Annotated in this window: 46 protein-coding genes (1 of these 46 running past the window's edge); 26 read left to right on the top strand and 20 right to left on the bottom strand. The window is 60.4% G+C overall.

Annotated elements, in window-relative coordinates; genetic code table 11:
* From ASC74_RS27935 to ASC74_RS27905, 7 genes are all read left to right on the top strand, one after another.
* Positions 1–8: the end of a vWA domain-containing protein gene (locus tag ASC74_RS27935; protein ID WP_056745868.1), read on the top strand. It extends 985 nt beyond the left edge of the window; the window shows 8 of its 993 coding nt (coding positions 986–993); its start codon lies beyond the left edge, outside the window; its stop codon occupies positions 6–8.
* Between the two features lies 1 nt (position 9).
* Positions 10–1,590 (top strand): VWA domain-containing protein, encoded by a 1,581-nt coding sequence (locus ASC74_RS27930; protein ID WP_056745866.1) that lies wholly within the window; start codon positions 10–12, stop codon positions 1,588–1,590.
* Entirely contained in the window at positions 1,587–3,014 is a 1,428-nt protein-coding gene (locus ASC74_RS27925) for a BatD family protein (protein WP_056745864.1), read from the top strand. Before ASC74_RS27930 ends, ASC74_RS27925 begins: the two co-directional genes overlap by 4 nt.
* The gene (locus ASC74_RS27920; RefSeq protein ID WP_056745862.1) at positions 3,011–4,039 is read left to right on the top strand and encodes an HAD family hydrolase; all 1,029 of its coding nucleotides are present in this window, start codon (positions 3,011–3,013) and stop codon (positions 4,037–4,039) included. The genes ASC74_RS27925 and ASC74_RS27920 overlap by 4 nt, the downstream gene beginning before the upstream one ends.
* A gap of 73 nt (positions 4,040–4,112) precedes the next feature.
* Positions 4,113–5,699 carry an arylsulfatase gene (locus ASC74_RS27915; protein WP_056745860.1) on the top strand — a complete coding sequence of 529 codons (1,587 nt, stop codon included), beginning with the start codon at positions 4,113–4,115 and terminating at the stop codon, positions 5,697–5,699.
* A gap of 188 nt (positions 5,700–5,887) precedes the next feature.
* Complete coding sequence (locus ASC74_RS27910; RefSeq protein ID WP_056745859.1) at positions 5,888–8,401, top strand: fused MFS/spermidine synthase; 2,514 nt, start codon at positions 5,888–5,890, stop codon at positions 8,399–8,401.
* A 108-nt stretch (positions 8,402–8,509) separates the two neighbouring features.
* Positions 8,510–10,861 carry a tetratricopeptide repeat protein gene (locus ASC74_RS27905; RefSeq protein ID WP_056745857.1) on the top strand — a complete coding sequence of 784 codons (2,352 nt, stop codon included), beginning with the start codon at positions 8,510–8,512 and terminating at the stop codon, positions 10,859–10,861.
* A 175-nt stretch (positions 10,862–11,036) separates the two neighbouring features.
* Here the strand turns inward: ASC74_RS27905 and ASC74_RS27900 are convergent, their stop codons facing one another.
* The 3 genes from ASC74_RS27900 to ASC74_RS27890 all read right to left on the bottom strand — a co-directional run bounded on the left by ASC74_RS27900 (position 11,037) and on the right by ASC74_RS27890 (position 14,232).
* Positions 11,037–12,005: a hypothetical protein gene (locus tag ASC74_RS27900; protein WP_056745855.1), complete on the bottom strand. Its 969-nt coding sequence runs from the start codon at positions 12,003–12,005 to the stop codon at positions 11,037–11,039.
* Between the two features lie 77 nt (positions 12,006–12,082).
* On the bottom strand, positions 12,083–12,562 hold the full coding sequence (locus ASC74_RS27895; RefSeq protein WP_056745854.1) for a DUF934 domain-containing protein: 480 nt from the start codon (positions 12,560–12,562) through the stop codon (positions 12,083–12,085).
* Complete coding sequence (locus ASC74_RS27890; protein ID WP_056745853.1) at positions 12,559–14,232, bottom strand: nitrite/sulfite reductase; 1,674 nt, start codon at positions 14,230–14,232, stop codon at positions 12,559–12,561. The genes ASC74_RS27895 and ASC74_RS27890 overlap by 4 nt, the downstream gene beginning before the upstream one ends.
* A gap of 264 nt (positions 14,233–14,496) precedes the next feature.
* On the opposite strand from ASC74_RS27890, the gene ccoN reads away from it, so the two are divergent.
* Positions 14,497–15,924, top strand: a complete 1,428-nt coding sequence (gene ccoN, locus ASC74_RS27885) for a cytochrome-c oxidase, cbb3-type subunit I (RefSeq protein ID WP_056746106.1) — start codon at positions 14,497–14,499, stop codon at positions 15,922–15,924.
* 15 nt (positions 15,925–15,939) lie between these two features.
* Positions 15,940–16,161, top strand: coding sequence for a hypothetical protein (locus ASC74_RS27880; protein ID WP_056745851.1), 222 nt, complete (start codon positions 15,940–15,942; stop codon positions 16,159–16,161).
* Positions 16,162–16,290: 129 nt separating this feature from the next.
* On the opposite strand, the gene ASC74_RS27875 is transcribed toward ASC74_RS27880, so the two are convergent.
* Both ASC74_RS27875 and ASC74_RS27870 read right to left on the bottom strand, forming a co-directional pair.
* Positions 16,291–16,785, bottom strand: a complete 495-nt coding sequence (locus tag ASC74_RS27875; protein WP_046046933.1) for a hypothetical protein — start codon at positions 16,783–16,785, stop codon at positions 16,291–16,293.
* A 69-nt stretch (positions 16,786–16,854) separates the two neighbouring features.
* A complete protein-coding gene (locus ASC74_RS27870) occupies positions 16,855–17,631 on the bottom strand; it encodes an AraC family transcriptional regulator (protein WP_056745850.1) in 777 nt (258 codons plus the stop codon).
* A 78-nt stretch (positions 17,632–17,709) separates the two neighbouring features.
* On the opposite strand from ASC74_RS27870, the gene ASC74_RS27865 reads away from it, so the two are divergent.
* On the top strand, positions 17,710–18,402 hold the full coding sequence (locus ASC74_RS27865; protein ID WP_056745848.1) for an aspartate/glutamate racemase family protein: 693 nt from the start codon (positions 17,710–17,712) through the stop codon (positions 18,400–18,402).
* Between the two features lies 1 nt (position 18,403).
* On the opposite strand, the gene ASC74_RS27860 is transcribed toward ASC74_RS27865, so the two are convergent.
* From ASC74_RS27860 to ASC74_RS27850, 3 genes are all read right to left on the bottom strand, one after another.
* Positions 18,404–18,925 carry a GNAT family N-acetyltransferase gene (locus ASC74_RS27860; RefSeq protein ID WP_056745846.1) on the bottom strand — a complete coding sequence of 174 codons (522 nt, stop codon included), beginning with the start codon at positions 18,923–18,925 and terminating at the stop codon, positions 18,404–18,406.
* Between the two features lie 37 nt (positions 18,926–18,962).
* Positions 18,963–19,955, bottom strand: coding sequence for a LysR family transcriptional regulator (locus ASC74_RS27855; RefSeq protein WP_056745844.1), 993 nt, complete (start codon positions 19,953–19,955; stop codon positions 18,963–18,965).
* 87 nt (positions 19,956–20,042) lie between these two features.
* Positions 20,043–20,483, bottom strand: coding sequence for a carboxymuconolactone decarboxylase family protein (locus tag ASC74_RS27850; protein ID WP_056745842.1), 441 nt, complete (start codon positions 20,481–20,483; stop codon positions 20,043–20,045).
* A gap of 207 nt (positions 20,484–20,690) precedes the next feature.
* Here ASC74_RS27850 and pdxR point away from each other — a divergent pair, with 207 nt between their 5' ends.
* The 4 genes from pdxR to ASC74_RS27830 all read left to right on the top strand — a co-directional run bounded on the left by pdxR (position 20,691) and on the right by ASC74_RS27830 (position 24,081).
* Positions 20,691–22,124, top strand: a complete 1,434-nt coding sequence (gene pdxR, locus ASC74_RS27845; protein ID WP_056745840.1) for a MocR-like pyridoxine biosynthesis transcription factor PdxR — start codon at positions 20,691–20,693, stop codon at positions 22,122–22,124.
* A 123-nt stretch (positions 22,125–22,247) separates the two neighbouring features.
* Positions 22,248–22,541 carry a putative quinol monooxygenase gene (locus ASC74_RS27840; protein ID WP_008150809.1) on the top strand — a complete coding sequence of 98 codons (294 nt, stop codon included), beginning with the start codon at positions 22,248–22,250 and terminating at the stop codon, positions 22,539–22,541.
* A 190-nt stretch (positions 22,542–22,731) separates the two neighbouring features.
* On the top strand, positions 22,732–23,142 hold the full coding sequence (locus tag ASC74_RS27835; protein ID WP_056745838.1) for a cupin domain-containing protein: 411 nt from the start codon (positions 22,732–22,734) through the stop codon (positions 23,140–23,142).
* Between the two features lie 228 nt (positions 23,143–23,370).
* Positions 23,371–24,081, top strand: a complete 711-nt coding sequence (locus ASC74_RS27830; RefSeq protein ID WP_056745836.1) for a hypothetical protein — start codon at positions 23,371–23,373, stop codon at positions 24,079–24,081.
* Between the two features lie 171 nt (positions 24,082–24,252).
* Here ASC74_RS27830 and ASC74_RS27825 read toward each other — a convergent pair whose 3' ends face one another.
* Positions 24,253–29,160: an NAD-glutamate dehydrogenase gene (locus tag ASC74_RS27825; RefSeq protein ID WP_056745834.1), complete on the bottom strand. Its 4,908-nt coding sequence runs from the start codon at positions 29,158–29,160 to the stop codon at positions 24,253–24,255.
* 502 nt (positions 29,161–29,662) lie between these two features.
* Between ASC74_RS27825 and ASC74_RS27820 the strand changes: the two genes are divergently transcribed.
* The 10 genes from ASC74_RS27820 to ASC74_RS27775 all read left to right on the top strand — a co-directional run bounded on the left by ASC74_RS27820 (position 29,663) and on the right by ASC74_RS27775 (position 42,875).
* Complete coding sequence (locus tag ASC74_RS27820) at positions 29,663–30,016, top strand: hypothetical protein (RefSeq protein ID WP_033054675.1); 354 nt, start codon at positions 29,663–29,665, stop codon at positions 30,014–30,016.
* A 287-nt stretch (positions 30,017–30,303) separates the two neighbouring features.
* Positions 30,304–31,263, top strand: a complete 960-nt coding sequence (locus ASC74_RS27815; RefSeq protein ID WP_008150800.1) for an AAA family ATPase — start codon at positions 30,304–30,306, stop codon at positions 31,261–31,263.
* A 5-nt stretch (positions 31,264–31,268) separates the two neighbouring features.
* Positions 31,269–32,213 carry a DUF58 domain-containing protein gene (locus ASC74_RS27810; protein WP_046046923.1) on the top strand — a complete coding sequence of 315 codons (945 nt, stop codon included), beginning with the start codon at positions 31,269–31,271 and terminating at the stop codon, positions 32,211–32,213.
* The gene (locus tag ASC74_RS27805; protein WP_046046922.1) at positions 32,210–32,704 is read left to right on the top strand and encodes a DUF4381 domain-containing protein; all 495 of its coding nucleotides are present in this window, start codon (positions 32,210–32,212) and stop codon (positions 32,702–32,704) included. The genes ASC74_RS27810 and ASC74_RS27805 overlap by 4 nt, the downstream gene beginning before the upstream one ends.
* Entirely contained in the window at positions 32,697–33,773 is a 1,077-nt protein-coding gene (locus ASC74_RS27800; protein ID WP_056745832.1) for a vWA domain-containing protein, read from the top strand. The genes ASC74_RS27805 and ASC74_RS27800 overlap by 8 nt, the downstream gene beginning before the upstream one ends.
* Positions 33,770–35,509: a tetratricopeptide repeat protein gene (locus ASC74_RS27795; RefSeq protein WP_056745830.1), complete on the top strand. Its 1,740-nt coding sequence runs from the start codon at positions 33,770–33,772 to the stop codon at positions 35,507–35,509. The genes ASC74_RS27800 and ASC74_RS27795 overlap by 4 nt, the downstream gene beginning before the upstream one ends.
* A complete protein-coding gene (locus ASC74_RS27790) occupies positions 35,506–37,146 on the top strand; it encodes a BatD family protein (RefSeq protein ID WP_056745829.1) in 1,641 nt (546 codons plus the stop codon). Before ASC74_RS27795 ends, ASC74_RS27790 begins: the two co-directional genes overlap by 4 nt.
* Before the next feature lie 253 nt (positions 37,147–37,399).
* A complete protein-coding gene (locus ASC74_RS27785; protein ID WP_056745827.1) occupies positions 37,400–38,644 on the top strand; it encodes an exonuclease SbcCD subunit D C-terminal domain-containing protein in 1,245 nt (414 codons plus the stop codon).
* Positions 38,641–42,282, top strand: coding sequence for an AAA family ATPase (locus tag ASC74_RS27780; RefSeq protein ID WP_056745825.1), 3,642 nt, complete (start codon positions 38,641–38,643; stop codon positions 42,280–42,282). The genes ASC74_RS27785 and ASC74_RS27780 overlap by 4 nt, the downstream gene beginning before the upstream one ends.
* A complete protein-coding gene (locus ASC74_RS27775; protein WP_056745823.1) occupies positions 42,279–42,875 on the top strand; it encodes a glutathione S-transferase in 597 nt (198 codons plus the stop codon). Before ASC74_RS27780 ends, ASC74_RS27775 begins: the two co-directional genes overlap by 4 nt.
* Before the next feature lie 165 nt (positions 42,876–43,040).
* On the opposite strand, the gene ASC74_RS27770 is transcribed toward ASC74_RS27775, so the two are convergent.
* The 9 genes from ASC74_RS27770 to ASC74_RS27735 form a co-directional block, all read right to left on the bottom strand.
* Entirely contained in the window at positions 43,041–43,298 is a 258-nt protein-coding gene (locus ASC74_RS27770) for a hypothetical protein (protein WP_056745821.1), read from the bottom strand.
* Positions 43,295–43,507: a hypothetical protein gene (locus ASC74_RS27765; RefSeq protein ID WP_056745819.1), complete on the bottom strand. Its 213-nt coding sequence runs from the start codon at positions 43,505–43,507 to the stop codon at positions 43,295–43,297. The genes ASC74_RS27770 and ASC74_RS27765 overlap by 4 nt, the downstream gene beginning before the upstream one ends.
* Before the next feature lie 115 nt (positions 43,508–43,622).
* Entirely contained in the window at positions 43,623–43,748 is a 126-nt protein-coding gene (locus tag ASC74_RS32430; protein ID WP_255141673.1) for a hypothetical protein, read from the bottom strand.
* A 208-nt stretch (positions 43,749–43,956) separates the two neighbouring features.
* Positions 43,957–44,136 carry a hypothetical protein gene (locus tag ASC74_RS27760; RefSeq protein ID WP_008157047.1) on the bottom strand — a complete coding sequence of 60 codons (180 nt, stop codon included), beginning with the start codon at positions 44,134–44,136 and terminating at the stop codon, positions 43,957–43,959.
* A 155-nt stretch (positions 44,137–44,291) separates the two neighbouring features.
* A complete protein-coding gene (locus ASC74_RS27755; RefSeq protein ID WP_056745818.1) occupies positions 44,292–45,461 on the bottom strand; it encodes a lactonase family protein in 1,170 nt (389 codons plus the stop codon).
* Complete coding sequence (locus tag ASC74_RS27750; protein ID WP_056745816.1) at positions 45,454–45,750, bottom strand: DUF5629 family protein; 297 nt, start codon at positions 45,748–45,750, stop codon at positions 45,454–45,456. The genes ASC74_RS27755 and ASC74_RS27750 overlap by 8 nt, the downstream gene beginning before the upstream one ends.
* A 215-nt stretch (positions 45,751–45,965) precedes the next feature.
* On the bottom strand, positions 45,966–47,546 hold the full coding sequence (locus ASC74_RS27745) for an aldehyde dehydrogenase (NADP(+)) (protein ID WP_056745813.1): 1,581 nt from the start codon (positions 47,544–47,546) through the stop codon (positions 45,966–45,968).
* 10 nt (positions 47,547–47,556) lie between these two features.
* Complete coding sequence (araD1, locus tag ASC74_RS27740; protein ID WP_056745812.1) at positions 47,557–48,549, bottom strand: AraD1 family protein; 993 nt, start codon at positions 48,547–48,549, stop codon at positions 47,557–47,559.
* Between the two features lie 151 nt (positions 48,550–48,700).
* Positions 48,701–50,023, bottom strand: coding sequence for an MFS transporter (locus ASC74_RS27735; RefSeq protein ID WP_056745810.1), 1,323 nt, complete (start codon positions 50,021–50,023; stop codon positions 48,701–48,703).
* Between the two features lie 193 nt (positions 50,024–50,216).
* Between ASC74_RS27735 and ASC74_RS27730 the strand changes: the two genes are divergently transcribed.
* Positions 50,217–51,953 (top strand): IlvD/Edd family dehydratase, encoded by a 1,737-nt coding sequence (locus ASC74_RS27730; RefSeq protein WP_056745808.1) that lies wholly within the window; start codon positions 50,217–50,219, stop codon positions 51,951–51,953.
* A gap of 185 nt (positions 51,954–52,138) precedes the next feature.
* A complete protein-coding gene (locus ASC74_RS27725; protein WP_046049561.1) occupies positions 52,139–52,858 on the top strand; it encodes a FadR/GntR family transcriptional regulator in 720 nt (239 codons plus the stop codon).
* 172 nt (positions 52,859–53,030) lie between these two features.
* Here the strand turns inward: ASC74_RS27725 and ASC74_RS27720 are convergent, their stop codons facing one another.
* Positions 53,031–55,415: an efflux RND transporter permease subunit gene (locus ASC74_RS27720; RefSeq protein WP_046049562.1), complete on the bottom strand. Its 2,385-nt coding sequence runs from the start codon at positions 55,413–55,415 to the stop codon at positions 53,031–53,033.
* 28 nt (positions 55,416–55,443) lie between these two features.
* Positions 55,444–56,511: a WD40/YVTN/BNR-like repeat-containing protein gene (locus tag ASC74_RS27715; protein WP_056745805.1), complete on the bottom strand. Its 1,068-nt coding sequence runs from the start codon at positions 56,509–56,511 to the stop codon at positions 55,444–55,446.
* Between the last annotated feature and the right edge of the window lie 1,160 nt (positions 56,512–57,671).

Genomic DNA, 57,671 nt, shown 5'->3' with positions numbered 1-57,671 from the left:
AGGCTTGAGATGGAGATTAATCTCAGTGACTTCCATTTTCTGCGTCCACTGTGGCTGTTGCTGGTGCCGTTCGGCGCCCTGTTGCCCTGGCTCTGGCGCCGCAGCCGCGACGTGCAACGGCGCTTGCGCAGCAACATTGCCGAACACTTGTTGCCGCATTTGCTGATTACGCCGCAGGATCAACAGCGCTTTCGGCCCGTGCATCTGGCGTGCGCGTTGTTGATGCTCGGCGCGGTCGCCGCTGCCGGGCCCACCTGGGAACAGGACCGTCCGGACTTTCTGGAAAACCGCGCGCCACTGATCATCGCCATCGACCTGTCGCCGTCCATGGACGCCACCGACATACAGCCAAGTCGTCTGGAGGCGGCCAAACACAAGCTGCACGACCTGATCCAGCGTCGCGCCGGTGCTCGCAGCGGGTTGATCGCCTACGCCGGCAGCGCTCACCTGGTTTTGCCGCCGACCGACGATCCGGCCCTGCTCGACACCTTCATTCAAGCCCTGAGTACCGACCTGATCAGCAAGCCGGGGAAAAATGTCGGCGCGGTGATCGAGCAAGCCAAACGCCTGCTGATCGCCGAGAAAACGCCGGGAACCCTGCTGCTGATCACCGACGGCGCCGACACCTCTCAACTCAGCGGTCTGGACAAGCAACTGGGCGACAGCGCGCTGCAAGTGCTGATTCTGGCCGTCGGCAGCGAGGACGGCGGGATCATCCACGACGCCAACGGCCAGCCCCGTACCGACAGCAATGGTCGTCCGGCACTCGGCAGTTTTGATCAGGCAGCGCTCAAACAGTTTGGATCAACGTTGGATGCGCCGTTGGGCAGCCTGACGCTCAATGACGACGACCTGGACTGGATCGAGCTGCACGCTCAGCAGCATTTCCAGGCTGCCAGCGATGAACAGCGCGAACTGCACTGGAAAGACGCCGGTTACTGGCTGTGCTGGCCGTTGCTGCTGATCGCCTTCGTCAGCGTGCGCAAGGGCTGGAGCCTGAACTGGATGGCCGGGTGGTTGCTGGCACTGGGCATTGGCTTGCAACCGGCACCGGCCGAAGCCAACGCATTGACCGATGCCTTTTTTACACCTGACCAGCAAGGCCGCTGGGCCTTCGAGCACGGGCACTTCCCGCAAGCCGCCGCACACTTCGTCGATCCTTACTGGAAAGGCATCGCCGCCTACAACGCCGCCGATTACGACCTGGCACTGGCCAGTTTCGCGCGACTGGACACACCGCAAGCGTATTTCTTTCTGGGCAATATTTACGTGCGCCGCTTCAAGTTTGATCAGGCCATCGCCGCGTATACCCAGGCGTTGAAGGTGCAGCCGCAATTCCCTGAAGCCACCGCCAACCTGGCCTTGGCCATCGCCTTGCAGAAACACACCGACAGCGCCGAACAGAACGCACCCGAGGTTAAACCCGACGAGATCAAAATGGACAAGGCGCCGGGCAAGGGCCAGAGCAAACCGGTTGAGACCGAGCAGGCGGCGTCGGATGCGCTGTGGTTGCAAAACCTCAGTACGTCGCCGGCGAAATTCCTGAAGCAGAAATTCAGTTTGCAGGATCAGGCGGAGGGCAAGCCATGATCCGTCTGAAAGACCGAGTCGCACCCATCGCGAGCAAGCCCGCTCCCACATTTGATCCGGGTGCACCGCAAATCCCCTGTGGGAGCGGGCTTGCTCGCGAAGGCGTCCGATCATTCAACATTGGAATCGGCGCATTGCTCATTTATCTGATCAGCACCAACGCTCTGGCCGCCGAACCCGAGCTGCGAATCCAGACCCGCCTGCAACCCGCCGCCTCGGTCATGGTCGGCGGCATTCTGGAGCTGCAACTCGATGTCCTCACCGACAGCTGGTTCACCGACGCCCCCACCCTGCCCGATCTGAAACTGCCCGGCGCACTGGTGATGCCGCCCGACGGCCACGCCGAACACCTGAACCAGATTCTCGACGGCAAGTCGTTCAACGGCATGCGCTACAGCTACCGGATCACCCCGAATCTGGCGCAGGGTTTCGACATCCCGGCATTGACGGTGCACGCCACGCCCGGTCAGGCCAGCACCCCGTTGACCGCCCAAAGCCAGCCACTGCACTTCATTGCCACACAACCGCCGGGGTTCCAACCCGGCGAACCGGTGCTGGTGGCCCAAGGGCTGCGCTTCACGCAAACAGTAATCAACTCGGCAACACCCCTGAAGGTCGGTGACAGCATCACCCGGCAACTGACGTTGCAGGCCGACGACGCCCTGGCCATGTCGCTGTCAGCGCCATCACTGGAGGATGTCGCCGGCCTCAGCCGTTATCCGAAAGCCGCGCAAATCAGCAACCTCGACGACGGTCGCGGCCATTTCAACGGTGGCCAGCGCATCGACACCGTGACCTATCGGATCGACACCGAAGGCCGCCATAACCTGCCGGCGATCGAGCTGAAATGGTGGGACGCCAGCACTGGACAGACCCGCACGGCCCAAGTCCCGGCCGTAACCTTCGATGCCGTGGCCAACAGCGCTTATCGGCCGGTGTTTTCGATCACCGAAGACCTGAAAAAACTGGGTCAGCAAGGTCGCGTGCATCTCTCCGGGCATTGGCTGGTGCTTTTAGCGTTGCTGTTGGCCGTGGCGCTGCTCGGTTGGTTTGCCCGTCCCCTCGCCCATCGTGCGTACCTTCGATGGCAGGCACGGCGCCGCGCCCGACACGCCGCGTGGCTGGAATCCGCCGACTACGCCTGGCGGCAAATACCGGCGCAAATCGACGCCAGACCCGCACAGTTGAGCTCCCTGTACTTGTGGGCCAGACGCAGCCGCATGGGCCTGAAACTGACGAACCTTGGCCCACGGCTACAAGACCTGTTGCGCGCCTGTTACAGCCGTCAGCCCGCCGAAGATCAGGCGCTGCGCCACCTCAAGCAATCCTTGGCTACGCTGCATAGTCAGGCCAAACGCGACACAGCATCAGCGGCACCTGCACTGCGTCCACTCAATCCCGTTCACGAGAAGGATTTCCCATGACGAACCCGATATCGCTGCGCCACCGCTACGGGCTGACGCTGCTGTTAACCCTTGCACTGAGCCTGCCGGCGCTGGCCCAAACCAGCGAGCCCCTGCCCTCGTGGAACGACGGCCCGGCGAAAAAGAACATCATCGAGTTCGTCCAGGCCGTGACCGATCAAAGCAGCAAGGACTTCGTCAAACCCGCCGATCGAATCGCCGTGTTCGACAACGACGGCACGCTGTGGAGCGAGCAGCCGATGTACTTCGAATTGCTGTTTGCCCTGGAAGAGGTCAAGCGCACCGCACCGCAGCACCCGGAATGGAAAACCACCCAGCCCTTCAAGGCCGTGCTGGAAAATGATCACAAGGCCCTGGGCGAGTCGGGCATGGACGGCATCCTGAAAATCTTCGGCGCCACCCACACCGGCATGACCACCGAAGCCTTCGATGACTACGCCAAAACCTGGCTGACCCAGGCGCGCCATCCGAAAACCGGCAAGCCGTACACCGAGATGATCTTCCAGCCGATGCTGGAAATGCTCGACTACCTGCGCAGCCAGAGTTTCAAAACCTACATTGTCTCCGGCGGTGACACCGCGTTCATGCGCGCCTTCGCCGAGCAGGTCTATGGCATCCCACCGGAACAAGTGATCGGCACCACGTTTGTCACCGCCTACCAGCTCAAGGACGGCCAGCCGTCGATCCTGCGCACCGCCAAACTGGCCCACAACGATGATGGACCGGGCAAACCGGAAAGCATCGACGCGGTCATCGGCCGGCGTCCGATCCTCGCGTTCGGCAACTCCGACGGTGACCTGCAAATGTTGCAGTGGACCGCCGCCGGGCCGGGCAAACGCTTCATGGGGCTGGTGCATCACACCGACGCCAAACGCGAATGGGCCTACGACCGTCAATCGCAGATCGGTCGTCTGGACAAGGCCCTGGACGAAGCAAAAACCCGTGGCTGGACTATCGTGGATATGGCCGCCGAATGGCGTCGGATCTATCCCTTCGAGGCCGCCGCACCCGAGCACGTGCAATAAAAAAGCGTAACGCAGGACTGCAAAAAACGTTTGTCGCGCTTGAGCGACGCAAGTGAGAAAAGGAGCAAGTCAGATGACTCGTATACACAAGTGGCTACCGAAATTAGCCCTGGTGGCAGCCTCGGTGATGGCGATTTCGGCAACAGCCGGAGCCGCTGAAAAACCCAACATTCTGGTGATTTTCGGCGATGACATCGGCCAGACCAACATCAGCGCCTACTCCATGGGCGTGGTCGGGTACAAGACGCCAAACATCGACCGGATTGCCAAAGAAGGCATGATGTTCACCGACTATTACGCGGAGAACAGCTGCACGGCTGGACGCTCATCCTTCATCACCGGACAGACACCGCTGCGTACTGGCCTGTCGAAAGTGGGCGCGCCCGGTGCCTCGGTAGGCCTGCAAAAACGTGACATCACCATCGCCCAGGCACTCAAATCCCAAGGCTACGCTACCGGCCAGTTCGGCAAGAACCACTTGGGCGACAAGGATGAATACCTGCCGACCAACCACGGTTTCGACGAGTTCTTCGGCAACCTGTACCACCTCAACGCCGAGGAAGAACCCGAGCGTCCGTACTGGCCCAAAGACGACCCTGAGTTCGTCAAGGCCAACTCCCCGCGTGGCGTGATTCACAGCTTCGCTGACGGCAAAATCGAAGACACCGGCGCGCTGACCACCAAGCGCATGGAAACCATCGACGACGAAACCACCGCCGCCGCGCAGGCGTTTATCGAGAAACAGGCCAAGGCGGACAAACCGTTCTTCGTCTGGATGAACACCACGCGCATGCACCTGTTCACCCACGTGCGCGAGTCGATGAAGGGCCAGAGCGGCATGCCCGGCAACGAGTATGCGGACGGCATGCTTGAGCATGACGGCGACGTCGGCAAGCTGCTGAAAACCCTCGACGACCTGAAAATCACCGACAACACCATTGTCGTCTACACCACCGACAACGGGCCGAACCAGTTCTCCTGGCCGGACGCGGCGACCACGCCGTTCCGCAACGAGAAGAACTCCAACTGGGAAGGCGCCTATCGCGTACCGGCGATGATTCGCTGGCCGGGCAAGGTCAAACCGGGTGAAGTCTCCAACGAGATGTTCTCCGGTCTTGACTGGTTCCCGACGCTGCTGGCGGCTGCCGGCGACACCGGTGTGAAGGACAAACTCCTTAAAGGCTGGGCACCGACCTCGGGCGGCACCAACTTCAAAGTGCACCTGGACGGTTACAACCAACTGCCATACCTGACCGGCCAACAACCGAAAGGCGAGCGCAAGGAGTTCTATTACTTCAACGATGACGGTGTGCTGGTGTCGATGCGTTTCGACAACTGGAAAGCCGTGTTCTGCGAGCAACGCGCACCTGGCGGCTTCAAGGTGTGGAGCGAACCCTTCGTATGTCTGCGGGTGCCGAAAATCCTCAACCTGCGGATGGACCCGTTTGAACGCGCTGATATCGTTTCCGATCAGTATTACGACTGGACCACCAAAAACGTCTATCTGGTTGCGCAAGCGGTGACCAAGTCTGCGCAGTTCCTGCAGACATTCATCGAGTATCCGCCGAGCCAGAAACCGGCCAGTTTCAGCGTTGACCAAATCCGTGCTGCTGTAGATGCAAAAATCGCGGAAAAAATGAAGAACCAGCCTGCACAGTAAAACCGCTTGACCGCCGCTCGCCTTCACCGGCGAGCGGCCCTATTTCCAGGGTGTGAACACATTCACCGTAGGAGCTGCCGAAGGCTGCGATCTTTTGATCTTCAGCCTTCAAGATCAAAAGATCGCAGCCTTCGGCAGCTCCTACACCGGTTCGTGTTCGATTCGAATTTTGCACAAGGCAATCCACAATGTCCTCACGAGTCGCCAGCAAGTCGTCGGCCATCCCTGCCACTCAGAGCAAAGCCCCGGCGTTGCTGATTCCCGCCCTGTTGCTGTTCGTCTCCGGTGCCGCGGCACTGGTGTATCAGGTGCTATGGATCAAGCAGTTGTCGTTGGTAGTCGGCGTCGAGGTGTACGCCATCACCACCGGGATCAGCGCCTTTTTTGCCGGATTGGCGTTAGGCGGTTTGTGGTTCGGCCGGTGGGCCGATCGCTTGAAAAAGCCGGTTCTGCTCTATGCCGGGTTGGAAGTGCTGGTGGCCGTGCTCGGTGTCGGCGCGACCTTCGCCATGAGCCTCGCGGCCAGCCCGTTTGCCTGGCTGGAACAGCAAGTCGGCCTGCTGGCCTGGGTGTTGCCGTTTGCGTTGGTGGGCATTCCGGCGTTGCTGATGGGCGGTACCCTGCCGGTGCTGGTTCGTTCGTTGGCAGCCAACCCGCAACAACTGGGCAAGGCCGGCGGGCAACTCTATGCGGCGAACACCGCCGGGGCCATCGCCGGCACCTTGCTCGCCGCGTTTGTGTTGATTGCGACCCTCGGTGTACGCGGCAGTGCCTTGGCTGCAGCGATGCTGAACCTGCTGGCCGCCGTCGGTGCCTTGTGGTTCCAACGCCACCGCTCGCTGCCGAATGAGGCGCCGGTCAAGCACCACGCCGACAAAGCACCCGATCGCGTTGCCTTGTGGCTTTACTCAATTGCCGGTGGCGTGGCCCTCGGTTACGAAGTGGTCTGGTCGCAGTCCATCGTGCAGTTCATGAGCACCCGTACTTACGCGTTTGCGGTGGTGCTGGCGACGTACCTCACCGGGCTGTTTCTCGGCAGCATCCTGCTGGCCCGTCGGGTTGAGCGCATTCGCGATCCCTGGGGTGTGTTCGGTTTGCTGATCGCCGGTGCCGGGCTCGTCGCGCTGCTGGAAATCGCCCTGCTCGGACGCTGGCTGGTGGTCGCCCAAAGCCTGGCCGAAACCTGGGTGTTGTCGTTGGGTGCGAGTGACCTGTTGGGCATGATCGCGCGGTTTGCAGTGGCGGCAGTGAGCATCGTGTTTGTACCGACCCTGCTGCTCGGCGCCGCATTTCCGCTGGCCCTGCGTTTGAGCGTCGGCCGCGAGCGGGTCGGTCAGGCTGTCGGCGCGGTGGTGGCGTTCAATACGCTAGGCGGGATTGTCGGGGTGATGCTCTGCGGGTTTGTACTGATCCCGTTGCTGGGGCTGATCCGAACCCTGGGCCTGCTGGCGATTGTCGCTGCCGGGATTGGGTACTTCGCGGTGCGCAAGGGTCATAGGGTCAAGAAAGGCCGGCGGCAGGCGGTGGTCGCTATTGGCCTGTTGTCGATTGCGGTGGCGGTTTTTACGCCCGTAAACAAACTCGCCAGCCTGCTTCCCGGTGCACGCAACGGCACTCTGGCTTTTTACGAAGAAGGACGCGGTGGAACCGTCGCCGTGGTCACTCAGGGCAAAGGACAAAAAGCGTTCCAGCGCTTGTACATCCAGGGCGTGTCCAACACCGGCGACGCCATGCCATCGCTACGCTACATGCGTATCCAGGCGCTGTTGCCGCTGCTGATCCACAATGGCGAACCGCGCTCGGCGCTGGTGATCGGTTTTGGCACCGGCATCACCGCGGGCGCCCTGACGCGCTATCCGGGGCTGGAGCATCGTGTCGTGGCAGAGCTGCTGCCATCGGTGGTCAAAGCCGCGCCGTTGTTCAAAGGCAACTTCAATGCAGCCACTGACCCCGGCGTTGACGTACGCCTGCACGATGGCCGGCAGGAATTGCTGCGCAACCCACAGCGCTACGACTTGATCACCCTCGAACCACCACCGCCCTCCGCGGCGGGCGTGGTGAATCTGTATTCCCGGGACTTCTATCAATTGGCCGCCAGCCGCCTGGAGAAACAAGGCCTGGTCGCTCAATGGTTGCCACTGCCCACCCAGAACATCGACGATTCGCGCTCACTGGTGCGCAGCTTTCTCGACGTCTTCCCCTACGCCACCCTGTGGACCAGTGAGTTCCACGAAATGCTGCTGGTGGGCTCGATGGAACCGATTGAACTGGACGCGGAGAAAATCAGCCAACGCTTCCAACAGGACACCGTGCGCAGCACCTTACAGGACGTGGGCATTGGCTCCGCTGCAGCGTTGCTCTCGACCTGGGTCACCGATCGTGCCGGCCTGGAGCGTTTCGCTGCCGACGCCCAACCGGTGACCGACGACCAGCCGCGTATCGAATATGCGCCGTGGGTGCGGGCCAAGGAGATCAGTCGTGTGCTGCCCGCCCTGCTGGACCTGCGTATAGCGCCACCGCTGGTGAATGCCGATGCGGGCTTCAACGAACGGATGAACGCACACCAGCAACGCCTGATGCAGTTTTATCGGGCGAGTCTGCACGCTTATGACGGTGACCGGGACGCGTGGGCCAGGGATATTCGCGAGGTGATGCGCGGAGATGGGGGGAATCCGTATTTCCGGTGGTTTGTCGGGGAGTGATGCAGCGCCTCCACAACCGTCATTTGACAGACGCCGGCCATCCGGCAAAGCTGCGTCGAGCTTGAACGCGCGCCTGACGGCAAACGCACCCGGACTATGGAAGTCGCAATGCCGAAACATAAAAATAAAGCGGTACAGCCAACCCCTGATTCGCCACCGACCTTGATTAACCGTTACCTGTTCCCCGTCACCCTCGGCGTCTTGCTGTTGGCCATAGCGGGCATCGGCTGGTTTCTGTTCAGCAGCAAACCGGCCCCCGTGACCTATGCGCCTGTCAGTACGCCGGTCGCTCAGCCGGCCAAACCGCAACCGGTCGCCGTGGCGCCGGCAACGATGGTCGATGAGCAACAATGCCAAGGCTGCCACAGCGAGCAGGTCAAGGACTGGCAAGGTTCCCATCACCAATTGGCAATGCAGGAAGCCAATGCCGAAACGATGCTGGGCGACTTCAATAACGTCACCTTCAAAGCGGAAAACGAAACCACCCGTTTCTCGCGCAAGGGCGACGGGTTCTGGGTCAACACCCCCGGGATTGACGGCAAAAATGCCGACTTCAAGGTCGCCTACACCTTCGGAATCGCGCCGTTGCAGCAATACCTGATCGAGGTCGGCGAAGGTCGGTTGCAAGCCCTCGGCGTGGCCTGGGATACCGAGAAGCACCGCTGGTTTCACCTCTATCCGGGCCAGGGCGTGAACTTCAAGGACCCGTTGCACTGGAGCAAGCCGAGCCAGAACGCCAATTTCATGTGCGTCGAGTGCCACACCACCGGTTACAAGCGCAATTTCGATGCCGCGAAAAACACCTTCGACAGTCACTGGAACAGCCTCGGTGTCGGCTGTCAGGCCTGCCACGGCCCGGCCTCCAATCACTTGGAATGGACAGCAAAAAAGAGTGGCCTGATCCATGCCGGTTTTGCCGTCAACCTGAAGGATAAGAACGCCACCGTCGAAATCGAAACCTGTGCCCGCTGCCACTCGCGCCGCGCCCCTTTGGGCGACGGTTTCACCGCCGGCAAGCGCCTGATGGATGACTACCTGCCGAGCACCCTGACCCGCGAGTTGTACGCGCTGGACGGCAAGATCAAGGACGAAGTGTTCGAACACGGCTCCTTCGCCCAGAGCAAAATGTTCGACAAGGGCGTGCGCTGCAGCAACTGCCACAACCCGCACAGCACCGAGCTCAAGGCGCCGGGCAACGGTGTCTGCCTGCAATGCCACAACACCGCCGGCAAGACCTCGGTGGACGGCGTCGACGGCAAAGCGCTGCAAGCGAAGAATTACGATTCCATCGAGCACACCCGCCACACCATGGGCCAGCCGGGTTCGCAGTGCGTGGATTGCCACATGCCCGGCAAGTTCTACATGGGCAATGACTTCAGGCATGACCACAGTTTCAGCATCCCCAACCCAGAGCGGGCGAAAAAACTCGGCACGCCCGACGCTTGCCTGACCTGTCACCAGGGCAAGGCTGGCGACAAGGTCACCGAGCAATTCAAGCTCTGGAACACCACCATCGCGCAGGCACCACGTTACGACGAAAGCCTGTGGCTGATTCGCAACGGTCAGCCCGGCGCGGCACACGCCTTGTACGAGCAGCTTCTGCGCAGCAATTTGCCAGCGATTCAGCGCGCGACCCTACTCGCCGAGTTGCCGCTTTACCCCAGCGAACAGGCGTTGAAACTGGCCACCCAGGACTTGAACCACCCGGCCCCGCAAGTGCGTGAAAGCGCCGTTCGGGCGATCAGCGCGTTCCTGCCGCCACCGGAGCGCGCGTCGCTGCTGACGCCGTTGCTGGGTGACCCGGTGAAGGCTGTGCGGATCGTCGCGGCCCGGGAACTACTGAGCGTGGCCCGTAATGGATTGGGCAGCGCCCAGGCCCCCTGGAATGCGGCCATCGCCGAATACGAGGACGTCCAGAAGAACCTGGCCGAACGCGCAGAAGCCAACCTCAACCTCGCCATGCTCTATCAGGCCAGCGGTCGTAGCGGCGAAGTCGAAACATTGCTGCGCACAGCCCTCAAGCGCGATCCAGGTTTCTATCCGGCGCTGGTGACGCTGGTGCAATGGCTGGAGGCGAACGGACGCAGTCAGGACGCTCAGACGCTGCTGGAGCAAAGCCTGAAAGAACATCCGGATGCCGCCCTGCTGCAACACACTCAAGGCCTGTCGCTGGTGCGCGCGGGCAAATCCGCCCAGGCCATGCCGGCCCTGCGCAAAGCCGCGCAACTGGAGCCTCAGAACGCCCAGTACGGTTACGTGTTGGCGGTGGCGTTGCACGACAGCGGCAAGGTCGATGAGGCCTGCCAAGAGCTGGAGCGATTGTTGAAAGTGCAGCCGGCCAATCGCAATGCGCGGTTGTCGTTGATCCAGTACTACCTGGATAACGGACAGGAACCGAAGGCGCAGGTGCTGTTGCAGGGCTGGAAGAAAATGAACATGGGGGATCCGGCGTTGAAGTGACCCTCGCGCCAGGTCTGTAGCAGCTGCCGAGCAGCGCGAGGCTGCGTTCGGCGACGAAGTCGTCGTCAACCCTGCAAACGCGGTTTTCCTGTAAACCGTATCGCCTGATTTCACGACGACTTCGTCGCCGAACGCAGCCTCGCGCTGCTCGGCAGCTGCTACATAGACGGTGGAATCACCAGGACGAACCACTCTTCAACGCCAACTCCCGCCGACTGTTCGCCCGCATCGCCTTGATCAACGACACCGTCCCCACCAGCAAAATCGCCGCGCCGAACAGGAAGTCAATGTTGTACAGCTGAAAGTCCTGCAACGGCCCCACCAGAAACACCCGGATCGCCCCGATACTGACCAGCGTGGCGAGAAAATCGATGCCCGGCTCGTCGCGATAAAACACGTGCATCAGTGGCAGGCAAATCACCAGCAGCAACAGCAAGACGATCACCTTGAACGAGCCTTTGCGCTCGACGCTGAACGCGCATTCATGGGTGGCGTAGGGTTTGTAGTCTTCCTCGCGCACCAACGAGTTTTTCTCATTGATGTACTCGGCCCGGTTGTACTTCTGAATGGGCGTAAAGGTGTTCGACATCTCCATCACCGTGGTGATGTGGCGGAATCGCAGGTCGACGCGCTCATTGCCCTTGAGGTAATACAGCACCGGTTTGTAGCCGTAGCGGTAGGTGTCGAAGGGAAACTCGCTGGCGCGACCCTGCACGCCGATCGGTCGCGGCTCGAGTTCCGCGTAGGCACTTTTGTTGTCAGAAGCGAGGTTACGGCTCAGGGGTTTGATCCTGACCTGTTCGAGGAAAATCGGCGTGGCGCCGTAGGACCATTGCAGCGGTTCCAGGCGCAGGCGCAGCTCGTTTCGGCCCAGGTCGTAGCGGTTGAAGGTGCGCTCGGAAACAATCACCGCGCCGCTGAGCATGAACTCGCCACGCAGGTTGTTGATGATGCGCAGGGTCAGCTGATCCTTGCCCAGCGACAGCGCATCGGCGGCCGGTGGCGTGCCGCACCAGGCGTAACTGTCGAACGCACCACCCAACTGCCCGCCGCGGTTTTCCTGGAACACATAAAAGTAACCGCCCCACAGGGTCAACATCAGCAGAAACGCGGTTAACCCTAAAATCTTCTTGCCCACACTCAAACCAGACTCCTTTCGGTACGACTTCCTTATGAGATGCGGACTCTACCAAAGTGCCATCATCGACCCAAGCGAAACCCTCAACGTCGTCTGAACAACGGCCGCGGCTCAATCACCGAGCGCCCATACAGCACACTCATTCCGGCCAGCCCCTTGAGCGCATCTTCAGCCGATTTATCTTCACGCACCGCGAAGCTGTCGAACCCGCATTGACGCATGTGGCTGAGTTGATCGCGCAGTACATCGCCGACGGCGCGCAACTCGCCCGTCCAGCCCAATCGAGTGCGCAACAAGTACGCCTGGCTGTAACCGCGACCATCACGGAAACTCGGAAAGTCGAGGGCAATCAGCGGCAGGTGTGAAAACCACGGCTTGAGACTTTCCACCTCATCGTCCGGCCCCAACCACACGCCCTTTTGCGGTGGACCTTCAAGCCAACGGGCCAACGGCAGAATCACTGCACCCGCCGGCCATTCATCGTTGACATCCCTGACCAGGGTCCATGGATCATCAGCGACAATCCGCGCCACACTCTCGTCCAGTCGCAGCACATTGTTCATGCCGACACCTCCAGCAGCTTCGGATAGACCTGCTCTTTGAACGGTTCCAGACCGATGCGCTGCAAGGTGTCAACGAACACTTCCTCGCTCTCGCGGTAATTGACGAACGTGGCGATGATCTGCTCGATCACCTCGGACACTTCGGCGGCGCTGAAGGACGGGCCGATGACTTTGCCCAATGCGCTGTTCTTGCCCTGAGCACCGCCGAGGGTGATCTGGTACCACTCACTGCCGTTCTTATCGACCCCCAGAATGCCGATGTTGCCGATGTGGTGGTGGCCGCAGGCGTTCATGCAGCCGGAAATGTTCAGGCTGATGTCGCCCAGATCATGCAGATAGTCGAGGTCTTCGAAGCGTGCCTGAATGGCTTGCGCGATGGGGATCGACTTGGCATTGGCCAGCGCGCAGAAGTCGCCGCCGGGACAGGCGATGATGTCGGTCAGCAAACCGATATTGGCGCAGCCCAGGCCCTGTTCGCAGGCGCGGCTCCAAAGCATGTAGAGATCAGCCTTGGGCACGTCGGGCAAGACAATGTTTTGTTCATGGGCGATGCGAATTTCGCCAAAACCGAACTGCTCGGACCAGTCGGCCACCGCCTCCATTTGCTCAGCCGTGACATCACCCGGCGGTGAGGCAATGCCCGGTTTGGTCGACAGCACCACGCTGGCGTAGCCCGGCACTTTGTGCGGCTGAACGTTGCGCGACACCCAACGGGCGAAGGCCGGGTTTTCGGACAAGCGTGTGCCGAAATCGAGGTCGGTGTCCGCCAGAACGCGGTAGTCCGGTGGCACAAAGGCACTGGCCACACGCTCATATTCGACGTCGGTCAGTTGCGCCGGGCCGTCCTTGAGGTACTGCCACTCCTCCTCCACTTCCCTGGCAAAGGCTTCGATGCCCAGTGCCTTGACCAGAATCTTGATCCGCGCTTTGTACTTGTTGTCACGCCGGCCATGTCGGTTATAGACCCGCAGCACCGCTTCGACGTAGGACAGCAAATGCTGCCACGGCAACCCTTCGCGGATCTGCAAACCAAGGATCGGCGTGCGCCCCAATCCGCCGCCGACGATGACCCGCAGGAGCATTTGCCCATCGGTGCCCGGGTAAAGATAGAGGCCGATGTCATGCATCATGATCGCCGCCCGGTCCTGTTCCGCCGAGCAGATGGCGATCTTGAACTTGCGCGGCAGGAACAGGAATTCCGGGTTGATGGTCGACCACTGCCGGAGGATTTCTGCCAGCGGTCGCGGGTCGATCATTTCATCCGCTGCCACCCCGGCAAAGGCTTCGGTGGTGATGTTGCGCACGCAGTTGCCGGAGGTCTGGATCGCGTGCATTTCCACGTGTGCAAGGCGTTCGAGGATGTCCGGCACCTGGGCCAGTTCGATCCAGTTGAACTGCATGTTCTGTCGGGTGGTGAAGTGGCCATAGCCTCGATCGTAATCCCGGGCGATGCTCGCCAGCGTGCGCATTTGCGGCGCGCTTAACGTGCCGTAAGGTATCGCCACGCGCAGCATGTAGGCGTGTTTTTGCATGTACAGACCGTTTTGCAAACGCAGCGGCAGGAATTCCTCTTCGCTCAACTCATCCGCCATGAAGCGTTCGACCTGATCGCGAAACTGCGCGACCCGCTCAAAGACCAGGGCCCGGTCATAATCATCGTACTGATACATGTGGCTACCTCATCAGGATTGATCGGGCTCTGCGGCTCGTTCACGAGGTAACGACTATGGACCTGCGGCGCAGCACGTTACAGATTCACCTGAATGCTAAAAAACCGTATCAGACTGCGGCTGATCACCGCAGGCATTCGCTTTATCTGATCCGCATAAACTCGGTTTTTCTGAGTCTGTTTTGTTTCCGGCGGGGTTTCTACAGTGGACGACATGCCAGTCCGGGTGGCCTGGCAAGACTTTGCAACCGTGGAAGCATTGACCATGAGCACAGCAACAATCGGACAGGCCTATAACTACAAGGTCGTCCGCCAATTCGTCGTGGCAACCGTGGTTTGGGGTGTCGTGGGGATGGCGATGGGGGTGTGGATCGCCTCGCAACTGGTGTGGCCGCAGATGAACCTCGACCTGCCATGGACCACCTTCGGCCGCTTGCGCCCGCTGCACACCAGCCTGGTGATTTTCGGCTTTGCAGGCAGCGCGCAATTTGCCGCCAGCTACTACGCGGTGCAGCGCACCTGCCAGGTGCGGCTATTTTCCGACAAGCTCGCCGCATTCACCTTTTGGGGCTGGCAGTCAGTGATCGTGGTGATGCTGATCACCCTGCCGCTGGGCTACACCACCACCAAGGAATACGCCGAGATCGAGTTCTCCGGCGCGGTGTGGATGACGGTGGTCTGGGTGGCTTACGCCATCGTGTTTTTCACTACCGTGGTGCAGCGCAAGACCAAACACATCTACGTCGGCAATTGGTTCTTCGGCGCGTTCATCGTGGTGATCGCCATGCTGCACGTGGTCAATCACCTGGCGATTCCGGTGGACTGGTTCAAGTCCTATCCGGTGTATTCCGGGGCAACCGACGCCATGGTGCAGTGGTGGTACGGGCACAACGCAGTGGGGTTCTTCCTGACCACCGGGTTCCTCGGGATGATGTATTACTTCGTGCCGAAACAGGTTGGGCGGCCGGTGTATTCCTATCGGTTGTCAATCGTGCACTTCTGGGCGCTGATCACCCTGTACATCTGGGCCGGCCCGCACCACTTGCATTACACCGCGCTGCCGGACTGGGCGCAGTCGCTCGGCATGGCGATGTCGCTGATCCTGCTGGCACCGAGCTGGGGCGGGATGATCAACGGCATGATGACGCTGTCGGGGGCCTGGCATAAGTTGCGCACCGACCCGATCCTGCGCTTTTTGGTGTTGTCCCTGGCCTTCTACGGGATGTCGACCTTCGAAGGGCCGATGATGGCGATCAAGACGGTCAACGCCCTCTCCCACTACACCGACTGGACCATCGGCCACGTACACGCCGGCGCCCTCGGTTGGGTGGCGATGATTACCTTCGGCTCGCTGTACCACATGGTCCCGAAAGTCTTCGGTCGCGAGCAGATGTACAGCACACCACTGATCAACCTGCACTTCTGGCTGGCGACCATCGGCACCGTGCTGTACATCGCCTCGATGTGGGTCAACGGCATCACCCAGGGCCTGATGTGGCGCGCGATCAACGATGACGGCACGCTGACCTACTCCTTCGTCGAAGCCTTGCAAGCCAGCCATCCAGGGTTCGTGGTGCGCTTCGCTGGCGGCGTGTTTTTCCTCAGCGGGATGTTGCTGATGGCTTACAACGTCTGGCGCACGGTGCGGGTTTCGGACGTCGAAATGGCCGAACGCGACGCGCAGATTGCCTGAGGCAAGGGGCTTGAGATGATTGAGGTCGTGCTGAATGTGCTGGGCGTGGTGGGGCTTTGGCTGGCGGTTGAATACTGCCTGAAACACCAGACGGCAGAGAGTCTGGATGAAGCCAGTCTGATTCCGTTTGCCGATGACCCGGAGGTGGCGCGGCGGGTGGAATTGGCGACGGGTAAGACCGTGAAGGCCGTTGCGCCTGAAGAGGCGAAACCCGGCTGGGGCAACCTCGAAATTTGACGCAACACAAATTCAATGTGGGAGCGGGCTTGCTCGCGAAAGCGGACTGTCATTCAACATTGATGCTGAATGTTATGGCCTCTTCGCGAGCAAGCCCGCTCCCACAGGGTATGTGTCAGGTCAGAGGGTTCAGCTGCGCTCGCGCGGGATCAGGCTCTGCAACTGCTGCGCCAAAAAGTTCGCATCGAACGCAAAGGTATCCGGGTCTTTCAAACCGTTGGTCTTGCGCCATTGCCAGCTGCTGGACGGCGGCAGGCACACCAGCGAAATGCTGCCGTAGCGCGCGGCCGTCAGGCCCATCACGGCCAGTGAAATCTGACCACCGGCCCCCATCACATCCGGCACAAATTCAACCGGTTTACCGGCGATCACAATGGACAGCTTCTCGGTCTTGAAGGTCGACGTTTCGACCGGCACGCTCGGCCCGGACGCAACATACGCCTCGCGGCTCACCTCCAGCAGATTCGGCGCCTGGACCGGTTCCAGCCATTGCTGGATCTGATCGAACAGTTCACCAATGCGCGTCGCCCACACGGCCGATTGCGACTCGAACAGTTGCTTCTTGTGCGCTTCGCTTTCTGCGTAATGGCGAAGCATCTCACCCAGTTGCTGTACATCGTCCATTGCGGTGTTCCTTTGTTGAAACGGTGCTGCGGACTTTGAGCATGGCAGATGCGCGCTGCCGGCGTACGACTAAAAGCGTGAACGGTATTGGCTGGGCGTCATGGCCAGGTATTTGCGAAAGGCACTGCCCATGTGGGACTGATGGGCGAAGCCGGCATCCAGGGCGATGTCGGCCAGGGACAGGTCGGTGTATTCGATCATCCGGCGTGCCGCCTGAAGCCGCACTTCAACGAGGTAAGCGTGGGGTGTCAGGCCGATGGTCCGGGTGAAGTCGCGCAGAAAGCGCAGCTCGTTTTGCCCGTAAGTGACGGCCAATTGTCCAAGGGTCAGGGGTTCGTGGAATTGCTCGGCGATCTGGTCCAGTACTCGAGCGAAGGACGTGGGCGTGATCCGGTGTGTTGTTTCGATTTTCAGGGGTGTCAAGTCAACGAGATCCAGGGCACATTGCTCAAACGCCAGTAGATCGGGCTGTGGGGCGAGCAACAGACGTCGCAGCTCTCGTGCAAGGGTCAGCGCGCGTCGATTGCCTGAAGACTGCATGCGGTGGGTGACGCAAGGTAACTGCTCACCGGCAAACTGTTGGTCCAGTCGCATCAGCAGGTATTCACCGCCAGTGGCGGACTCGGAAAACACCTCGACTCCGATCGGTGTATAAGCCAAAACGCCGGGTAAGGTATCAAAATCCACCCGATGGTCGGAATCGATGGCGTGCACACCTTGCTGACGCTCCAGCGTTACCCCGAGCGTTTGCGACTGTGCCGCGTCACGCGCGCTGTACGCCGCACGAGGCAAGAGTTGCAGGCAGATTTTGCCGCCGACCAAGCGCTGACTCATTGCATCAGGCATATGAAATTTCCTGATAGATCGAAACCGGGATCCACTGGACACTCTCTCGCAAAGGGTTGCCATCAACAGGAGCACGACATGCGCACCATCGGCCTAATCGGCGGCATGAGCTGGGAGTCCAGCGCCGAGTATTACCGTCTCATCAACCAGCAGGTGCGCGACCGGCTCGGGCCGTTGCGTTCGGCGAAACTGCTAATGTACAGCGTCGACTTTGGCCCTGTCGAACAGGCCCAGCATGCCGGGCGCTGGGACGATGCGGCGGCGATTCTAGTGGATGCGGCGCAGCGGTTGCAGGCTGGCGGTGCCGATTGTGTGGTGCTATGCACCAACACCATGCACAAAGTGGCCGGGCAGATTCAGGCCGCGATCAGCATTCCGTTTCTGCACATCGCCGACCCGGCGGGTCAGGCTGCCGTCGAGGCGGGCGCGCTGAAAATCGGATTGCTCGGCACAGCGTTCACCATGGAGCAGGATTTCCTCAAGGAGCGCCTGACTTCAATGGGGCTGACCGTACTGGTGCCGGAGGCTGATGAACGTCAGGCCGTCCACCGGATCATCTATGACGAGTTGTGCGTCGGGGTGATCAGCGAGGCGTCACGCAAGGTCTACCAGCAGGTCATCGAGTCACTGACCCGACGTGGCGCCCAGGCCATCATCCTCGGTTGCACGGAAATCGGCCTGCTGATCAAACCCGAGCACAGCGCCCTGCCCTTGCTCGACACCACCGAACTGCATGCGCAGGCGGCGGTGGCGTTCGCCTTGGGCGAGTGACTTAAGCGGCCTTGGGTGTGCGACGCAGGCGCGCCATGCTCAAGGCATCCACCAGCACGCCATCACGCACGGCGTAGTCGTGAAACAGCCCTTCGGTGTCGAAGCCGAACTTGCGGTAAAGCCCGATAGCGGCTTCGTTGTCGGCGTACACCGAAAGTTCGAGCCGTTGCAGGTTCATCCAGTTGTCAGCGATGTCCAGCGCCGCCGCCAACAGCTTCGAGCCGACGCCCTTGCCCTGCCAGGCCACCGCGACGCCCATGCCGAGATTGCCGGCATGGCTGCGGCGGATCCGCGAAAACTGCTCCAGGCCAATATTGCCGATGACCGTCCCTTGATGCAGCGCCACCAGCTGCACCACACGCTCGTTGTCCGGCGCCAGGCGCTTGCGCCAGACTTCGGTGGACTGAAACGGCATTTGCAGCACCTGCCGGGTAATGGCCGGATCGTTGTAGAGCGCGGTAATGCCGTCGATGTGGCATTCGTTGAAACGTTCGAGGGAGATGACAGCGTCAGTGGCGGGCATGGGTGATTCATCCTTGATACAGACATGGCCGCCCACTCTATACCGCCGCAGGTTGTTCGAACCACTCCCGCCGCTCTTCGAAGGTGTTCTGGATCAGCTCAACGATCATCTGCACCTGCACTTGCCCCTCGGACTCGGCATTGACCGCCATCCACACCTGACGCTGCATCGGTTGACTGAACAGTCCCGGCAACTCAATAAGACCGCGGTCGAAGCGGCTGATGTATCCGGGCAGCAGGCCAATGCAGGCGCTGCAACGGATCATCTCCAGCATCAGCTGATAGGAATGCAACTGCACCACTCCGGCCAGGCGTTGATCCACGAGGGTGTTCCACGGCCGAAAGCTGTCGACCTGACGGTCATGCTGCCATTGCACCAGCAGGAAATCCGTCAAGTCGTCGAGGCTGTCTGGCCGCGACGCGACCCGTGAATAACGTTTGGCGATGTGGGGCAAGTAATCGAGCCGCGCCAGACGCCGGGGCTCGCTGACAGCAAAACTCGGGCCAGGCAGCGGTGAATCGGTGCCGGCCAGCCACAACACCACATCGGCACTGACCGCTTGCAGGGACAGTTCGCTGTCCAGGGTGATGATGTCCAGGCGCACGCTGGCGTTGCGCCGCAACAAGGCAACCAGATCGCGACCGAGAATGTCATGCAGGATCGATTCGGCGACGGCCAGGCGAATCAACGGCTGTTCGGTCACCGGCAAATCGCGCTCGTGGGCCAGGGCAATCAACTGCGATTGCAGCTGCAACCCGTCACGACTGAGGGCAACTCCATTCTCTGAGTGACTGAATAGCGAACACTGCAGGTGCGCTTCAAGCTGCGCCAATTGTTTGCGCAGCTGGGTGGTCTTGATGTTGAGGCTGCGGGCTGCCTGCATGAAACAGCCGCAACGGGCACTGACCCGAAAAGACTGCGCCAGTACCGGATCGATCCCTGCCGCCAGAGTGCGCCAGGATGAGGTTTTTTCTACGGGCGTGCGGTACTCGGCAACTTGCTGACGAACTGTGGTTTCCATGAATCGCATCGCTGACTCCCTGTCGATCTGTCCTTGAAAGCCTCATCCTGCGCAGCGTTTATGAACCTGATGTGACACTCAGGGCGGAAAATCGATTCAGCCGCCGGGGGTTTGCCGAAAACTCACCGCCAGGCGATTCCAGCTGTTGATGGTGGTGACGGCGATGGTCAGGTCGACCATCTCGCCTTCGTTGAACTGCTCCCGGGCCTGCGCGTAGACCTCGTCCGGCACATGGCTTTCAGAGAGCAAGGTGACGGCTTCGGTCCAGGCCAGCGCTGCACGCTCTCGCGCATTGAAGAAACCGCTGTCGCGCCAGACCACGATCGAATACAAACGACGGTCAGTCTCGCCGAGTCGCCGGGCATCCACCGAGTGCATATCGGTGCAGAAAGCGCAGCCATTGAGTTGCGAGGCACGGATCTTGATCAAGTGCAGCAAGGCCGGCTCGATGCTGAGGTTGCTGGTCAAGGCCTCCATGGCAATCATCGCTTTCATCGCTTTGGGCGATGCGCTGTAGTAATCCAGGCGGGGGTTCATGGAGTGACCTCGTGGATCGAATGTGTGCCCCTCAAGGTAGGCGTTGATACGCAGGCGTTACAGATCCAATTCTGCGAAATACCCGTGGACCACTCAGGCACCAGACCAATCGGAGGTTTTTCGCCCACGCAACTTTTGCGCAGGCGCTCATGCGGGTAATCTGGCCCGACGCACACGCGCCTCAATTGCCCCAGGAGCCTCGCCGGTATGGAACTTCACGTTGTCATCAACGGCCGCAAGGACCTGGCAGGCCAGTTGTACAACCAACTGCGCAGCGCCATCGAATCCGGTCGCCTGGCAGCCGGGACGCAACTGCCGCCCAGTCGTTTGCTGGCAGAACAATTGGGGATTTCGCGCAAGACCATTTCCGACACCTACACGCAACTGACCTACGAAAACTTCCTCACCGGGGTCATCGGCAAAGGCACCTACGTCAACGCCCGACCGGCGAAAATCACCCGTAAACAGAGCCATTCGGAATTGGCCAGTGCCGAGGTCATCGAGTCCTGGCGCAACCTGCCGGTGTTCCTGCGTCATCCAACGCTGGAAGGCTCGTTGCGCTACGACTTCATCGGCGGCGCCACCAGCAAGGGCCAGTTTCCCCAGGATGACTGGCGGCGCTGCACCGCTCACGCCTTACGCCAGATCGCCGCTTCCAAGGGCTTCTACAGCCTGCCCGAAGGCTTGCCGGCGCTGCGTAATGCGATCGCCCGGCACATCGCGTTTTCTCGCGGGGTCAATTGCCAGGACGAAGACGTGGTGGTGTGCAACGGCGCGCAACAGGCGCTGGACTTGATCTCCCGGGTGCTCACGCGCCCCGGCAGCCTTGTCGCCATGGAAGACCCCGGCTATCCGCCCGCACGCCTGTTGTTCGGTACCCACGGCGCCACGGTGATCGGCGTCCCGGTGGATGCCGAAGGCATTCAGGTGGACAAGATCCCCCTTGGCACCCGGCTGATCTACGTCACGCCGTCCCACCAGTTCCCGCTCGGCATGCCGATGAGCCAGGCGCGCCGGGTGGCGCTGCTGGAGCGGGCTCATGAGTTGGGCGCGATCATCATCGAGGACGATTACGACAGCGAATTCCGCTACGAAGGCCGACCCACCGACTCGCTGCAAAGCATGGACGAACGCGGCATCGTCGCCTACGTCGGGACCTTTTCGAAAACCCTGCTGCCGGAACTGCGCCTGGGTTATGCGATCCTGCCGCCGGCAATACTCGAAGCGGTCATTCGCGCCAAGCAGCTCACCGACCTGCACACGTCCACCCTGCCCCAATGGGCGCTGGCCAAGTTCATCGCCGAAGGCTGTCTGCTCAAGCACATCCGGCGCTGCCATACGATCTATGCCGGGCGTCGTGAGCGGATCCTCGAGCGCATGGCCGGCGATCTTTCACCGTGGCTCGAGGCTGTCCCGACCACCGCCGGGTTCCACATGGTGGTTATGTGCAAAGTGTCTATCGATATTCCATTGGTGATCGAACTGGCGAAAAAGGTCGAAGTGGGGGTGTATCCCATCGACAGCTTTTTCTATCAGCAAGCGCCGCAGGCCGGGCTTTTCCTCGGTTTTGGCGCCATCGAAACCCTCGACATCGACATCGCGCTGGACCGCCTGCGGGACATTTTGCAGCAGGTTGCCTGACGGATTGGTCTGCGTTTTTATCCAGCTATTGGCTATTGGTGGTCCGGGGATGCAGGCCTATCCTGCATAAGCGTTATCCCTCAATGAGCAGGATTCGTCCGGCCTGATTCAGGAGTGTGAGCAATGTCCAACGAAGTGATCAATACCGTTAAGGTGCAGGCCGCCGCCGGCCGCTCGGACGAACTGGGCAAGCAACTGCAAAAGATTGTCGACACCCTGCGCGAACTACCGGGCTGTGATTCCTATATGGTCGACCGCTGCCCCGAGGACGACAACCGCTGGACGGTCAGCGCCCGCTGGCAATCGGAAGCGGCCATGCAAATGCATTTCAACTGCCCTGAAGTACAAGGCTTTATCGGCCTGATCGACAGCCGCCTGGCCAACAGCGTCGACTTCAACAGTTTTCCTATCGTTTAAAAATTAGGTCGCCGCCTTCGGCCACTCCTACAGGGCTTTGGGTACCCCTGCAGGAGTGGCCGGAGGCGGCGATCTTGTTTTTAAAACGCGCATCATTGGTCCCCTCGCCTTCACGAAAATTGGCTGTTTGATTGGCCCTGGCCGAGACTTACTGTGGTCCCTGACAACTAACCACAGCAGGTGATAACCCATGAACGCCTTCCGCTACTGTGCTGCGCCCTTCGCCGCCCTGGCCCTGAGCTTTTCCGTCGCGGCATTCGCTCACGACCCTTCGGAAAAAGTCACCATTCTGCAGGACGAAATGCTGCAAAACGTGCCAGGCAAAAAAGCGTTGATGATCGAAGTCGACTACAAACCCGGCCAATCGTCCATCGCCCACAAGCACGAGGGCACGGCTATGGCTTACGTTATTTCTGGATCGATCGTTTCTCAAGTGAAAGGCGAGCAACCGAAAACCTACAAGGCCGGCGAGTATTGGTATGAACCGGCCGGATCGGAGCATCTGGTCTCGAAAAATGCCAGTACCACCAAACCCGCCAAACTGCTGGTGTTCATGGTGTTAGCGCCCGACGAAAAAGTATTGATCCCTTTGGAAAACTGATAGCTGTTGCGCCAGCCATAAATAAACAGGCCCGAATTAACAATTCAGGCCTTTTTATTTCCCGGCGCAATTAACCGGGGCCTTTTAAACCAAACAAAACTAGTAGTCACCTGACAAGTGCGGTGATTGGCCATTTCATTCAGTGTCGACAGGTTTAGTCTGGAATCTCCGCCGACTGTGTCCGGCCTATTAACTTTCCGACTCAAGTTGTTTCACGGGAGAAACACCATGAAACTTGCACTTGTCAGCACCATGACGATGACGATTCTTTTAACAGGCTGCTCAATACCCACTGCACCGAAGGCTGTTTCCTCGCTCGACGGCGTCTTCACCGAGCCCGTAGGCCGCAGCAGCGCCACACATGTCACCAATGGCAGCAACGTGTCCCTGGGCATCGTCTACAGCCGTAACACTCAGACCAACCGCGCCTACCTTCAGGATTACCAGGCCAACGCCGGCACCGGTTTCGGCCAGAGCCTGCTGGTGCAGTCGATTCACGACGCCTACGTCGCCACCTCCAAACCGGACCTGGCGGTAGACTGGGTCAAGGCGTCCTTGCAACGTCAGTTTGGCTCGGTGACGGTGTACCCGGACATGCAAAGTCTCAGGGCCGCTAAACCGGACGTGGTCGCCATTGTCGATACCCGCAGTCAATTGATGACGTCGCGCAGTTCGGACATCAGCGCGAATGTCAGCGCAGCGTTCTACGATTCGAACTTCAATTACATCGGTACTGCGCAAGGGCATGACGCTAAAGAGCTGAGTCCGGTATGGGCGGACTATAAACGCAGCGAAGAGATAGTTGCCGACATTAACGAACAACAAAATGTGCAAGTTCGGGCCTTGCAGAAGTTTGACCAGTCGCTCAGTAATTTATTGACCAGGCCGACAGATAAAGTGTCGATGATCGATAACAATATAGGCAAAAAGTTGTATTGAGGTTAATGGCCCCTTCGCGAGCAGGCTCGCTCCCACATTAGTTCTGTGTACGACGCAAAACCAATGTGGGAGCGAGCTTGCTCGCGATGGGGCCCGACCAGACGGTACAAAACCTTCAGGCAAAAAAAACCCCGCAACTCTCATTGCGGGGCTTCTTCATTCAGCGCCTGATCAGGCCGCCGGTTCCAACTCAGCGCTGGCAGTGCTAGTGGCAGTGACTGGCACTACCGCTTGACCGCTCAACGCCAGATCCAGCAGCTCACGGTTGGCCACCGCATACATGGCGTAATCAGTGCCGCTGGCGGCACGGATTTCTACCAGCATGGCGCGCCAGCGTTCGATCATGCCTTCGTGCTCTTCCATCCACAGCTCCAGACGGGTTTCCACGTCTTGAGTGCCGTCGCCCTGTTGCAGGACCGAGATGGTGATCGCACGTTGTTGCCAGTCGACATCGTCACGGAACGCTTCACGGGCCAGGGCCTGCCAGTTGTTTTCAACCGGCAGCGCGCTGATCTGTTGCAGGTACCAGGTGATGTCCAGCGCGCTGCCCACGGCGAAGTAAGCCTTCGCCACGTCGGCTGCGTTCTGACCGGTCACGTCGGACGCTTCGATGATCGGCAGCAAGGTGTACAGGTGAGTGGTGCCTGCAACCATGCGTGCCAGCAACTCAGGAACGCCAGCCGCAACGTACGCCTGATAACGGGTCTGCCAGCCTTCGCGGGTCGGGCCTTCCAGCAATTCGTCGAGCTTGAGGCCCAGCGCTGCCAGATGTGGACCGAAGTGCGCGACGTCACGGGCAGCATTCTGCTCGTTACGACGGCTGCGCAGGAACCAGCGCGTAGCGCGACGGCCTAGACGCATCAGCTCGTCCATCAGCTCCAGTTGCACGTCAGCGGAAACCTGGTAATCCAGGGCCTCTATCTGCCGGAACCAGTGCGGGAGATGGAAGATGTCACGCACGATCACGTAAGCACCGGCAACGTTCGCCGGGCTCATGCCGGTCGACTCTTTGAGTCGTTGAACGAAGGTGATGCCCATGTGGTTGACCAGATCGTTGGCGATCTGGGTGCTGACGATTTCGCGCTTCAGACGGTGACGGCGCATGGCATCGGAGAACTTGCTCACCAGGGTCGGCGGGAAAGCGGTTTCCATGTCGCGGGTCAGGTAATCGTCGTCCGGCACCTGGGAGTTGAGCAGCGCTTCCTTGAGGTCGATCTTGCTGTAAGAGATCAGCACCGACAGCTCGGCACGGGTCAGGCCATGGCCTTCCGCGAGGCGTTCGTTGATCGCTTCTTCAGCCGGCAGGAACTCGATGGCGCGATCCAGCTTGCCGCGGCCTTCCAGGTCGTTCATCAGACGCTTGTATTCGGCAATCCGCACGAAGGCACGGCGTGCCGCCAAAGACAGTGCCTGAGTCTGCTTGTAGTTGTTGCCCAGAACCAGGTTACCGACTTCGTCGGTCATGCTCGCCAGCAACTGGTTACGTTGCTTGTCGGTCATGTCACCGGCATGAACCACTTCGTTCAGCAGGATCTTGATGTTTACTTCGTGGTCGGAGCAGTCCACACCACCGGCGTTGTCGATGAAGTCGGTGTTGGAACCGCCGCCATTGAGGCCGAATTCGACACGACCCAGCTGGGTCATACCGAGGTTGCCGCCCTCGCCCACGACTTTGCAGCGCAGTTCGTTGCCGTTCACGCGCAGTGCATCGTTGGCCTTGTCGCCGACATCGGCGTGGCTTTCGCTGCTGGCTTTGACGTAAGTACCGATACCGCCGTTCCACAACAGATCCACCGGTGCCTTGAGCAAGGCGTTCAGCAGTTCGGTCGGGGTCAGCTTGTCAGCCTGAATGTCGAAGCGCTCTTTCATCTGCGGGGAAATCGCGATGCTTTTCGCGCTACGGGAGAAGATCCCGCCGCCTTCGGACATGATGCTGGTGTCGTAATCCGACCAGGCCGAACGCGGCAGGTCGAACAGGCGCTGACGCTCGGCGAAGCTGTTGGCCGGCTCCGGGTTCGGGTCGATGAAGATGTGCAGGTGGTTGAACGCTGCGACCAGTTGCAGCTTGTCGGACATCAACAAGCCGTTACCGAACACGTCACCGGCCATGTCGCCGACGCCGACCACAGTAATGTTGTCTTCCTGAACATTGATGCCGCGTTCGCGGAAGTGACGTTGAACGCCAACCCACGCGCCCTTGGCGGTGATGCCCATTTTCTTGTGGTCGTAACCGGCCGAGCCGCCCGATGCGAACGCATCGCCGAGCCAGAAGCCGTAGTCGATGGCAATGCCGTTGGCGATGTCGGAGAAGGTTGCAGTGCCCTTGTCCGCAGCCACCACCAGGTACGGGTCATCGTCGTCATGACGCACGACGTTGGCCGGCGGTACCAGCGCGCCGTCTTTCAGGTTGTCGGTGATGTCCAACAGGCCCGAGATGAAGATGCGGTAGCAGGCGATGCCCTCGGCCGCGATCTCGTCACGGCTGCCGCCCAGTGGCAAGCGACGCGGCAGGAAGCCGCCCTTGGCGCCCACCGGCACGATCACCGAGTTCTTCACTTGCTGGGCTTTTACCAGGCCCAGGACTTCGGTGCGGTAATCTTCTTCACGATCAGACCAGCGCAGACCACCGCGAGCAACGTTGCCGAAGCGCAGGTGCACGCCTTCGACGCGTGGCGAGTAAACGAAGATTTCGAACTTCGGTACTGGCTTCGGCAGCTCTGGAATCTGGTGCGGGTTGAACTTGAAGCTGAAGTAGGACTTGTTCTGACCGTGCGCGTCGGTCTGGTAGAAGTTGGTCCGCAGGGTGGCCTTGATCAGGTCCAGGTAGCGACGCAGGATTCGGTCTTCGTTCAACACCTGGACGTCGTCCAGTGCGCTCAGAATCGCGTGTTCCAGACGTTGCTGCTTGTCTTCCAGATCGTCAGTACCGAGCTTGCGGGCCAGGTAGAAACGGGTTTTGAACAACCGGGTCAACTCGCGAGCGATGTCGGTGTGGTTGTTCAGGGTGCTGGCGATGTAACCCAGGTCGAAGCCCAGGCGAATCTGCTTCATGTAACGGGCGTAGGCACGCAGCAGCGCGACATCGCGCCATGGCAGGCCGGCAGTCAGTACCAGACGGTTGAACGCATCGTTCTCGGCATCGCCACGCACGATGTGGACGAAAGCGTCCTGCAAGGTGTCGTTGAGTTGCTGGATGTCGAGTTCCAGGCCTTCAGCAGCGGTGAACGCGAAATCGTGAATCCAGAACTCGCGGCCACTGTTGTGACGCAGGCGATACGGGAATTCACCCAGCACGCGCAGGCCAAGGTTTTCCAGGATTGGCAGCACGTCGGACAGCGCCAGCGGCGTATCGGCGTGATACAGCTTGCAGTGCAGCTCGCGCTGACCGGAGACCTGACCCAGTGGCTGATAGAAGCTCATCACCAGCGGATTGGATTCTTTCAGGCTCAGCAGGTGCTGCATGTCGACCACAGCCGAGTGGGCGGCAAAACGCTCGCGGTAACCGGCCGGGAAACCTTTCGGGAAGTCAGCCAGCACGTTGGTGCCGTGGGCTTCGCCGAAGCTTTCGACGACCAGACTCGCGTAGTCGTCCTGCCAGCTGCGGCAGGCCTGTACCACTTCTTTTTCCAGCAGAACCGGGTCGATGTCCAGACGGTTCTTCGGATCGACACGCAGAATCAGCTGCACGCGGGCCAGCACGGACTCGGAGAAGAAAGTCCAGAACTCGCAGTCCGAGGCTTTCAGGCGATCCATCAGCACTTGCTGGATCTTCTGGCGCACTTCGGTGGAGTAGATGTCGCGCGGCACGTAGGCCAGGCAGTAGCAGAAACGGCCGTACGGGTCTTTACGCAGGAACACTCGAATCTTGTTGCGTTCCTGGATCTGCACGATCGACATCACGGTGGCAAACAGTTCGTCGACCGGGGTCTGGAACAGGTCGTCGCGCGGCAGCACTTCAACTACCTGCGCCAGTTCCTTGCCCAAGTGAGCCTTGGCCTGGAAGCCGGAACGGCGTTCGATTTCTTCGACCTTGCGACGGATGTACGGAATGACCCGCACGCTCTCGCCATACACCGAGGAGGTGTACAGGCCCATGAAACGGCATTCCTTGATGACGTTGCCGTCGGCGTCGATTTCACGGATCGACACGTAGTCCGGGTAAGCCGGACGGTGTACACGGCTTGGGTGCGCAGCCTTGGCGAACGACAGCAGGGTCGGTTCGCGCAGGTAGTTCACGGCGTAGTCTTCGATGCGCAGGTCATCGTAGGTCAGGCCGGTGCGCAGCAATTTGGTCAGGCCGAGGAAGGAGTCCTGGTCGTAGACGATGTGGCCGCCGTCGGCTTCATCGCGAACCACGAACTCTTCATAGCCGAGGAAGGTGAAGTGGTTGCCCACCAGCCATTCCAGGAAGCTTTTGATTTCGGCTTTTTCTTCAGAATCGACAGCGAACTGGCTATTGTCCAGGCCGGTGAGGATCTCCTGGACCTTGGCTTTCATCGGTTCGAAATCGGCGACCGCGACGCGGACTTCACCGAGAACCTGTTCCAGTTCCTTGCTCAGGACATTCAGTTCGGCCGAGTTGGCGCAACGGTCGATTTCCAGGTACATCAACGACTCTTGCAGCACGTCGTCGCCCTGGGTGCCTTTCGGCAGGATTTCCAGCAGCTCGCCCTTGCTGCCGCGACGTACGCTCAGCACAGTGGTTTGCAGGGTGTGGATGCTGTAGCCGCGACGGTTCAGCTCGGTGCGTACCGAGTCCACCAGAAATGGCAGGTCGTGGTGCAGCACTTCGACCGCGGTGTGGGTCGACTGCCAGCCGTGGCGTTCGTAATCAGGGTTGTAGACGCGCACTTGCGGTTGCGCGTGATCGAAGCGCTCAAGCAGGCGCCACGCAGAAAGGGTGCAGCCGGCGAGGTCGGACAACCGACGCTGGGTCAGCTCGTCCAGGGAAATGATGCCGAAAAATTGTTCCGCGAACAGCGCCACTTGTGGCAGTGCCTGTTCACTGATGTGCTGGGCCAGTGCCGCTTGCAGTTGGTGCTGGAAGTCGGCTTTGCTGGCTGCGGTGAAGAACGCCATCTGTGGTACTCCGCTTGGGCTTGTTATTGATGGAAGCGTCGCGTGCAAACCCCTTTCGGGGCAATCCGTCACCCTGTTCCTGATTCTCGGGCAGAGGAAACAGGATGACAGGTGGGTGAAGCTGGACGAGACACTCAGGTCACATTCACCTTCCATGAATGGGCATCTGCAAAAACGACTGGGCAAGGTACAGCGCAATGCCTTTACAGGTGCTCATCCGTTGCGCAGCTTAACCAGTGCGGCAAGGCCCGTGCTTGCAGCGCTGCGACATATTCGGTCATCGGTACGCAGCTTGCGCCTTGTGCATCGAACAACACTAGCAGCCGCACGGCAAAACGGGGGGTTTAGCCCGGTTTTGCGGCACATCCGTACCAGAAATGACCAGCAACACCCCAGATGCTCACGACACATCCTCTGACAACCAAGCGAGCAGAAATTCCCGTCTGCTGGCAGAATCGCCCTTTGTTCGTCTTCACAACGCTCGCCGAGCCAGGAATTCCCCATGCAAATGACCACCGCCCTCTTGATCGTCAACCCGTGCGATGACGAAGAAGACAACATGGCCATGCTCTGCTGCCACAGCGATCAGGGCGATATGTTCCTGATGACCCGCTACCCGGACGAGGACGCGCTGGATATCAGCCTCGGCGACGAGCCTTCGACCCTGGACGGCGTAAAAGTCACCCTAAGCCCTACCCGCCTGCTGATCGAAATCGCTGCCGCTGACGCCGATGCGCTGAATGGTGATGATTCGCTGGAAATCATTCACAGCACTGATGCGGCGGATTTGGCTGAAGTGGAAGAAACGTTGCAGAACATCCTCAAGGGTACTGGCACTTATATCAGCGAGCTTTGAATCTCAGCGCCTGAGCGGACGCCTTCGCGAGCAAGCCCGCTCCCACATTTAATCGCGTTCTGCCAGGAGAAATGCGATCGAATGTGGGAGCGGGCTTGCTCGCGAAGAGGCCCGAAAGAACACCAGCACCCTACGAGCCCTACAAAACTCCAACAATTTCCCCAGCCATTTCGCGCACTTTGCACAAAATGCCGTTAGTCGCCGCCCCCCGCGATAGATTAAAGTAACGCCCCCAGCCCTGGCGTTATTCGGACGTCTTCGGTCACCCTTTCCAGGAACAGTCATCGATGGAACATCGTGAAGCGCTGCTAGCGCTGCGAACCTTTCTTTCAACGCAGATTCTCGGCCAGGAAAAACTCATCGAGCGCTTGCTCATCGCCTTGCTTGCCGACGGCCACATGCTGGTCGAGGGCGCTCCGGGCCTGGCCAAGACCAAGGCCATCAAAGAACTTGCCGAAGGCATCGAAGCACAGTTCCATCGCATCCAGTTCACCCCCGACCTGTTGCCCGCCGACATCACCGGCACGGAAATCTATCGCCCGGAAACCGGCAGTTTCGTGTTCCAGCAAGGCCCGATCTTCCACAACCTGGTGCTGGCGGACGAAATCAACCGCGCCCCGGCCAAGGTTCAGTCCGCCCTGCTCGAAGCCATGGGCGAGCGCCAGGTCAGCGTCGGGCGCAGCACATACGAGCTGTCGCCACTGTTTTTGGTGATGGCCACGCAAAACCCGATCGAGCAGGAAGGCACCTATCCACTGCCCGAAGCGCAGCTCGACCGCTTCCTGATGCACGTGAAAATCGGCTTCCCGGACGCCGCCGTCGAACGTCGGATCCTGCAACAGGCCCGCGGCGAAGCGTTGAATGGCGAAACCAAGCCCGAGCGCCGGGTCAGCCAGCAGGCGATTTTTGCCGCGCGCAAGGAAATCCTCGGTTTGTACATGGCCGACGCCGTGGAGGAATACCTGGTGCAACTGGTCATGGCCACGCGCACCCCGGCCAAGTTCGACCCGGAGATGGCCGAGTGGATCGCCTATGGCGCCAGCCCGCGTGGCTCGATCGCCCTCGACCGTTGCGCCCGGGCCCACGCCTGGCTGGCCGGTCGTGACTTCGTCAGCCCGGAAGACATCCAGGCCGTGCTGTTCGATGTGCTGCGTCATCGCATCATTCTTTCCTTTGAAGCCGAAGCCGCGGGCATCGACCAGGACCGGGTGGTCCAGCGGATTCTCGACGTCGTAGCCGTCGCTTGACCCCGATGAACGTCATCCTGCCGCCCGAGCCGGGCATCCGTGTCAGCCTCGCCGAGCTGATCGAGATGCGTCATCGTGTGCGTGAAGTGCAACTGTTTTCCACACCGAGCCAGCGCAGCCCGCTGATCGGCCTGCACCACTCCAAACTGCGCGGCCGTGGGGTGGACTTCGATCAGGTGCGGGTCTATCAGGCCGGCGATGACGTGCGAAGCATCGATTGGCGTGTCACCGCCCGCACCCAGGAACCCCACACCAAGCTGTTCCATGAAGAGCGCGAGCGGCCGATTTTCATCATGGTCGAGCAAAGTCGCCGGTTGTTCTTCGGCTCGGGGCTGATGTTCAAGTCGGTGCTCGCCGCCCAGGCCGCGAGCCTGATCGGCTGGGCCGCACTGGGTCATAACGATCGGGTTGGCGGACTGGTGTTCGGCAACAACGAGCACTATGAAATCAAGCCACGACGCAGCAAACAGAGCCTGCTGCAGTTGCTCAACCGTCTGGTGCGGGTCAATCAGTCGCTGCACACGGAAAACGAGCCGGACCGGGACGCCTTCAACATTGCCCTGCGCCGTGCCCGGGAAGTCCTGCGCCCCGGCAGCCTGGTGATCATAATCTGCGACGAACGCACCCTGACCGAGGGCGCCGAACAACAGCTGAGCCTGTTGTCGCGGCATTGCGATCTATTGCTGCTGCCGGTATCTGACCCTCTCGATCACGCCCTGCCCGCCGCCGGGCTTTTACGCTTCGCGGAACGGGGCGCGCAACTGGAACTCGACACCCTGAATTTCGAGCTGCGCCAGACCTATCGAGCCCAGGCCGAAGCACGCATCGCTCGCTGGGAATTGCTGGCGCAGAAGCTGCGGATATTGCTGATGCCCCTGAGCACCCAGAGTGAGATGGTCGAGCAACTGCGCGAGTACCTGAACCCGCAGAAACCGGGGAAAGGCCGATGAGCAGCCTCGATCAACTGCAACCGCTGATCTCCCCGCCACCGATTGAATTCTGGCCGCCGGCACCGGGCTGGTGGCTGTTGCTGGTGTTACTGCCGCTCATCGGTTTCGGCCTGTGGAAGGCAAGGCGCTTTCTTCCAGACAAGCGCCCGATCGTGCGCGCCGAACAACCGCTGGACCCGGTGCGCCTCGCCGCGCTGGCCGAACTCGCACGGATGCCCAAACCCTACGACGGCGCGCCGGCCGGTGCCTGGTTGCAGCAACTCAACGGTTTGCTCAAACGCCTGTGCCGCAACCACTACCCCTATAGCCAGAGCCATACCCTCAATGGACGCAAATGGCTGGCATTCCTCGACAATCGTTGCCCGGCCGCCGGCCTGACCCGCTGGATGGTGCTGGTCGAAGGCGCCTACAAACCCGAATGCAAACTCGACGACAAGGCCATCGCCGGCCTGACCCAAGCCGTCGACACCTGGATTCGTAAACATGTTTGAGTTCGCCTGGCCGTGGATCTTTGCCCTGCTGCCGCTGCCCTGGCTGATGCGCATCGTGCTGCCTGTCGCCGACAGTGGCGAGCCGGCGCTCAAAGTCAGCTTCCTCGGCGACCTCGAAGGTCTGGTCCGTCGCCGCGCCCGGGCCAACCTGCCGGCCTGGCGCCAACAGGCACCGTTCATTCTGCTGTGGCTGTTGTTACTGATCGCCGCAGCCCGCCCGCAATGGCTTGGCGAACCGCTGCCCATCGCCGCCAGCGGTCGCGATTTGCTGATAGCGGTCGACGTGTCTGGCTCGATGGATTTCCCCGACATGCAGTGGCAGGACGAAGACGTCAGTCGACTCACACTGGTTCAGCACTTGCTCGGTGACTTCCTTGAAAGTCGCGACGGCGATCGCGTCGGCCTGATCCTGTTCGGCAGCCAGGCGTACCTGCAAGCACCGCTGACGTTCGACCGGCACACGGTGCGCGTGTGGCTCGACGAGGCGCGGATCGGCATCGCCGGCAAGAACACCGCCATCGGCGATGCCATCGGCCTGGCCCTCAAACGCCTGCGTCAACGCCCGGCACAAAGTCGCGTACTGATTCTGGTCACTGACGGCGCCAACAACGGTGGCCAAATCGACCCGCTCACGGCTGCGCGGCTGGCGGCCAGCGAAGGCGTGAAAATCTACCCGATCGGTATCGGCGCCGATCCGGAGCAAAGCGGAACTTTGGGTTTCCTTGGGGTCAACCCGAGCCTCGACCTCGATGAACCCTCCTTGATGGCGATCGCCGAAGCCACCGGCGGCCAGTATTTTCGCGCCCATGATGACAAGGAGCTGCAAGCGATCAAGGACACCCTCGACAAACTGGAACCGGTGACCCAGCAACCGACTCAGGCCCGCCCGGCTCAGGCGTTGTACCACTGGCCTTTGGCGCTGGCGTTGCTGTTGAGCATGCTGTTGGTGGTTCGCGAGCGCTGGCCGGACAACCCGTTGCGGCGACTGTTCACCAAGGATCTTCTGCAAAATCAACTGCCCGACTGGCGCCAGCGGCTTAAACGCCTACGCCTGCGGAGGCGCCGATGAGTGCACTCTGGCCGTACGTGTTCCGCCCTTGGTGGTTGCTGTTGTTGCCATTGCTCGGCTGGTTGCTCTGGCAACTCTGGCATCGGCAGAAACGCGCCGGGCGCTGGCAGATGATTCTGCCACCGGCCTTCCATGCGGCGTTGCTCAGTGGTGGCAACGGTCGCGACAGCAAATTGCCGTGGGTCATCCTGGGATGTGCCTGGGTGCTGACCGTTCTGGCGCTGCTCGGCCCGAGCTGGGAACGTGTCGAGCAAGCCAGTCAGAAACCCGCCGACCCGCTGGTCGTGGTCCTTGAACTGACCCCGGAAATGCTCGCCACCGACGTACCCCCCAACCGGCTGGAACAGGCCCGGCGCAAGCTGTTCGACCTGCTGGAGAACCGCAGCGATGCCCAGACCGCGATCGTCGTCTACGCCGGCAGCGCTCACACGCTGGTGCCGCTGTCGGATGACCTGTCAACCAGCCGCAATCTATTGGATGCCCTCAAGCCTTCGCTGATGCCCCAGGCAGGACATCGCGCCGATCTGGCGGTGACCAAGGCCCTTGCCCTGCTGCATCAGGGCGCCCTCGGTGACGGGCGGATCCTGCTGATCGGTTCGACCCTGACCGAACTGGAACGCCAGGGGATTCAACAGGCGCTGGACGGCACGTCGACACAATTTCTGATGCTCGGTATCGGCACTGCCGAAGGCGCGCCGATCACCCAGGAGGACGGCAGTTTTCTGAAGGACGACCAAGGCGCGATTCTGGTGCCACATCTGGACGAGCCAAGCCTGAAAGCCTTTGCCAACGACCTGAACGGAAGCTATCGCCACGCTCGCCTGGACGATGCCGACTTGCGCGCACTCGGCTTGCTCGAGGGACCACGCGCGCTGCGCAACGACGGCCATACCCTGCGCCTCGATACGTGGGCCGATCAGGGTTACTGGCTGTTGTTGCCGTTGTTGCTGCTGGCGGCGTGCGCCGGTCGTCGCGGCTGGCTGTTCTGCTTGCCACTGCTGTTTTTGCTGCCACAACCGAGTTATGCCTTCGACTTCAACGATTTGTGGCTGCGACCTGACCAACAAGGTCTGATCTTGCTGAAGCAGAAGCGCGCGGCCGAGGCTGCGCAACATTTCGAAGATCGACAATGGCAAGGTGTAGCGCTCTACGAGGCAGGCGACTACAGCGGTGCCGCCCAGCGGTTCGCCGAAGGCAGCGACGCCCACGCCCACTACAATCGTGGCAACGCCCTGGCCAAGAGCGGTGAGCTGGAAGCCGCGCTGGATGCCTACGAACAGGCGCTGGAGCGTCAACCGGATTTGCGCCCGGCCCTGACCAACAAGGCGCTGGTGGAAAGTCTGCTCAAGCAGAAAAACACTCCGCCACCCGTTGCTCCAGACAAAAACGCCGAAAACCAGACCGAGCCCCACACACAAGAACCGCCGCCGGGCGCGGCCACGCAACCGTCGGATAATGGCGAACCGAAAACCGACGGCCAACAAACCACGACGGACTCCGACCCACAGAGCAAAACGCCGTCGAAACCCGGCACCAATGAAGTCCCTGGCAGCGAGCTGGGGAATGAAGACAGCACCCGACCACCGATGCGTCCGGCCAGCGACAGCATCGACGGTGAACAGCGCCAGGCGCTGGAGCAATGGCTGCGTAAAATCCCGGATGACCCGGGTGAATTGCTCAGACGCAAATTCTGGTACGAACAGCAACAACATCAGGATCAGGGAAAAACTCGATGACCCGCTTCACCACTTTCTTGCTCGCACTGCTGCTCTGGACTGCTCAGGCCCAGGCTGCCGGGCTGGTCGCCAGTGTCGATCGCAGTCGCCTGAACAGCGGCGAAACGATTGAGCTGACCCTGGAATCCAGCGACGTGACGCAGTTCGGCAAGCCTGATCTGACACCGCTGGAGCCGCTGTTCGAAGTGCGCGGCACCCGTCAGGTCAACCAGCTGACCACCCTGAACGGTGACAACCGTGCGACCACCCGCTGGATCATCACCCTGCTGCCTCGGCAGAACGGCAGCGTGGTGATTCCGTCACTGCAACTGGGTGACGTGCAGAGCCAGCCGATTACCGTGCAAGTGGTCGAGACCGAAACCCAGGACAGCCCGAACCAACGGGCCCCGGTATTCATCGACGCCAGCCTCGATCAAAACAGCGTGTACGTACAAGCCCAGGCGATCCTGACCTTGCGCATCTACCATTCGGTGTCGCTGTACGACGACAGCAGCCTGCCTCCTTTGCAAATCCCCGATGTGCGCATCGAGCAACTGGGCGAGGCGCGCACCTACGAGAAAGACATCAATGGCCTGCGCCACGGCGTGATCGAGATGCGCTACGCGATCTACCCGCAACACAGCGGTGAGTTGGTCATTGCGCCGCAGATATTCAATGCCGCACTCGTGGACGCACAGCCCGCCAAGGACGCCGCCGCCCAGGCACCGAAATCCGGCAAATTGATGCGGGTCAGCTCGGCCGAGATTCTGCTGACGGTCAAAGCCAAACCCATCACCTACCCGGCCGACGTGCCATGGCTGCCTGCCCGTAGCCTCAGCCTGAGTGAAAGCTGGAACCCGGAACCGGATCATGCACAGGTGGGTGATTCGTTGACCCGCAGCCTGACGGTAAAGGCTGAGGGGCTGGACAGTTCGCAATTGCCACCGCTGCCCGCCACCGATGTCAACGGTTTGCGGCGCTACCCGGATCAACCGGTGCTGGGCAACCAGAACAGCGAACGCGGGCTGATCGGCAGTCGCGAAGACCGTGAAGCCCTGGTGCCGACGCGCAGCGGCGCAATCGAGTTGCCAGCGGTTGAAGTGATCTGGTGGAACACCTTCGAGGACCACCTGGATCACAGCAGCCTGCCGGCCCGAACCCTGCCAGTGGCGAATAATCCGAGCCTGATGGTCGACACCCCGGCCGGCTTGCCTCAAGTCTTTTCCGCGGCTGACAACGAAGCCCTCTGGTGGTGGAAACTCAGCACCTTGATCCTGGCCTGCACCACCCTGCTGGGCTTCGGTCTCTGGTGGCGCGCCCGCTGGCAACCGGCGATCCTGCGAGCGGCGCAGACCGGCCCGAGCCCGCGCACCGTGCTCGACGATCTCAAGCGCGCCTGTCAGGCCAACGACTCCCACGCCACTCGCCAGGCCCTCGACGCCTGGGCCCGACAACAACCGGAAACCCTGGCCGATATGGCGGCGCGTTTTGTGCCGCTGTCCGACGCCCTCGACGGCTTGAACGGCGCGCTCTACAGCGAAACCGGCCAGCATTGGCAAGGTGAAGACTTGTGGCGGGCGATCAAGGCGATTCCGATTGCCGAGCGGGTTCAAGACCCGGTCGGCGACAGTGGCCTGCCGCCGCTCTACCCCAAATAACCACCCACCGCCGTCCCTGTAGCAGCTGGCGAAGCCTGCGTCCGGCTGCGCAGCAGTCGTAAATCCTGCTTGCATGGCTTGTCTGATACACCGCATGTGCTGATTTTGCGACTGCTGCGCAGCCGGACGCAGGCTTCGCCAGCTGCTACAAGGAGTCCGTGGCCACATCTACCGTGTTTGCCAGTAAACTCCCTCCCCTTTAGCCGCCATCATTTCCCTCGCGGCCATCACCTTATTTCCTACGGAGTTCACCTTGCGTCTGTTTCACACCTCCGACTGGCACCTCGGGCAGAACCTGCACGGCCAGGAACGCGATTTCGAACACGCCTGCTTTCTCGAATGGCTGCTGCGCCAGCTGAAGCTGGACCAGCCAGATGTGCTGCTGATCGCCGGCGATATCTTCGACACGGTCAATCCGCCGGTCAAAGCCCAGGAACGTCTCTACGATTTCATCGTCAGCGCCCATGAACAGCAGCCGAAGCTGACCATCGTGATGATCGCCGGCAACCACGATTCCGGCTCGCGCATTGAACTGCCCGCGCCGCTGATGCGGCGTTTGCGCACGCATGCGCTGGGTCGTGTGCTGTGGCTGGATGACGGTCAACTCGACGCCGAGCGCTTGTTGCTGCCATTACCGGATGCCAAGGGCAAAACCGTTGCCTGGTGCCTGGCGCTGCCGTTCCTGCGACCGGCAGAAGTGACCGGCGCGCACTTGGGCGACAACTACCTGCGCGGTATCGGTCAGGTTCACGAATGGCTGATCGAAGCCGCCAACGCCAAGCGCAAACCAGGTCAGGCGCTGATCGCTATCAGCCACGCGCACATGGCCGGTGGTTCGGTCTCGGAAGACTCCGAGCGCAGCCTGATCATCGGCAACGCCGAAGCGCTGCCCGCCAGCCTGTTCGGGCCGAGCATCAGTTACGTCGCCCTCGGCCACTTGCACAAGCCGCAGAAGGTCAATGGTGAAGAGCGTATCCGCTACAGCGGCTCGCCGATTCCGCTGTCGTTCTCCGAGATTGGCTATCAGCACCAAATTCTCGACATCCAACTGAAAGGCGAAACCCTGGTCAGCGTCGAACCCAAACTGATCCCCCGGGCGGTGAATCTGCAACGCATCGGTCCCGCGCCATTGGCGGAAATCCTGCTGCAACTGGCCGACTTGCCGAACATTGACCTGCTGGCCGATATCCAGCGCCAGCCGTGGCTGGAAGTTCGGGTGCGCCTCGATGAGCCGCAACCCGACTTGCGTTATCAAGTGGAAACCGCACTGCAAGGCAAAGCCGTTCGCCTGGTGCGGATCGCCGCTGAATACGCTGGCAATGGCAGCCGCGATGGCGTCGATGATGGCACGACCTTGATTGAACTCGACCAGCTCACGCCTCAGGAATTGTTCAGCCGCGCCTGGCAGGACAACTACGGCAGCGAGGTCGACGAGCAAACCCTCAAGGACTTCGCCGAGCTGTTGCAAGACGTGCAGATGGAGAGCGAACCAGCATGAAGATCCTCGCGATCCGCCTGAAAAACCTCGCCTCACTGGCCGGGCCTTTTGAAATCGACTTTACCGCTGAGCCGTTGGCCAGCGCCGGTCTGTTCGCGATCACCGGGCCGACCGGTGCCGGTAAAAGCACGTTGCTCGACGCCTTGTGCCTGGCGCTGTTCGGTGCTGTGCCTCGGCTGAGCAATGCTCAGGTGTCTGCCAAAGCGCCAGACGCCGACGGCGAGATCAGCACTGGCGACCCTCGCACGCTGCTGCGTCGCGGCACCGGTGAAGGTTATGCCGAAGTCGATTTCGTTGGCATCGATGGCCGTCGTTACCGCGCTCGCTGGGAGGCTAATCGAGCCCGGGAGAAGGCCGGCGGCAAGCTGCAAGCCAGCCGTCAGAGTTTGCGCGACATCGATCTGGATCAACTGCTGGCCAGTCAGAAAGTTGAATTCAAAACTCAGCTCGAATCCGTACTGGGCCTGAACTTCGAGCAATTCACCCGCGCGGTGCTGCTGGCCCAGAGCGAATTCAGTGCGTTCCTCAAGGCTAACGACAACGAACGTAGCGAACTGCTGGAAAAACTCACCGACACCGCGCTCTATACGCGCCTCGGTCGCCGGGCGTTCGACAAAACCAAAGAGGCTCGCGAAACCCACAAGCTGTTGCAGGACCAGGCCACCGGCGTGACGCCGCTGTCGCCAGAAGCCCGGGCAGAACTCGATGAACGCTTCAGCGAGGCTCAGCAGCAACTCAAGACCCAGCAAGCGCAACTCAAGCAACTAGAACTGCAACACACCTGGCTCAAGGAATTGCGCCAGTTGCAGGACGAGCAGCAGAGCGCCACCGAGCAGTTGCAATCGGCCCAGCAGCGTTGGGAAGTTCTGGCCGGCGAACGTTTGAAGCTGACTCGCCTGGAGCAACTGGCCCCGCAACGGCACCAGTTCGCCCGCAAGACAGAACTCACTGCCCAACTCACACCGCTGGCCGCGCAGATTCAGCAGCACACCCGACAGCAAACCGAACTGAATGAGCGTCAGGCGCAACTCGAACACAGCCTGAGCGCCGCGCAGACCGCGCTGGTCGAGGCCCAAAGCCAACACACCTCAAGCGCTCCACTGCTGCGTCAGGCCTTCGAAGCGCAAAGCACCCTCGCCCGTCTGGTCAAGGATGCAAGCCTCAGTGCCGACCTCAAGCAGCAGGCGGAACTGGCCTGCACTCAGGGCCAAAACACGATCCAAGGTTTGCTCGACCAACAGAAACAGGTCGCCGAACGTTTGCAGCGGATTGCCGGGGGGCTTGAGCAAAGCACCCCTCTGGCGCCGTTGAGCGATGCCTGGAACGCCTACCGTGATCGCCTGCAACAGCTGATGCTGATCGGCAATCGCCTGAACAAGGGTCAGGCCGAACTGGCCGCCCTGGAACAGAGCGCCGCTCGCGCTGCCGAGGACCTGTCCACCCAGCGCCAGAGCCTTGAAGTGCTGTACAAGGAAGCCGGTGCCGAACCGGAGGCAGTGGCCGAGCAGATCCGGATTCTCGGGAGTCTGTTGCAGGATAACCGCAAGCAACAGCGAGCCTTTGAAGAGCTGACGCGACTGTGGGCCAGTCAGCAGGAACTGGACAAGCGCGCGTCCGAACTCCAGCAGCGCCAGCTGAGCGCTCAGCAAGAACGAGAACGTCTGACCCAGGACGGCGTGAAAGCCAAGAGCGAGCTGGTCGTTGCCGAACAGACCCTGAGCGTCACCCGCGAGCTGCTGGAACGCCAGCGCCTGGCCCGCAGCGCCAGCGTCGAAGAGCTGCGCGAGCAGTTGCAGGACGATCAGCCGTGCCCGGTCTGTGGCAGCCCCGACCATCCCTATCATCAGCCCGAAGCCCTGCTGCAGAGCCTTGGCCGGCATGATGAAAGCGAACAGGCCAACGCCCAGAAAGCCGTCGACCTGTTGAAAGAAAAACTCACTGAACTGCGCGCTGAAGTGGGCGGCGTGATTGCCCAGCAAAAGGAGTTGCTGCAACAGCAAGAACACCTCGCGACCCAGCAGCAGAGCCTGGCACCGAGCCTTGAAGCACATCCGTTGTCTGCACAGCTGTTGACGCAGGATGCGGCTAAACGCGATGCCTGGCTGGTGCAGCAAAACAACCAGTTGAACCAAAGCATCACTCAGGACGAACAACGGCAAACCGCCCTGCTCACCCTGCAACAGGACGCCGCGCGCCTTCAACAGCAACTGCGTAGTGCTGAAGCGGCGAGCCAGCAAGCAGCCCAGCACCTGGCCAACCAGCAACGTGAGTTGAGCAGTGATCGCCAGCGTCTGGACGAGGAGTTGACGGCGTTCAGCACCCTGCTCCCGGCCGATACGCTGCAAGCGTTGCGCAACGAACCGGCTGCGACCTTCATGCAACTGGACCGGCAGATCACCCAGCGCCTGGAACAACTCGATCAGCAACGCGATGAACTCGGCGAACAGCAACAACGGCAGCAAACGCTGGAGAAAGAACAGGACCGCCAACTCACTCGCCTCCAGCAGTTGGAAACGGCCCGCCAGCAGTTCACCGCCCTCGCCGACCAGCAACAGGCCTGCCAGCAAAAACTCACGCAATTGCTCGGCGAACACAGCAGCGCCGAGCAGTGGCAGCAGCAACTGGATCAAGCCGTCGAACAGGCGCGCAATGCTGAAACGACGGCCAATCAGGAACTGCAAACCGTGCGTACGCGGCTGGTGCAGCTGGGCGCCGAACTCAAGGCCCAGCAGGAACGCTCGCAGGCACTGGAAACCGAAGATCGCGAGCTGAGCGGCAAGATTGCCGACTGGCGCGCATTGCATCCGGAACTGGATGACGGTGGTCTGGAAGATCTGCTGAGTGTCAACGACCAGCAGGTCAGCGAACTGCGCCGGCAATTGCAGCAAAGCGAAAAAGCCATCGAACAGACCAAGGTTCTGTTGCAGGAACGCGATCAGCGTCTGCTCAATCACCAGGCACAGCACAACGGCAATCTCGACGCCGAACAACTGGCGACAGCGCTTGCCGAGCTGCAAAACCTGTTCACCGCCAGCGAACACCGTTGCGCCGAACTGCGCGCCGAACAGGCTGAGGATCAGCGCCGGCAAAACGCCAATCAGGCCCTCGCGCAGCAGATTGCCGATGCCTACACCGAGTACCAGCGCTGGGCACGTTTGAATGCGCTGATCGGTTCGGCCACGGGCGACACCTTCCGCAAGATCGCCCAGGCCTACAACCTCGACCTGCTGGTGCATCACGCCAACGTTCAGTTACGGCAACTGGTGCGGCGCTATCGCCTCAAACGTGGCGGCAGCATGCTCGGTTTGTTGGTGATGGACACTGAGATGGGTGATGAACTGCGTTCGGTGCATTCGTTGTCCGGCGGCGAGACGTTCCTGGTGTCGCTGGCCCTGGCCTTGGGCCTGGCATCGATGGCATCGAGCACGCTGAAAATCGAATCGCTGTTCATCGATGAAGGCTTCGGCAGCCTTGATCCGGAATCCCTGCAACTGGCCATGGATGCTCTCGACGGCTTGCAAGCGCAGGGACGAAAAGTCGCGGTGATTTCACACGTGCAGGAAATGCATGAACGGATTCCGGTGCAGATTCAGGTCCGCCGTCAGGGCAACGGCCTGAGTACTCTGGAGGTGAAATGAATACGCTGTATTCCTTCCGCCGCTGCCCCTACGCGATGCGGGCACGCATGGCCCTGCGCTACTCCGGCGTGGCAGTGAACATTGTCGAGGTCAGCCTGAAGGCCAAACCTGCGGAGATGCTGGCGCTGTCGAGCAAAGGCACGGTGCCGGTGCTGAGCGTCGACGGTCAGGTGATCGATGAAAGCCTGGCGATCATGCACTGGGCCCTGGCGCAGAGCGATCCGCAGGATTGGTTGCTCAAGGATGACCCTGTCGGGCAGCAACTCATCGCCGAGCTGATCGAGGAAAACGATCAGGTGTTCAAGGTGCACCTGAATCGCTACAAGTACGCCGAGCGATACCCTGAGCAGCCAATGGCGTTTTATCGCGCCGAGGGCGAGGTGTTTTTGCGCAGGCTCGATGAGTTGCTGGAGGGACGCGACTACTTGCTGGCCGAGCATCCGAGTCTGGCGGATGTGGCACTGATGCCGTTCGTGCGGCAGTTCGCCCATGTCGATCGCGAGTGGTTCGGGCAGACGCCCTATCACCGTTTGCAGGCCTGGTTGCAGCGGTTTCTGGAGTCGGAGCTATTTATTGGCGTGATGGGCAAGTAGCCGCGCCGATCCCTGTAGCAGCTGGCGAAGCCTGCGTTCGGCTGCGAAGCAGTCGTAAATCCTGTATGTCAGATCTACTTGGAAGACCGCGTGCTCTGGTTTCACGACTGCTGCGCAGCCGAACGCAGGCTTCGCCAGCTGCTACAAGTGAGTCGTCTAGGCGACTCAGGCGAACACTGCACACATCTCCAACGCCGAGCAATCCACCTGAAACGGCCCGAAGAAATCGTCCTGGCGTTCGATTGGCGGATTGCCGGCCAGCAGCCCCAGGGCCTTCGCGGTTTCAATGTTGCGAGCAAGGTTGTGATTGGCTTCGATAGTCCGTGCCACCGACCCCGCCGAGCCCTGTCCGATCCCCAGCAAGGAAGATCCATTGGTCATGAACGCCAGGAAGGCGATGACCCAAAGTCTGTGCCCTTTCATGCTCCGGCGACTCCTGAGAGTTCAGTCTGATCGACCATCGCGTTTTGCGAACGGTGTTCAAACTGGATGCCGGGATGAGCGACTTGAATCGGCGCATCGAGGGTCTGTTGCGATTGAGGCGAGAGGCTGAAAACCAGCACCATGGCTACGTAAAGAGCGATAGCCAGGTAGGCGCCGTATTTGGCAGAAGTGATGATTGAGCTGGCCATGATGTTCTCCGCAGGCATGTTTTGATGCCCACAGAATCGATCAAAAAAGCGGCGATAACCACTCAGGGTTATCCATAGTGACCATCAGCTTCGTTGATCATTAAGCCAGACTATTTCAGTCTTCAATAAAACTCATCAAGCGCTCGCGGGCCGCATCCGGCTCGTCTGGAACGGGCTGGGCAGCCGAAAGAATGGGGGTGGAATAGAGAAACAGAAGAACCACGGCCAGACGCATTGCCATGCTGTCGATCCTTATCACAAGAAGGAGTCAAAAAATCAGCGTCAAATTTAAACTTATGGCCATGTGATATCAAGCAATACGTTGATAGCAATATGATGCTGTCGTAAACGCGTTATGCAGGAGCGACATCACTCAGGTTTCTCAAAGCTTTTCAGCTCGATCGGCGCAAGTGACTTCGCTCCTGCATAAAAGGTGCAGGGTTCAAATTTCAGGCTTGGGTCTTGTGATCCAGAGCCGCGTAAAAGTTGGCGCTCTGTTGCAGGTATTTCTGGGTGTAGCTTTGGGCGTGGGATTTTTTGTCGCTGATTTCAACGCTGGCGCTGGCTGGCAAAGCAACGGTGGCAGAGATAGCGGAAGCAGCAATTACGGAGAAGAGATTGAAGTTCATGGCGGTATTCCTCGTATTCAGTTGGCTTGCTTGCCCGGTGGGGCCGTGAAGCAAACTTAACCTTCGAGGTTGGCGCCTTGAAATCTTTTGTAGCATTAGCAGATATCAGCGTCATTAATAGAAGGATGCAGGCCCCATCAACCGGGGCCTGCGGCCTATTGACGCACCAGGAACTTGAGATCGCTCGGGGCATCCATCGGCAGTTTTTGCACGGTTTTACCCAGCAGGCCTGTCTTTGCATCGCGCTCGATGACAACAATCTGGTTGCTTTTCTGGTTGGCGATCAACAAGAACTTGCCACTCGGATCGAGGCTGAACTCACGCGGGTGGTCACCTTCTACGGAACGGCGCTGCAGCTCCTTGAGGTGCCCGGTCGCAGGATCGATGGCGAACACCAGCAGCTGATTGGCGGTGCCACGGTTGCTGACGTAGAGGAACTTGCCATCGCCCGACGCGTGAAGCGCAGCGGCTGCCTTGTCCGAAACGGGTTGACCCGTCGCCAACTCGACCATCTGCGTTTGCTTGAGTTGGCCGTCCTTGTAATCGAACACCGCAACCTGCGCACTCATTTCCATGGTCAGCCACGCGTGCTTGCCATCGGCGCTGAACAGCAGATGACGCGGCCCGCTACCGGGTGGCAACTGGACGGACGCCGGTGTGGCAGCGGTCAAGGGCAATTCCGGGTTGTCCTTGGGGTCGAAGCGGTAGGCAAAGATCTTGTCGGCGCCCAGGTCATTGGAGAACACATACTGGCCGTCCGGCGACGAAACCGTTGAATGCACGTGCGCCGACATCTGCCGCTCGGGATTGACCCGGCTCGATGGATGGCTGCTCATCTGCACCACCGGTTTCAGCTTGCCGTCGGCGTCCACCGGCAACACCGCCAGCGTGCCACCCGGATCTTCAGCCACCGAATAGTTGCTGACAAACAGGTGACTGGCTTCAACGCTGAGGCCCGAATGAGTCGGCTCGTTGCCCAGGCTCTGCACCTGATTGATCAGGCTCAGTTCATGGGTTTTCGGATCGATCGCATAACTGCTGACGCGCCCTACCGGATCGGTCTGTCCCGGGCCGTTTTCGTTGACCACGAACAGGTGACGCTGGTCCTTGGACAGGGTCAGCCAGGATGGGTTTTCGCTCTTGACCACTTGCAGCGGCTTGGCATCGATCTGCCCGGTAGCGCTGTCGAAGTTCAGGCGATAAATCCCCTGGCTTTGGCCGGCCGTGTAGGAGCCGACCAGCAACTGATAGTCGTCGGCGAATGCAGCCTGAAAACCCATCGCGCCGACGCTGCCGGCCATCAACAGTGGCCAGAGCTTACGCATCCTCATTCGCTTCTTCCTCGTCGTCATCACCGCGGAACGCGGTCATGCACACCAACCGGTGCTCGCCGGAACTGCCGGTGATCAGCCAGCTTTGCAGGGTTGGATCGAAGGTCGCGGCCTCGACTTCGGCCGGGGTGAACTCCCAGTGCTTGGACACACGACCGTCCAGGCATTCGATGTGCAGGTTATCGTCTTCATCAAGGGAGAATTCGAAGGCGTGCAGCCCGTCGATTTCCACCATATCGCAGTGTTCGAGGGTGGCGAGCAAGGTGTCGGTTGGGGCGGTCATGGCAGTCAATCTTTGAATGGGAAAGACGCAATGATAGCTCAATGTGGGAGCGGTCCAGTGCCAGTCACAAAACTCAAAGACGACATCGAACAAATGTGGGAGCGGCGGTGCGACGATTCGACTTGCTCGCGAAAGCGGTGTAACAGTCAAAGATTAGTCGACTGACGCTCCGCTTTCGCGAGCAAGCCCGCTCCCACAGGGGGTTGTGCTCGCAGTTAGAGGGCGCCGCGGGACGGTTGTCCGTCCACCAGGCGTTGAATACGCAGCGGATTGCCATTCTTCAACGCCTCCGGCAGCAAGCTGTCGGGGTAGTTCTGGAAGCACACCGGGCGCAGAAAGCGGTCGATGGCCAAGGTGCCCACCGACGTACCGCGCGCATCGGAAGTTGCCGGATACGGCCCGCCGTGGACCATCGAATCGCAGACTTCCACGCCGGTCGGATAGCCGTTGAGCAGGATCCGTCCGACCTTCTGCTCCAGCAACGGCGTCAGCTCAGCGAACTGCTCAAAGTCCGCCGGCTCGCCAATGATCGTCGCCGTCAGCTGCCCATGCAGACCGTTCAACGCGGCACTCAGTTGCGCCTGATCGGCGACTTCGACAAACACCGTGGTCGGGCCGAACACTTCTTCCTGCAGCACTTCATCGCCATTGATCAACAGGCTGACATCGGCCTTGAACAGCTGCGGCTGGGCTTGATTCCCTGCCTGCGGGCTGCCGGCCAAGTGCTCGATGCCCGGATGGGCGAGCAACTTTTGCAGACCTTGGCCATAGCTGCTCAAGGTCCCGGCATTGAGCATGGTCTGCGCCGGTTGATCGCCCATCAGTCCTGCGACCTGCTGAACGAACGCGCTGAACTGCGGCGAGCGAATACCGATCACCAAACCGGGATTGGTGCAGAACTGACCGCCGCCCTGAACCACCGAAGCGGTCAGGTCGCGGGCGACCGATTCGGCGCGAACTTGCAGCGCCTGGGGCAACACGATCACCGGGTTGATGCTCGACATCTCGGCAAACACCGGAATCGGTTGTGGACGCGCGGCAGCCATGTCGCACAACGCGCGACCACCCTTGAGCGAACCGGTAAAGCCTACCGCCTGAATCGCCGGATGCTTGACCAGCGCTTCGCCGACCCCACCGCCGTAGATCATGTTGAACACGCCGGCCGGCATCCCGGTTTTTTCTGCGGCGCGAATGATCGCGTCGGCCACCCGTTCGGCTGTGGCCATGTGACCGCTGTGGGCCTTGAACACCACCGGGCAACCGGCGGCCAACGCCGACGCGGTGTCGCCGCCCGCCGTGGAAAACGCCAACGGAAAGTTACTCGCACCGAACACCGCGACTGGCCCAAGGCCGATGCGGTATTGGCGCAGGTCCGGACGCGGCAACGGTTTGCGCTCCGGCAGTGCCTGATCAATCCGCGCCCCATAGAAATCACCGCGACGCAGCACTTTGGCGAACAGGCGCATCTGGCCGCTGGTGCGACCGCGCTCGCCTTGAATCCGTGCGGCAGGCAGCGCGGTTTCGCGGCAGACCAGCGCTACAAAGTCATCACCCAGCGCGTCCAGTTCGTCGGCAATCGCGTCGAGAAATTGCGCTCGGCGTTCGGCGCTCAGGCTGCGATAGGCCGGGTAGGCGGCAGCGGCAGCCTTGGCGGCGGCATCGACTTCTTCGAGGGTGGCCTGGTGGAAACTGTAAGGCAGGTTTTCGCCGGTGCTGGCATTAACGCTGTTGACGATGATTTCGCCGGCAGCGCTGCGCTGACCGCCGATGTAGTTGTGACCAAGAATCTGGGTCATGCCTATCTCCTTAAAGGGTGCCAACGGTGCCAGGCTCGAACGCCGCTTCAACCGGTGCAATCCCGTTGATCAACGGTGCACCGAACTCGGTCTGACTGATCTCGAACACATCACCCGGCCGGGTGCGAATGCCGTCGGCAAAGGACAGGGTCGCAGTGCCGAAGAAGTGAATGTGCACATCGCCCGGGCGCAGGAACTGGCTGTATTTGAAATGGTGGTACTCGAGGTTTTCCAGGCTGTGGCACATGTTGGCCTCGCCACTGAGAAACTCGTTCTGCCACAGCACTTCACCGTCACGCAGGATACGGCTGGTGCCTGCCAGATGCTCCGGCAGTTCACCGACCCGAAGTTCCGGGCCATAACTGCAACTGCGCAATTTCGAGTGGGCCAGGTAGAGGTAATTTTTGCGTTCCATCACGTGATCGGAGAATTCATTGCCCACGGCAAAACCGAGTCGATACGGTTTGCCGTCGTGGCCGATGACGTAGAGTCCACTGAGTTCCGGCTCCTCCCCCGCGTCTTCGGCGAACGGCGGCAGCGGAAACGGTTGGCCCGGACGCACGACGATGCTGCCGTCGCCCTTGTAGAACCATTCCGGTTGTACGCCGGCCTGCCCCGCTACCGGTTTGCCGCCCTCCACGCCCCATTTGAAGATGCGCATGGTGTCGGTCATCGCCGCTTCGTCGCCAACTTGCTGATGCATCTTGTCCCGCGCCGACGCACTGCCCAGATGGGTCAGGCCCGTACCGCTGACCAGCATGTGCGCCGGGTCCGGGTGATCCAGCGGTGGCAGGATGCGCAACGTGGCCAACAGTTCTGCATAGTCATGGCTGATGCTCAGGCCCAGGGTTTTCACCTGTTGCTCAAGATTGACGCCCGCCTCGATCGCCGCCAACGCCAGGTCGCGAACGGTGCGCGCGCCCTGCACTTCGCGCACCAGACTGTCTTCGACCACGCCTACCCGGCGCTCGCCGTTACTCAATTCGAACTGAACTAAACGCATGATTTTCTCCTGTAAACAAAATTCGAAAACACCGTCGATCAAGTGTGGGAGCGGGCTTGCTCGCGAAAGCGCTGTGTCAGCCAACATCAATGTTGAATGGAAGACCGCATTCGCGAGCAAGCCCGCTCCCACAAGGGATCTGTGTGATGGCTCAGGTGCGGGTAGCGCCTCGGGCGCTGGCAGCGAACTGATCGGCCGGCAATACGTGCTTGCGCTCCAGCAACCGATAAACCACACCGGTCAACACCAGCCCGAACACCATCACACCAGACAAGAAGTACAGGCCCGAAGCCAGGTTGCCGGTGTATTCCTTGAGCGCGCCGATCACGAACGGACCGATGTAGCCGCCGAGGTTGCCCACCGAGTTGATCAAGGCGATCCCGGCCGCCGCACTGGCCCCGGCAAAGAAGCGGCCCGGCAAGGTCCAGAACACCGCGGTGCAGGAAAACAGCGCGAAGGCCACCAGGCACAACGCCGTCAGTTGCAGCACCGGTACGGTCAGCCAGGCGCTAAGGAACAAGCCGATGGCACCCAATACGTAAAGCACCGCCAAGTGGCCGTAGCGATCATTCAAACGGTCGGAACTGCGCGGAATGATCAGCAACCCGATGATCCCGAAGATGTACGGCACCGACGACACGAAACCGGTCACCAGATCCGTGCCACCGAACTGCTTGATCAGGGTCGGCAACCACAAGCCCAGGCCGTAGATACTCAGGGTCACCGGCAGATAGAACAGCGCCAGCAGCAACACACGTTTGTCCTTGAGGGCGTGCAACGGATTGCCGTGGCGGGTCTGGCCGTATTCCTCGAGATCCTTTTTCAGTTCCCCGGTCAGCCAATCCTTTTCGGCCTGGTCCATCCACTTCACCTGTTTCGGGCCGTCCGGCAGGTAACGCAGCACCGGCCAGGTCAACAGGATCGCCGGGGTGCCGATGACGATGAACAACCACTGCCAGCCATGCAGGCCAAGAATGCCGTCCATGCCGAGCAGACCGCCGGACACCGGACCGGTGATCAACATGGCGATGGGTTGGGAAAGGATGAACAACCCGAGGATCTTGCCGCGATGGCGCACCGGGAACCACTGGGTGATGTAGTAGAGAACGCCCGGAAAGAACCCGGCTTCCGCCGCGCCGAGCAGAAAGCGCATTACATAGAAACTGTGCGGCCCCTGGACGAAGGCCATACCGATGGTGATGGCGCCCCAGGTGACCATGATCCGCGCGAACCAGCGCCGCGCGCCAAAGCGTTCGAGCATCAGGTTGCTGGGGATTTCCAGCAGGAAATAGCCAATGAAAAACAGCCCGGCACCCAAGCCGTAAGCCGCATCACCGATGCCGAGGTCGGCGCCCATGTGCAATTTGGCGAAGCCTACGGCGGAGCGATCCACATAGGCGATCAGGTACAGCAGGATCAGGAAGGGAATCAGTTTCAGCGTAATGCGACGAATAAGCCGCAGTTCCTGGCTCATGAGATCGGTCTCCGATTGTTGTTGTTATAGAACCTCAGGGGACGCCTCTCGCGGAAAACCGCCAGGGCAATCCCTCCATTGAAACGGACTATATAGTAATACTATTTACGCAACAACACTTCCAAACGGCCGAATTTGCGCTTATGTTACGCCTCAGTTCGAACAATATAGTCATACAATAAGAGAATCGATCATGTCTGATAAGAAACCCACCCTGCGCTCCGCCCAATGGTTTGGCACTGCCGACAAGAACGGCTTCATGTACCGCAGCTGGATGAAGAATCAGGGCATCGCCGACCACCAGTTCCACGGCAAGCCGATCATCGGCATCTGCAACACCTGGTCGGAACTGACCCCGTGCAACGCGCATTTCCGCCAGATTGCGGAGCACGTCAAACGTGGGGTGATCGAGGCTGGTGGCTTTCCCGTGGAATTCCCGGTGTTCTCCAACGGCGAGTCGAACCTGCGTCCGACCGCCATGCTCACTCGCAACCTGGCGAGCATGGACGTCGAAGAAGCGATTCGCGGCAACCCGATTGACGGTGTTGTGCTGCTGACCGGTTGCGACAAAACCACCCCGGCGTTGTTGATGGGCGCGGCCAGTTGCGACGTGCCGGCGATCGTCGTCACCGGCGGGCCGATGCTCAACGGCAAACACAAGGGCCAGGACATCGGCTCGGGCACCGTGGTCTGGCAGCTCAGTGAACAGGTGAAAGCCGGTACGATTACCATCGACGATTTCCTTGCCGCCGAGGGTGGCATGTCCCGCTCGGCCGGTACGTGCAACACCATGGGCACCGCGTCGACCATGGCCTGCATGGCTGAAGCACTGGGCACTTCCCTGCCCCACAACGCGGCGATTCCAGCGGTCGATGCGCGTCGTTATGTGCTGGCGCACATGTCCGGCATGCGCGCGGTGGAGATGGTTCGCGAAGATTTGAAGCTGTCGAAAATCCTCACCAAAGAGGCCTTCGAAAACGCCATTCGGGTGAACGCGGCCATTGGTGGTTCGACCAACGCCGTGATCCACTTGAAAGCCATTGCCGGGCGCATCGGTGTTGAGCTGGATCTGGATGACTGGACCCGCATCGGTCGCGGCATGCCGACCATCGTCGACCTGCAACCGTCCGGACGCTTCCTGATGGAAGAGTTCTACTACGCCGGTGGCCTTCCAGCGGTGCTGCGTCGCCTGGGTGAAGCCAACCTGATTCCGCATCCGAATGCCCTGACCGTCAACGGCAAGACCCTCGGCGAGAACACCAAGGACGCACCGATCTACGGTCAGGACGAAGTGATCCGCACCCTCGACAACCCGATCCGCGCCGACGGCGGCATCTGTGTGTTGCGCGGGAATCTGGCGCCACTGGGCGCGGTGCTCAAGCCCTCCGCCGCCAGTGCCGAACTGATGCAACATCGCGGGCGGGCGGTGGTGTTCGAGAACTTCGACATGTACAAGGCGCGGATCAACGATCCGGAGCTGGAGGTGGATGCCAGCTCGATTCTGGTGATGAAGAACTGCGGTCCGAAGGGTTATCCGGGCATGGCCGAAGTCGGCAACATGGGCTTGCCGGCCAAGTTGCTCGCTCAGGGTGTGACAGACATGGTGCGCATTTCCGATGCGCGCATGAGCGGCACGGCGTACGGCACTGTCGTTCTGCACGTAGCCCCGGAAGCGGCCGCTGGCGGGCCTTTGGCGACCGTGAAGGAAGGTGACTGGATCGAACTCGACTGCGCCAACGGTCGTCTGCACCTGGACATTCCCGACGCCGAACTGGCGGCGCGCATGGCTGATCTGCAACCGCCGCAGCAATTGATCGTGGGTGGTTATCGTCAGCTGTACATCGACCATGTGCTGCAGGCGGATCAGGGTTGCGATTTCGACTTCTTGGTCGGTTGCCGAGGCTCTGAAGTACCGCGCCRCTCCCACTAACACCACAAATCCCTTGTGGGAGCGGGCTTGCTCGCGAAGGCGGTCGATCATCCAACATTAATGTTGAATGTGCGGCCCTCTTCGCGAGCAAGCCCGCTCCCACATTTGATCTATGCCCGCCTCAAGATCGCGTCGCGCCTGTTATCATGCGCGGCACCCCATCGCCCAGGATCGCGCCGTTCCCCATGGATTACCGCAAACCCTCCGACCGCAAAAGCATGCACTCGCGCATCGTCCAGGAACTGGGCATGCAGATCGTTTCCGGACGCTTCAAGCCGTGTGACAAACTGCCCGCCGAAGCCCTGCTGTGCGAGGAGTACGCGGTCAGCCGTCCAGTCCTGCGCGAAGCCACCCGGGTATTGGTCGCCAAGGGTCTGGTGTATTCCCGTCCGCGAGTGGGCACGGTGGTCAAGCAGCGCAAGGAATGGCACATGCTCGATCCCGATGTGCTGCATTGGCTGATGCAAAGCAGCCCGCAAAATGAATTCTTCGATTTGCTGACCAGCGTGCGCAGCATCATCGAACCCGCAGCGGCCGCCCTCGCTGCGCAGTTCGCCACGGACGCTGACATCGCCTCCATTGGTGAAGCCTATCAACGCATGGAAGCGGCACCGACACCGGAGGCGCTGCTGCAACCGGACCTGGATTTCCATAGCCGCATCGCCGATGCGACCCATAACGACTTGCTGGCCAACTTGTGCAACATGCTGTCGGTGGCGATTGCCGAAGCCTTGAAGCATTCCAACCAGCGACCGAATCTGCATGAACTGGCATTGCCCCGGCACAAGGCGATTCTGACGGCGATCGAGAACCGGGATGCACTGGGTGCGCGGCATGCCACGCTGGTGCAGCTGGATGATGCGCGTAGTGCGTTGAATGCGGTGCTGGGTACCGATTTGTCATAAAAGCAAAGTCAAAAGATCGCAGCCTTCGGCAGCTCCTACAGGTAACGCGTGCAACGTTGAATTGCGGGCGTACTCGGTCCATGTAGGAGCTGCCGAAGGCTGCGATCTTTTGATCTCCACGCACATAAAAAAGCCGCAACCATGGTTGCGGCTTTTTTATTTCAGCCTGGGATCAGTGAGCAAACAACGAATTGCCCTTCTGCCCCGCCAATTTCTCCGGTTTGATCAGGAACCGCGCCAGCGCTGGCAACAGCCACAGTGCGCCGAACATGTTCCAGAGCAGCATGAAGGTCAGCATCAGCCCCATGTCGGCCTGGAACTTGATGGCCGAGAAAATCCAGGTGCACACGCCGATCGCCAGGCACAGGCCGGTGAACAACACGGCTTTACCGGTGGACTTCAGCGTCTGGTAGTACGCCTCTTGCAACGGCAGGCCCGCACGCAGGAAGCTTTCCAGACGGCTGTAGATGTAGATCCCGTAATCCACGCCAATCCCCACCCCGAGTGCCACAACCGGCAGGGTTGCGACTTTCACGCCGATGCCCATGAAGGCCATCAGGGCGTTGCCGAGTACCGAAGTCAGTACCAGCGGCAGCACGATGCACAGCGTCGCCGCCCAGGAACGGAAGGTGATCATGCACATGGTCGCGACGCAGATGTACACCAGGATCAGGATGGTCAGCTCGGATTCCTTGATCACCTCGTTGGTGGCGGCCTCGATCCCGGCGTTACCGGCGGCGAGGATGAATTCCAGGCCTTCCTTGTTGTTCTCCTTGGCGAAGTCCTGCACCGCATGCACGGCGCGATCCAGCGTGGCGGCCTTGTGATCGTTGAGGAACACCAGCACCGGCGCCAGGGAGCAACTGTTGTTGTACAGGCCATCAGCCCGGGCGATCGAGTTGTTCAGCACGTCCGGGTTACGCGACAGGGTTTCCCATTTCAGGTTGCCCTCGTTCATGCCCTTGATCATCTGCTTGGACACGGTCACCAGCGAGATCGCGGACTGCACGCCCTCGGTGTTCTGCATCTTCCACATCAGCTCGTCGATCGGCGCCATGGCTTCGTAGCGCGAGCAGCCTTCGGACTTGGTCTTGACCATCACCACCAACACGTCGGAACTGGTGGAGTAATTGCTGATGATGAAGTTGTTGTCCTTGTTGTAGCGCGAGTCCGGACGCAGTTCCGGAGCGCCTTGATCGAGGTCACCGATTTTCAGGTTCTGGCTGTACCAGAGGCCACCGCTGAAGGCCAACAAGGCCAAAACAATCGACACTGGCGCCACTTTCGGGCTGGCAAAATTCGACAGCAGACGCCAGAACGGGTGTTCGCGGTGCGCGTCTTTCTTGCTGCGTTCGACGGCGCGTTTGCTGATGCCAACGTAGGAAATCGCCACGGGCAGCAGAATCAGGTTGGTGAACACGATCACCGCCACGCCGATGGAGGCGCCGATGGCCAGCTCACGAATCACACCGATATCGATGATCAGCAGCGTGATGAAACCCACCGCATCCGCGAGGATCGCAATCATCCCCGGCAGGAACAGCTGACGGAACGTGCGCCGCGCGGCAGTCAGTGCGTTGTCCGCCTCGCTGGACTGCAAGGCAATACCGTTGATCTTCTGCACACCATGGGAAATACCAATGGCGAAAATCAGGAACGGCACCAGCATCGAGTAGGGATCGAGCCCGAAGCCAAAGAAGTGCATCAAGCCGAGCTGCCAGACCACCGCCACCAGCGTCGTACTCAACACCGCCACGGTGCTGCGCATGCAGTTGGTGAACCAGTAGAGCAGGATCAACGTGATGATGAAGGCGACGCCGAAGAACATCACCACCATGACTAGGCCATCGATCAGGTCGCCGACTTTCTTGGCGAAACCGACGATGTGGATCTGCACGTTGGGGTTCTGGGCTTCGAACTTGTTGCGGATCTTGTCTTCGAGTTCGTGAGAGAACTTGCGATAGTCCAGCGCCAGCAACTTGCCCTGGTCTTGCGGGTCCGGGTAGGACTCCAGCAGCGGGATATCGACAATGCTCGACTTGAAGTCGTTGGCCACCAGACGCCCGACCTGACCGGACTTGAGCACGTTGTTGCGCAACAGGTCGAGGCTTTGCTGGGAGCCGTTGTAGCTCTGCGGAATCACTTCACCACCGGCGAAGCCCTCCTCTGTCACTTCGGTCCAGCGTACGCTCGGGCTCCACAGCGACTTGAGGCCGGAACGGTCAACTCCGGAGATGTAGAACACCTCGTCGTTGATCTGACGCAGCGTCTCCATGTACTCCTTGGAGAAGATGTCGCCATCAGTGGCTTCCACCGAGATGCGCACCGTGTTGCCCAGGTTCGCCAGATCGTTGCGATGCTCCATCATCTTTTGAATGAACGGATGCTCGAGCGGGATCATTTTTTCGAAACTGGTGGACGGCCGAATCAGCGTCGCCTGCCAGAACAGGAAAATACTGACCAGCAGGCAGATGACGATCACTGCCGGGCGATTGTTGAAAATCAGGCGTTCGAGAAACGTCGCCTTGTCATGATGATGAGTGCTCAAGGATGTCATAGACCCGCCTTCTTATTATTTGCCCGGCTCATTTGGACGACCCATTTTTTCCATTCTCTGCGCCGGTTGGCGAGGTGACGCGAACGCCACCCTGTCCTGCCAGAATCAGATTGCCGTTGCCCGCTGCGGTGACTGCCGAAACGGAAATGCGATCCGGACGGTTGAACACGCTGAAGGTTTCGCCGTTGTCGTCGCTGCGGATCACCGAGCCACCATTGCCGACGATCACGATGGAACCGTCGTCGAGCAGCGTCGCGCCAGACAAACCGAATTCCAGCGCACCGCGAGCGGCCTTGAGTTCAACCGGCTCCCAGGTCGTGCCGAAATCGATGGAGCGAAACAGATTGCCCCGCAGCCCGTAGGCCAGCAGCGTGTTGGCTTGAGCGGTGCCGATCACGCCAAACAGCGAGCCCTCATAGGGACCTTCAAGCTTCTCCCAGGTCTGACCCCAGTCGGTGGAGCGGAACATGCTGCCCTGCTCACCGACGATGAACAGACCGGAATCCTTGACCGCAGCGATGGCGTTGAGGTGGTACTGGTCTTCGTTGTCGAGGCGATCGCTGACATCTTCCCAGTTCTTGCCACCGTCGGTGGTGGCCAGCAACGCGCCGTAAGCGCCCACGGCAAAGCCGCTGTTGACGTCCTGGAACCAGACGTCGAGCAGCGGCGATTCGCGTTTCAGGTCTTCGAATTGCTTGGTCCAGGTGACGCCACCGTCCTCGCTCGCGAGGATCTGCGCATCATGGCCGACGGCCCAACCGTGTTTGTCGTCGACGAAATACACCGACGTCAGCAGTTGCCGCGTCGGCACCTTGGCTTGGGTCCAGGTCGCGCCCTGGTCATCGGAATACAAAATGTGCCCGCGATCCCCGACCGCCACCAGACGCTTGCCGGCGTGCACGACGTCGAGCATCAGGCTCTTGCTGGCTTTGGCAGATTCAACGGAATAAACAATGTCGGATGCTGGCGCAGCAGCGGCCAGCGCAGGTGCCGACAGCACGGCACAGCCCAACAGCGAGAGCGCTGTAGCCAGCAACGCGAATTTGCGTAATGCCGGCGGGCGGCAGATACCCACACCCATGACAGGCTCACTCATAGACCTTCCCCCATTATTATTGTTAGGTCGTTCAACCTTTCTGGGCGCCATAAGGGGTGCTCTTTGCGATTGCCTTTTCTGGAGCATAGTCCTGAAATACGCAATCTAGAGCCCCTTCGGAAGCTGGCTTATCCTATCGGGGTTTGGAAAGGTCTGACAATCGACGCCACGTTATGTTTTGTTAACCTGGGCGATATGCGGGTTGGCTGAATGTTTGGGTATCAGATGCGGTGATTGGTTGGTGTGTATATCCGTTGCTGCGGTAACGGCTGATTATGGTTTCGCTCTTACAGCGACTCACTTTTCCAGACGCCGAAAAGTAAGCAAAAGGCTTCGCCTCGGCGTACGGCGCCTCGCTAAAGCTCCGCGCTCCCTCGCTACGGTGTCCATCAGGGGGCATCGCCTACGGTCTGCTTCGCGACGACCTCCTCTCGATGTGTGCGGCTTCGCCGCACGGCGCTACGCGCCTAACCCCCTGATGAACACCTCCACTCGGCCTGCCGAAGGGGCGAAAGATCAAAAGCAGAATCAAGATCTAAAGCCACAGCCACAGCCACAGCAAGATCAAAAGATCGCAGCCTCGTTTCACTCGACAGCTCCTACAGGGGATGGGTGTACACCCGCCCTTCACCACTCAACAGGCCGAGCGTTAGCTCGCCNTCAAAAGATCGCAGCCTCGTTTCACTCGACAGCTCCTACAGGGGATGGGTGTACACCCGCCCTTCACCACTCAACAGGCCGAGCGTTAGCTCGCCAGCCGCTCTTGATCTTGATTCACCCGCCCCTTCGGGAGGCTGAGTGGAGGTGTTCATCTGGGGGGTAGGCGCGCAGCGCCGTTCGACGAAGTCGAACGCATCGAGAGGAGGTCGTCGCGAAGCAGACCGTAGGCGATGCCCCCAGATGGATACCGGAGCGAAGGAACGCCGAGCCCAAGCGAGGGGCCGGACGCTTGGGGCGAGCGTTTTTTTGCTTACTTTTTTTAGGCGCTTCCCTCCGTGTCAGGCTACCTGTCGCCCTTGTTGATTGACTCAATCATTCAAGAGGGCGAAGGTGAATAACAAATGTCCAAAATGGGCAAGCGATACGAAAGCGACTTCAAAGACTGGGTCGTTCTGCAAATGATGCCGCCCCTCAATCGATCAGTGGCAGAACTTGCCGTT

Source organism: Pseudomonas sp. Root329, assembly GCF_001424925.1.
Classification (GTDB): Bacteria; Pseudomonadota; Gammaproteobacteria; order Pseudomonadales; family Pseudomonadaceae; genus Aquipseudomonas; species Aquipseudomonas arabinosi.
The sequence above is the reverse complement of the archived record's forward strand: the minus strand, read 5'-3'. Positions and strand labels throughout refer to the sequence as shown.

Coding starts and splice junctions, on each gene's coding strand:
- ASC74_RS27720 (WP_046049562.1), bottom strand. CDS start 55,415: ATGACATCCTTGAGCACTCATCATCATGACAAGGCGACGTTTCTCGAA.
- ASC74_RS27755 (WP_056745818.1), bottom strand. CDS start 45,461: ATGCGTAAGCTCTGGCCACTGTTGATGGCCGGCAGCGTCGGCGCGATG.
- ASC74_RS27795 (WP_056745830.1), top strand. CDS start 33,770: ATGAGTGCACTCTGGCCGTACGTGTTCCGCCCTTGGTGGTTGCTGTTG.
- ASC74_RS27790 (WP_056745829.1), top strand. CDS start 35,506: ATGACCCGCTTCACCACTTTCTTGCTCGCACTGCTGCTCTGGACTGCT.
- ASC74_RS27835 (WP_056745838.1), top strand. CDS start 22,732: ATGAACGCCTTCCGCTACTGTGCTGCGCCCTTCGCCGCCCTGGCCCTG.
- pdxR (WP_056745840.1), top strand. CDS start 20,691: ATGGAACTTCACGTTGTCATCAACGGCCGCAAGGACCTGGCAGGCCAG.
- ccoN (WP_056746106.1), top strand. CDS start 14,497: ATGAGCACAGCAACAATCGGACAGGCCTATAACTACAAGGTCGTCCGC.
- ASC74_RS27775 (WP_056745823.1), top strand. CDS start 42,279: ATGAATACGCTGTATTCCTTCCGCCGCTGCCCCTACGCGATGCGGGCA.
- ASC74_RS27910 (WP_056745859.1), top strand. CDS start 5,888: ATGTCCTCACGAGTCGCCAGCAAGTCGTCGGCCATCCCTGCCACTCAG.
- ASC74_RS27825 (WP_056745834.1), bottom strand. CDS start 29,160: ATGGCGTTCTTCACCGCAGCCAGCAAAGCCGACTTCCAGCACCAACTG.
- ASC74_RS27725 (WP_046049561.1), top strand. CDS start 52,139: ATGGATTACCGCAAACCCTCCGACCGCAAAAGCATGCACTCGCGCATC.
- ASC74_RS27745 (WP_056745813.1), bottom strand. CDS start 47,546: ATGACCCAGATTCTTGGTCACAACTACATCGGCGGTCAGCGCAGCGCT.
- ASC74_RS32430 (WP_255141673.1), bottom strand. CDS start 43,748: ATGGCAATGCGTCTGGCCGTGGTTCTTCTGTTTCTCTATTCCACCCCC.
- ASC74_RS27915 (WP_056745860.1), top strand. CDS start 4,113: ATGACTCGTATACACAAGTGGCTACCGAAATTAGCCCTGGTGGCAGCC.
- ASC74_RS27750 (WP_056745816.1), bottom strand. CDS start 45,750: ATGACCGCCCCAACCGACACCTTGCTCGCCACCCTCGAACACTGCGAT.
- ASC74_RS27715 (WP_056745805.1), bottom strand. CDS start 56,511: ATGAGTGAGCCTGTCATGGGTGTGGGTATCTGCCGCCCGCCGGCATTA.
- ASC74_RS27765 (WP_056745819.1), bottom strand. CDS start 43,507: ATGGCCAGCTCAATCATCACTTCTGCCAAATACGGCGCCTACCTGGCT.
- ASC74_RS27805 (WP_046046922.1), top strand. CDS start 32,210: ATGAGCAGCCTCGATCAACTGCAACCGCTGATCTCCCCGCCACCGATT.
- ASC74_RS27930 (WP_056745866.1), top strand. CDS start 10: ATGGAGATTAATCTCAGTGACTTCCATTTTCTGCGTCCACTGTGGCTG.
- ASC74_RS27850 (WP_056745842.1), bottom strand. CDS start 20,483: ATGAACCCCCGCCTGGATTACTACAGCGCATCGCCCAAAGCGATGAAA.
- ASC74_RS27820 (WP_033054675.1), top strand. CDS start 29,663: ATGCAAATGACCACCGCCCTCTTGATCGTCAACCCGTGCGATGACGAA.
- ASC74_RS27770 (WP_056745821.1), bottom strand. CDS start 43,298: ATGAAAGGGCACAGACTTTGGGTCATCGCCTTCCTGGCGTTCATGACC.
- ASC74_RS27865 (WP_056745848.1), top strand. CDS start 17,710: ATGCGCACCATCGGCCTAATCGGCGGCATGAGCTGGGAGTCCAGCGCC.
- ASC74_RS27860 (WP_056745846.1), bottom strand. CDS start 18,925: ATGCCCGCCACTGACGCTGTCATCTCCCTCGAACGTTTCAACGAATGC.
- ASC74_RS27895 (WP_056745854.1), bottom strand. CDS start 12,562: ATGAACAATGTGCTGCGACTGGACGAGAGTGTGGCGCGGATTGTCGCT.
- ASC74_RS27855 (WP_056745844.1), bottom strand. CDS start 19,955: ATGCGATTCATGGAAACCACAGTTCGTCAGCAAGTTGCCGAGTACCGC.
- araD1 (WP_056745812.1), bottom strand. CDS start 48,549: ATGCGTTTAGTTCAGTTCGAATTGAGTAACGGCGAGCGCCGGGTAGGC.
- ASC74_RS27815 (WP_008150800.1), top strand. CDS start 30,304: ATGGAACATCGTGAAGCGCTGCTAGCGCTGCGAACCTTTCTTTCAACG.
- ASC74_RS27905 (WP_056745857.1), top strand. CDS start 8,510: ATGCCGAAACATAAAAATAAAGCGGTACAGCCAACCCCTGATTCGCCA.
- ASC74_RS27875 (WP_046046933.1), bottom strand. CDS start 16,785: ATGGACGATGTACAGCAACTGGGTGAGATGCTTCGCCATTACGCAGAA.
- ASC74_RS27780 (WP_056745825.1), top strand. CDS start 38,641: ATGAAGATCCTCGCGATCCGCCTGAAAAACCTCGCCTCACTGGCCGGG.
- ASC74_RS27920 (WP_056745862.1), top strand. CDS start 3,011: ATGACGAACCCGATATCGCTGCGCCACCGCTACGGGCTGACGCTGCTG.
- ASC74_RS27925 (WP_056745864.1), top strand. CDS start 1,587: ATGATCCGTCTGAAAGACCGAGTCGCACCCATCGCGAGCAAGCCCGCT.
- ASC74_RS27890 (WP_056745853.1), bottom strand. CDS start 14,232: ATGTATCAGTACGATGATTATGACCGGGCCCTGGTCTTTGAGCGGGTC.
- ASC74_RS27800 (WP_056745832.1), top strand. CDS start 32,697: ATGTTTGAGTTCGCCTGGCCGTGGATCTTTGCCCTGCTGCCGCTGCCC.
- ASC74_RS27870 (WP_056745850.1), bottom strand. CDS start 17,631: ATGCCTGATGCAATGAGTCAGCGCTTGGTCGGCGGCAAAATCTGCCTG.
- ASC74_RS27760 (WP_008157047.1), bottom strand. CDS start 44,136: ATGAACTTCAATCTCTTCTCCGTAATTGCTGCTTCCGCTATCTCTGCC.
- ASC74_RS27840 (WP_008150809.1), top strand. CDS start 22,248: ATGTCCAACGAAGTGATCAATACCGTTAAGGTGCAGGCCGCCGCCGGC.
- ASC74_RS27735 (WP_056745810.1), bottom strand. CDS start 50,023: ATGAGCCAGGAACTGCGGCTTATTCGTCGCATTACGCTGAAACTGATT.
- ASC74_RS27810 (WP_046046923.1), top strand. CDS start 31,269: ATGAACGTCATCCTGCCGCCCGAGCCGGGCATCCGTGTCAGCCTCGCC.
- ASC74_RS27880 (WP_056745851.1), top strand. CDS start 15,940: ATGATTGAGGTCGTGCTGAATGTGCTGGGCGTGGTGGGGCTTTGGCTG.
- ASC74_RS27830 (WP_056745836.1), top strand. CDS start 23,371: ATGAAACTTGCACTTGTCAGCACCATGACGATGACGATTCTTTTAACA.